Here is a 47,352-nt window from a genome sequence, read left to right as displayed (position 1 = left end):
GCCGGCATCGACGGCCTCTACGCCCCCGCCTGTACCGTCATCCACCACCTGCGGATTCATCCGATAAACGGGCAACTTAGGTGAAAACGACCTCTTAGAGGGTGTTTTCTTCCGTTGTTTCATCCCGGGGGTGGGCTTCGTAATCGCGGGCCAGGCGGCGGTGGTTCATGAGTCAGCCCAGCGTTCTCTCGACGGTCCACCGCCGGGGCAGGACGGTGAAGCCTCTGGGGGCGGGGTCGCGGCAGACGATGTGCATGTCGATGCCGAGGGTCGCTGCGTGCTCGACGAGGTGCTTGCGGTAGCCGCCGTCGACCCAGGTCTTGCGGACGGTGGGATGCTCGGTGGCTACCTTCTCGATGAGGGCCTGGCCGGCGGGCGGAGTCCTGCACGCTCGCGGCCGTGACCAGCACCGCCAGCAGCAGGCCGACGGTGTCGATGACGATGCTCCGCTTGCGGCCCACGATCTTATTGCCCGCATCGATGCCTTGGCCGGCTGCGGGAACGTTGGTGGACGTCTTGATGCTCTGCGAGTCGATGACGCATGCGCTGGGTTCGACCTCGCGGCCTTCCTGCCCGCGGACTTGGCGGCGAAGGAGACTGTTGAGCCGGTCGAAGACGCCCTCCTCCTGCCACCATCGCGACGAAGAAGCGGACGGCGGCACCACCGGATGAACCGGTGATGCCGCCGTGTTCCGGCCGGACGGTCTGCGTCCGTTGCGCCAGCGCCTGCCGGTCTTCGAGTTCACCCCGACGATTCGGCACGCGTCCTCGTTGCTCACGCCCTGCTGCATGAGCTGGAAGTATGCAGCTCGCTCAGCAGTGAGCTTCTTGCGGCCCTGAGGGCTCCGTACCCTTCCGAATCTCGAAGTCCGTCGCATCCCCTGAACCGGGGTGTTGCGACGACCACTAGAACGGAAGGTGTGGGCGACGCAGGGGCCTTCAGCCCGCGACGGTCGGTCCGGCTCGTCCACGGCCTCGTCGGGGCCGGCCAGGGCTGGGGCGGTCGTGGAGGCTTCGTCGATGGCGTCCTGGAGTGGGTCTCAGCCTTTCATGCCCTCGAGGAGTCCATCCGTGGCCTTCTCGTAGTCGCTCTCACTGAGGCCGTCGCACTCAGCGGTCTTCTTCAACTCCTCTTCCTCGGAGTCCGCTTCGATTGCGGCCTTGATGGCCTTCGCACAGGCCTTCAGGTCTTCGGCGCTGGCGGATGCCGGTGTGGTGCCGGCGATGGTCGGGGTGCTGCTGGGCTTGCTCGGTTTGCTGGTGCTCTCGGAGCTTCCACAGCCGGTGGTGAAGGCGGTGATCGCGAGCAGTACGACGCAGGCGGCTGTGCGAGTGCGCATGGTGCCTCCAAAAACGTTGTGTTGTCGATGGGAGCATGCATAGTCCGCACGCCCTGACGCGTCTGCCGAGCTTCCGGACCCGCCCCCGCCGAACGGCAGAGGACGTCGAGCCGATCGGCCATCACCGTTCGATGGGGTCAGTGGGACTGAACGAGGGTTCCTAATCCTTGAGTAGGCGGTTCCGGTTGGCTCCGTCAGGGGCGGCCCGGACTGTTGATGTGGTGCGGTTTTGCGGCGGCCTCGTGGGCACAGGCTGACCCCTCTGGGTTCCTGGTCCTCTGAGACCTTCTGAAAGACCGGTGGCGCCCGGTGTCTTCGGGCCGCTGCGAAACCCACCGGCCTGTGCCGAACGTTGATCGTCGTGGTGCAAGCCCTCCGCACGGTGACCCCCGCGAACTCCGCGAGCCGTTCGAGCTCTGATCGAGACCGGGGCCCGCGCGGTGCGCTGGTGTCGCGAACGGCTGGTGAGATGGCGGACCGTCGAGTCCTGGGATTAGGTCGCCGCGTGGCCCGCACGGGCTTGTCACCTGCGCAAACGCACAATGAGAGGGGAACGGCTTGAGCGTGTTCTGCAGGATCGACTGGGCCGAGTCGCACCACGATGTGGCCCTGGTAGATCAAGACGGCCAGCTGGTGGCCAAGCGCCGCATCAGCGACGACCTCGCCGGCTACCGGCTGCTGCTGAACCTGCTCGCCGAGCACGGCGACAGCCCCGAGACGCCGATACCAGTGGCCATCGAGACCTCCAGCGGCCTGCTCGTGGCGTCCTGCGCACCGGCAGGCGGAAGATCTTCGCCATCAACCCGCTGGCCGCCGCCCGCTACCGCGACCGTCACGGCGTCTCGCGCAAGAAGTCCGACCCCGGCGACGCCCTGGTCCTGGCCAACATCCTGCGCACCGACATGCACGCCCACCGGCCACTGCCCGACGACAGCGACCTCGCCCGCGCCATCACCGTCCTGGCCCGCGCCCAGCAGGACGCCGTCTGGGCCCGCCAGCAGATCGCCAACCAGATCCGCTCGCTGCTGCGCGAGTATTACCCGGTCGCTCTGGACGCCTTCCTCGGCAAGCAAGGCGGCCTGACCCGGCCCGAGGCCCGCGCGGTGATCGCCGTGGCACCGACCCCGAGCGCGGCGGCCCGGATGACCCTGCCGCAGCTGCGGGCCGCTCAAACGAGCCGGCCGCAGCCGCGGCATCGACGCCGAAGCCGAACGCCTCAAGACCGCCTTGCGGTTCGAGCAGGCCCACCAGCCCGCGCTCGTCGAGGAGGCCATGGGTCGGCAACTGCTCGCGCTGCTCAGGCAGTTAGACGCGGCCTGCAAGGCTGTCGAGGATCTCACCGAGGCGATGGAGGCGTCTTTTCGTCGGCACCCGGACGCTGAATCCTGCTCAGCTTCCCCGGCATGGGCATCCAGCTCGGCGCCCGGGTGCTCGCCGAGATCGGTGACGACCGCGCGCGGTTCGCCGACGCCCGGGCGCTGAGGGCATACGCAGAATCGGCCCCCATCACCCGTGCCTCGGGCAAGAAACGCTTCGTCGGACGCCGCTACATCAAGAACAACCGCCTGACCAACGCCGGCCATCAGTGGGCCTTCGCCGCGCTCACGGCCTCGCCCGGGAGCAGCTGACCACTACCGGCGACGGCGCGACCGCGGAGACTGGCATGCCCAGGCCCAGCGACACCTGTTCAACCGCATGATCGGCCAGCTCTACCACTGCCTGCAGACCCGGCAGCACTTCGACGAACAGCATGCCTTCACCTCCTCCTCGGCGGATCTGGCCGCAGCGGCTTGACTTCCTAGGCACGTGAGATGTCTTTCAGTGCCTGGATGAGGAGCGAGCGGAGGGCTTGGGCGGTAACGGAGCGTGGGTTGGCGTAGGGCTGAGCCTGTGCCTGTGCGGTGATCTCGTCGAGGTCGCGCTCCGTGAGGCCGAGTTCGGCCAGTGAGCGGGGAGCGCCGAGGTCGGCGGATGTGTGCGCGAGGTGCTTCGCTACGTCGTCCGTGGCCAGCGCGCGGCGCAGGGCCTGGTCGGCGGCCGGTGCGGCGGGGAGGTTGAAGGCGGCGACGTACGGGAGAAGGACCGTGTGGGTGGCGTCGTGGGGCAGGTCGAAGGTGCCGCCGAGGATGTGGCAGAGCTTGTGGTGCAGTGACATGGTCGTGGCTCCCAGACACGCCCCGCACAGCCACGCCCCGCGCAGCGCGTCGGTGCGGGCCGCCGCGTCGCCGGCGTCGGCGGCGATGGCCGGCAGGGACGCGGCCAGTGAGCGCACCCCTTCCTCGGCCATCAGGGACACGATCGGCGAGGCGTCGGGCGCGTACAGGGCCTCCACGGCATGGGCGATGGCGTTGAAGCCGCTGGTCACCGACACGTCCACGGGGAGACCGACGGTGAGTTCGGGGTCGTAGACCACGCTGCGGGGCAGGACGGCCCGGTCGCGGCCGGTTTGTTTGCGTCCGCTCTCGGTGAGTCCCCAGACGGTGGTCATCTCGGAGCCGGCGTAGGTAGTGGGGACGCTGATCACGGGCAGGCCGGCGTGTTCCTCTGCCCGCTGGTGCTCCTCGCCCTCTCGGGCGCAGTCAGTGGCCTGGCCACCGCAGTCGGGCTGCCCGGCGTCGCCGCGATCGTCATGGCCGCGGGACTGGCACTGACCGCCCGACGCCGCCCCCCGATCGGCGGCAACCGCCTGCACAGGAACAAACCGGCTGACCCCCCGCCTGCCAGGAACGGGTCTCTCCAGCCAACGTCCCTGTCCTGCATTCGGTGGTGACAGAGCGTGCCGCCATCCCAGGGAGGTCACCAGGACGCGTCCAAGGGCCTCCAAGGCGAAGGGGTCCGCGCACGGCTCGCCCGCGTCCGGGCCCGCCAGCGCGGTGACGGGGACGACGATCCGTTCGGCAACGTCTACAAGCAGCTCAGGCATCCGCGGCTCGGTGCCGGCAATTCACGCTCGGCGGTTCAGAGAAAGAAAAGGTAGTGTGTCGTTTCTTACGCTGTACATGAGTGCGGAGACGACGAAGGGGACAAGCATGGCCGCGGTGAGTGAGAGCAGGCCGCCGGGTCGTCCGTTGGATGCTCGGCGTGAGGCCGCTTTGCTGGACGCGGCGCTGGAGCTGCTGTCCGAGGTGGGCTACGAGCGGTTGAGCCTGACCGAGGTGTGCCGCAGGGCCGGGGCGAGTACGAAGACGGTGTACCGGCGGTGGGCCAACAAGGACGAGTTGATGGCGGCGGCGCTGCGCCGTGCGGTCGTGCGGTCGGTGGATGAGCCGTTCGAGGTGGTGGCCACCGGGTCTCTGCGGGGTGATCTGCTGGAGAACCTGCGGGCATTCGCCCAGAGGCAGCGGCAGTTCACCCCGCAGTACACGGCCGGGCTGCTGGTCGCCGCGTCCAGCGGCAGCGACGCCGGACGGATGGCCAAGGACCTGTTCCGTGTCCATTACACCCGTCTGACGGAGACGGTCCTTGACTGGGCCCGGGAGCGGGGGGAGATCGGAGGGGACGTGGACGCGGTGTTCGTGGCGGACCTGATCCGGGGCGTGGAGTTGAACCATGTCCTGGTCGCCGACGGGCAGTTGGACGACGCGTTCCTGGAGTCGCTGGTGGACCGCGTGCTGCTCCCGGTGCTCGCGCCCCGGCGGTGATGGCTCGGGGTGTGCGCACGGTCCACCGCATAGGCGTCGGCCGCACGCACACCGGTCGGGGGAGCGCCCTGCCGCAGGACGCGCCTGTCAGCAGATGACGCTGCGGATGACCTCGCCCGCCTCCATCGCGCGGAAGGCGTCGTTGACCTCGTCGAGGCGGATCCGCCGGGAGACCGCGGACCCGATGTCGAGCTGTCTGCTCTCGGCCAGCGCGACGAGGTCGGCGAAGTTCCGGCGGATCTGGACGGAGCCGTAGAACGAGCCGATGAGGCGCTTCTCCTGGAGGAACAGCGGCACGGCCGGCAGGGTGATCGTGGCGTCGGCCGCGGCCATGCCGACGACGACCGTGGTCCCCCGGGGGCGGGTCGCGTCGTAGGCCTGCATGATCACATCTGGGTTGCCGATCACTTCGAAGGCGTAGTCGACACCGCGCCCGCCGGTCGCCTCGCGGATCTGCTCCACCGGGTCGGCACTGCTCGGGTCGACGAGGTCGGTGGCTCCGGCCTGCAGGGCGTGCTCGCGTTTCATCCGGACCGGATCGACGGCGAAGACACGCGCCGCGCCCGCGATCCGGGCGCCCTGCATCACGAACTGGCCCACGCCGCCGCAGCCGAATACCGCCACGGTCGCCCCCGGCTTGACCTGGGCGGTCCACAGGGCGGCACCCACGCCGGTGGTCACACCGCAGCCGATGAGAGCGAGCTGCTCGCTCGGCAGATCGGTGCGCACCGGGACGACGGCGTGCTCGTGCACGATCATCTCCTCGGCGAACGTGCCCAGCCCCGACATCCCCACCGGACGCGACCCGTCGGACCGGGTGACGTGGCCGGCCCCGTCGCCCCCGTACGTCTCGCAGTGGTTGGACTCACCGCGCACGCAGTACCAGCATTCACCGCACTCGGGGACGAACGACGCGATGACCCGGTCGCCGACCTTGACCCGCCGTACGTCGGTTCCGACGGCGGTGACGACTCCCGCGCCCTCGTGACCGAGGATCATCGGCGGCGCCCCCGCCGGGCCTGCCGCCTCTGCCGTCGCCCGGAGAACCGACAGATCGCTCCGGCACACTCCGCTCGCTTCGACGGTCACCCGGACCTCGTGTCGGCCGAGTCTGTCCAGCGTGACCTCCTCGATGGCGAGCTTGGTTTCCGGAGGGGTGAACACCGCTGCCTTCATGACTTGCTCCCGTCGCTGCTGACGCGCGTGCCCTTCGGTACATGCACCGCTTTCTTCTCGATGAACTGGGCGAAGCCTTCGGGGCCGTTCTCCCGGCCGACGCCGGAGGACTTGAAGCCGCCGAACGGCGCGCAGCTCTCCATGCCGAAGGTGTTGACGCCGTAGTTCCCGGCCCGGACCCGCGCGGCGATCTCCATGCCGTGGGCGAGATCGGCGGTCCACACCGTTCCGGAGAGCCCGTAGGGCGTGTCGTTGGCGATCGTGATGGCGTCGTTCTCGGTGTCGTAGGGGATGACCGAGACGACGGGTCCGAAGATCTCCTCCCGGGCCACCCGCATCCGGTTGTCGACGTTGCGCAGCACGGTCGGCTCCACGTACCAGCCGCGGGACAGCCCCTGGGGCCGGCCGCCGCCCAGGACCGCTTGCGCGCCCTCGGAGATGCCGCTGGCGATGTAGTCCTCCACCCTGTCCCGGTGCTGTTCGCTGATCAGCGGGCCGAAGGCGGTCTTCGGATCGTGCGGGTCGCCGACCGGCATGGCGGCGATGGCGTCGCTGAGCGCGTCGACCACCTCGTCGTAGCGGCTGCGCGGAGCCAGCACCCTGCTCTGCAGGACGCACGCCTCGCCGTTGTTCAGGCACGCGGCACCCGCCAGGCCCGGTATCACGGTGGGCAGGTCGGCGTCCTCGAGGACGATCGCCGCGGACTTTCCGCCGAGTTCGAGGCTGTAGCGCCGCAGGTCACGAGCGCAGATCTCGGCGACGCGGGCGCCCGTGGCGGTGCTGCCCGTGAAGCTGACCTTGTCGATCCCGGGGTGCGCGACCAGGGCCGCGCTCACCTCGCGTTCCGCGGGCAGGATGTTGACCACACCCGGAGGGAACCCGGTCTCTTCCAGCACCTCGCCCAGGACGAACGCGTGCAGCGGCGTCAGGGGATCGACCTTCAGCACGACCGTGCATCCCGCCGCCAGCGCGGGCGCCAGCTTCATGAACGCGATGGCCAGCGGTGAGTTCCACGGCAGGATCGCCGCCACCACCCCGACCGGCTCGCTGCGCACGACGACATCGGCGTACTCGCCCCCGCGGAGTTCGGCGAAGTCGTAGCGCTCGATGAAATCGGCGTAGTAGGTGAGGAGGCCGATGGAGGAGTCGGCCGTACTCATCATGGTGGGCAGGCCGGCCTCGTCGGTGATGACGGTGCTGAGCCGGCTGCCGTGGGCGCGAAGACCGTCGGCCAGCCGTCGCAGGTGCTGTGCCCGGTCGGCCGGGGACAGATGCGGCCAGGGTCCGGTGTCGAACGCGGCACGTGCTGCCGTGACCGCCCGGTCGAGGTCGGCTCGGGACGCGCTCGGCGCCGATCCGACGGATTCCTCGGTACTCGGAGAGATGACGTCGAGGATCTGCGTGGAGTCCGGGGCGACCCAGTCCCCCCCGATGTACAGCCTTTGGAAGGTAGGCAAGGTGATGTCTCCCGATGGGTGTGCCGGTCCGGGCCGACGGCGGTGTCGGCCCGGCCGTCGTGATCGGTCAGTCGGTGGGGACGTCGATGTTGTAGACCTTGGCGGCGTTGCCGCTGAGCAGCTTGACCCGGTCCTCCCAGGGCACGTTGTTCTCGCCCAGCGCCTTGGCGATTCCGTTGAGCGGCTGCGGGTAGAGGCAGGTCGGGTGCGGGAAGTCGGTCTCGAACATGCAGTTGTCGATCCCGAGGCGGCTGATGTCGTTCAGGAAGTTGCCTTGGGACTCGAACCAGAAGCAGGCGTAGATGTTGCGGCGGAAGTAGTCCGACGGCTTCATCGACAGGTGGTCGACGTTGTTCTCGACGGCCTGGTAGTCCAGGGCGTCGAGGATGAACGGGATCCACCCGACACCGCTCTCGACGGAGACGATCTTGAGGCCGGGGTGGCGGTCGAGCAGACCCGAATAGATGATGTTGGAGATGACACGGGCGTTGTAGATGTAGAGCATCGTCGAGCCCATAGCGATCTTCGTGTCCCAGTCCAGGGACGGCCAGGGGCTGTTGCCGGCGTAGCTGGTCTGGGAGACGCTCGCACCGATGTGGAAGTTGACGGACAGGTCGAGGCTCTCGCAGGCGTCCCAGAACGGCGCGTAGTACGGCTCCGAGAGGTCGGGCAGGCCCTGGTTGTGCGGGTCTGCGTTGGTGTTGATGCCGTGCAGTCCCAGGTCGTGGATGCGCTGGACCTCGGCGACGGCGAGGTCGATGTCCCACCACGGGGTGATACCGAGGCCCATGATCCGGCCGCCCGACTGCTCCTGCATCTCGGCCATGGCGTCGTTCCAGATCCGCAGAACCGTCAGCCGCAGTTCCGGGTCCTGGATCTGGGCCATGGCCTGGCCGCCGAACCCGACCGCGTTGGGGTAGAGGATCTGACCCCAGATGCCGACCTCGTCCATGAGTGTGAGGCGGGGCTCCACCAGGCTCGCGGCCGGCGAGACCTCGGTGAGCGGCCAGTGGACGAAGTCCGCCCCCCTGACTTTCTGGCCGGACTTGTTGATGACGCTGGCACCGCCCGCGAAGCCGAGGGGGATGTCCTCCCCGGCCATCCAGACGGGGGACGTCTCGGAGTCCTCGGTGTTCTTGGGGCGGAACACGCCCATCTTGGCGAGCTCGGAGTTCTTGACGTGGACGACCCGCGGGACGAGGTCCTTGTACTTGGACGGTGCCCGGGAGGTCCACAGGTCACCGGGCTCGGTCAAGTGGGTGTCGACATCGATGATCTTGATGTCCTTGATCGATTCCAGCAGGGGATGATCCCGGTCCAGCGGAAGTTCACTGTTGATGTCGTCGGTGACGGTCATGCCTGTGCCTTTCTCGACGGTCGGTCGGGTGCGCGGGGGCGGCTGCGTCCGGTGTCAGATCACCCCCGCTCGGGAGAGGTCCTCGATCTCGTCCTGTGAAAGGCCGAGCAACTCGCCGTAGACGTAGGCGTTGTCCTGGCCGTAGTCGGGTCCGCTGCGGTCGTACCGGCCGCCGATGTAGGCGGGTGTCTCGCTGAACCGGACGGGGACCTCCTTCACCGGCCAGCTGCCCATCTCGGCCTGCTCGACCTCCACCAGCCATTCCAGGTGGGCGAGTTGGGGATCGGTCTCGTAGCGGTCCTGGGCCGTCTGGCAGACCCCGGCCGGAACCCGCGCGGCCTGGAGTTCGGCCATGAGCTGGAACGGTTCCCACTTCGCCGTGGCCGCCGTGAGCAGCGCGTCGAGGTGGTCCTGGTGCGCCAGTCGGTCCGCCGGCGTGATCAGCTTGGGGTCGGCGGCCCACTCCGGCACCCGGAGCACCCGGGTCAGGGCGAGCCACTGCTCCTGGTCGAACGCGGCGATCGCGACCCACCGGTCGTCACCCGCTGCCGGGTACACGCCGTGCGGAGCCGCCGGCAGGTACGGCGACCGGTTGCCGTAGCGGGACCAGGACCGGCCGTTGACCGAGTGGTCGAGCACGGCCGTGCCGGTCAGGTAGAGACCGCACTCGACCTGCGAGGAGTCGATCCAGCAGCCCTCGCCGGTGGTGCGCTTGCGGTGGAGGGCGGCGATCATCGCGGTCGCCATCTGATAGGCGCCGAACCAGTCGAGGTAGGAGTAGCCGATGCCGGCCGGTGCGTAGGGCTCAGGCAATCCTGACATGTCAGAGATCCCGGACATGGCCTGTGCGGTCGGCCCGAAGGCGCGCAGCCGCTGGTAGCGCCCGTGCTGGACCATGCCGGACTGCTGCACGTAGATGATCGCGGGATTGAGCTTGCGAAGCTCTTCGTATCCCAGCCCCATCCGCTCCATGGTCCCGGGGGAGAAGCCCTCGACGACCATGTCGGCGTCCTTGATCAGCTCTTTGAGGAGGTCAAGGGCGCGGGGGTCCTTGAGGTTGAGGCTGATTCCCCGCTTGCCCGCGTTGATCTCCATGAAGGCGCCGCTGCGGTTCACGCTGGTCGTCGGGGACGGGACGATCGGCGCCTGCGCCTGATCGCGCTCCGCCCGACCGCCGTCGGGCAGCATGCCGAGGCCCAGACGCATCCCGTCCAGGCGGGACAGGTGCTCGACCTTGATCACCTCGGCGCCATGGGCGGCCAGGAACCGGCCGGCGCCCGCACTGGCGAGGAACCAGCTGAGGTCGATGACCCGGACACCGGCCAACGCGAAGGGCTTTCCGTGCTTGCTCAGCACCGGCTCGGGCGCGGTCCCCACCGGTTTGTCGGGGCGCGGGGTGGGGGAGAGGGTTTCGAGGCTGGCGAGCACCTCGGCGGTGTGCTCGTCGAGGAGCGGCGCGCGAGGGCCGTTGCGCCACGGCAGTCCGGGGCTGTACCACTTCGCGCCGATCTCTGTAAAGGTCCTGCCGATCTCGGGGTGTTCCACGTCGATGAAGGCGCCGCGGTCGCGCCAGTGCTCGTCGGCGGCGTTCTCCTCGGGGCGGCGGACGGGCGCCCAGGCCATCCCGGCGGCCTGGCCCTCCTTCCACAGGTCCTTGTCGAAGGTGAAGGCGGCGACGAACCGGTCGACGGCCGCGTTGATGTGGTGCTTGGTCTCCGTCCTGGCGAACACGGCGGGGTCTTCGTACTTCTGGTCGAGGAGGTCACCCTCCATCCCGTAGGGAGCGAGCACGCGTCCGATCGTGGCCGCGCCGGAGGTGAAACCGGGCAGGTAGGTCCGGTACGGCAGGACCCAGCGGCCGTCCTTCGTTCGCGAGATGCCTGGCGTCGTCGCGGCTGCGCCGGTGCCGGAGGCGGCGGACTCCTCCCGTCGGCCGAAGGAGTGACGGCAGGTCAGACGCTCGTGCGGCGTCCTGTTGTAGATCCAGTCCGGCAGATCGGTCTCGGTGTTCTTGGAGACGGCCTCGTGCACGGCCGACGACAGCTCCTGCCCCACGCCCGTCTCCAGCCGGTAGCAGAGTGCCACCATGATCTGCGCGGCCATGATCTCCCCGGTGATGTGGTACGAGTGCCACATCTGGGGCGCCACGGGCGGGGTGTCGTAGGTGCCGGTCGGGTCGGGGTCGTACCCGCAGTTCATGACCACGCCGCCCAGGGCCAGGTGGATCAGATCACTGCCCACGTAGTCGGCCCACGGGCCGGTGTCGCCGAACGGGCTGATGCGGGCGTACACCAGGCCGGGGTGGGTGCGGCGCAGCTCCTCGTAGCCGAGTCCCCGGTCGCGGAGGTAGTCGCGGTGCCGGGTGTCGAGCAGGACGTCGGCGGTCCGCACCAGCCGGGAGAACTGCTCGCGTCCCTCGGGGGTTTCCAGGTCTAGGACGATCGCACGCTTGCCGAAGTTGTAGTGCCAGAAGTGCAGACTGCGGTTGGGGTCGGGCCGGTCGTCGACGAACGGCCCGACCCTGCGGGTGCGTTCGCCGCCGAGGGGTTCGACCTTGATCACGTCCGCACCGAGGCCGGCGAGGACCTTCCCGCAGTACTCGCCGAGTTCGTCGGCGATCTCCACCACGCGGACGCCGGTCAGGAAGCTGCCGGTCTCGACATCTCGTTCGGTCACCGTTGTCATCCTTTGTGTGGTTCGGGGCGCCAGAAGGCCGCCAGGGTCATCACGCCCGCGGCGACTCCGATGCCGGCCGTGAGGGCGAGACCGGCCCAACCGTCGACGTGCGTGTCGGCGTGGTGGTCGACGGACCAACTGCCGGCTCCCAGCGCGCCGAGTGCGCAGGAGGCGGCGATGATCATGAGGACGTACTCATAGCCCTCGCCCGGCCGGAAGATGAAGAAGCCGTTGCGGAGGTGGTTCGTCACCAGCGCGACTAGCATCGTGCCGACCACGGCCGCGGCCGCCAGCGGTGTGAGCAGACCGAGCACGAGCAGCAGGCCGGCGCCGAGTTCTGTGGCGGTGGCGACGAGGGCGTTGAGGCGGCCGGGGCGTACGTGGATGGACTCGAACCAGCGGGCGGTGCCCGCGATTCCCCCGCCGCCGAACGCATGGTTCCAGCCGTGCGCGATCATCGTGCCGCCCACCGTCAGACGCAGCAGCAGCGCGGCGATGTCCGTGCCCACCGCGGCGCTCACCGGACCGCTTCCCGTGCTGCCGGGCGGCGGAACTGCGGCACCGTCCAGCCCACGTACTCCTCGAAGCAGACCTCCAGCGCCTCACCGATCGTCAGCGTCGTCGGATCGACCCCGACGACGTTCGAGACCATCCGGACGCCCTCCTCCAGATCGACGACGGCGATGACCGCGGGGCCGTCGAACCCGGGTGCGGGAGGGTGGTGCAGGACCGTGTAGCTGTAGAGCGTGCCGCGGCCGCTGACGTCGGTGACCTCCCAGTCGAGCGAGTGGCACTGCGGGCAGGCGGGACCGGGCGGGTGGCGCAGCGCGCGGCACGCGCAGCAGCGCTGAACCGCCAGCCGGCGTTCGAAGACGGCGTCCCAGAAGAACCGGGTGTCGGGGTTCGCCGCCGGGCGCGGGCGACCCGCCGTGGGGGCCTTGGTCATCGTGGCCGGCTCCTTCCCGCCGGTCATGCCGTCCGTCCCAGGACGACTCCGCTGGTGGGGGCGTGCGAGCCGCCGGTGACGACGGCGTGGGCCGCGCCGGTGACCTGGTTCACGGCGGTACCGCGCAACTGGCGTACCGCCTCGGCCAGTCCGTTGAAGCCGTGGATGTACGCCTCGGACAGCTGGCCGCCGTTGGTGTTGGTGGGGATCACACCGTCGATCTCGGTGCCGCCGTCCCGGACCAGACCGGGGGCCTCGCCGAGGCCGCAGAACCCGAGTGCCTCCAGCTGCATCAGCACCGCCGGACTGAAGTGGTCGTAGAGAATGGCGACGTCCATGTCACCGGGCCCGAGCCCGGACTGGGCCCACAACTGGTCGCCCATCACCTGCGTCTCGGCCGCGACGGCGAGGTCGTCCCGGTAGAGCGGAGACACTCCGTACTGCCGCGGGCCCACTCCCATCGCCGCCCCGAGCACGGCGACGGGTGGTTGGCGCAGATCCTTCGCGCGGTCCGGCGCGGTGAGGACCAGGGCGACTCCGCCGTCGCTCTCCTGACAGCAGTCGAAGAGCCGCAGCGGGTCTGCGATCATCCGCGACGCCTGATGGTCGTCCAGGGTGAGCGGCCGGTCGTGGAAGAAGGCCTGGGGGTTCTTGTTCGCGTAGGCGCGCTGTACGACGGCCTGGCGGCCGAAGTCCTCCGAGGTCGTGCCGTACTCGTGCATATAGCGGCGGAAGCTCGGCGCGAAGAACGCGGCCGGCGTCACCATGCCGAAGGGAGCGGCCCACGACATGGTGACCGCCGCGGCGGTGGCCGCTCCGTCGCCGGCGTAGCGCGACGGCTGCCCGAACCGTCCCTGCGAGCGCTCGTTCATCGCCCGGTAGCAGATGACCGTCCGCGCCCTGCCGGTGGCGAGCGCCATCGACGCCAGCGCGAGGGTGCCCGGCCCGCCACCGCCGCCACCGGAGGTGCGCGCGAAGAAGGTCAGCGCGTCGAGTCCGAGGTAGTGGGCGACGGCCGGCTCGTCGTTGTCGTCCATCGTCATGGTGACGAGTCCGTCGACCTCCGAGGGGTCGATGCCGGCGTCGGCCAGGGCGAGGGTGCAGGCCTCGAGTGCGAGCCGCAGCTCACTGCGGCCGGAGGCTTTCGAGAACTCCGTGGATCCGATGCCGACGATCGCTGCCGATGGAGAGTGGGTCATGAACCGGCTCCTACTTCGTCGTAGGGCGTTTGAGTGACATCGCTGAGTGTGCTGAACCAGCCAAGACTAGGAAACGACGTGATGGCCTTTCCTAATTGGCTCCAGAGAACACGCGCCGGGTCTGCTTGTCAATGGGCTGTGCGTGCAGGCCGGTTCGGGCGCTTGACGTGAAGGGTGATGGAGGTTCTACTTTTGGAAACGGTGTCGTGTCGTTTCCTAACTGTGAGGTCGAAGCCATGACTGTGTCGAGCCAGGGGAAATCACCGGGTCGTCCGTTGGATGCCCGGCGTGAGGCCGCTTTGCTGGACGCGGCGCTGGAGCTGTTGTCCGAGGTGGGCTATGAGCGGTTGAGCCTGACCGAGGTGTGCCGCAGGGCCGGGGCCAGCACGAAGACGGTGTACCGGCGCTGGGCGAGCAAGGACGAATTGATGACGGCGGCACTGCGCCGTGCGGCCGTGCGGGCGGTGGACGAGCCGTTCGAGGTGGTGGCCACCGGGTCGCTGCGGGGTGATCTGCTGGGGAACCTGCGGGCATTCGCCCAGAGACAGCGGCCGTTCTCGCCGCAGTACGCGGCTGGGCTGCTGGTCGCCGCGTCCAGCGGGAGCGAGGTCGGGCGCATGGCCAAGGAGTTGTTCCGCGTCCATTACGCCCGTCTGACGGAGACGGTCCTTCAGTGGGCCCGGGAGCGGGGGGAGGTCGGTGAGGACGTGGACGCGGTGTTCGTGGCGGACCTGATCCGGGGTGTGGAGCTGGACCATGTCCTGGTCGGCGACGGGCAGTTGGACGACGCGTTCCTGGAGTCGCTGGTGGACCGCGTACTGCTCCCGGTGCTCGCGGCCGGGCGGGAGGGTGCCCGATGAAGATCAGCGTTGATCTGAACCGCTGCGCGGGCTATGGGCAGTGTGTGTTCGCCGCCCCCGACGCCTTCACCCTGCACGGTACCGAAGCCCTGACCTATGTGCCGAACCCGCCCGACGAGATGCGGGAACAGGTCCTGCGCGCCCAGGTGGCCTGCCCCGTCCAGGCCATCACCCTCGGTGTCGAGGACGCGGACGCACCGGCGGCGACCAGCCCGCGCCAGGACCCTCACGTGGTGGTGGTCGGGGCGTCGCTGGCCGGGTTGAAGACGGCTGAGTCGCTGCGCGAGGCGGGCTTCGCCGGGCGGCTGACGATCATCGGGGACGAGCCGCACCGCCCGTACGACCGGCCGCCGCTGACCAAGGCGTGCGTGGGCGAGAAGCTGCCCCCGGACCGCCTGGAACTGCCGGTCACCCAGAACCTGGACGCCGACTTCCGCCTCGGGGCGGCAGCCGTCGCCCTGGACACCGGCCGCCGCCTGGTGCGCCTCGCGGACGGCAGCAGCATCGGCTACGACACCGTCGTGATCGCCACCGGCACCCGGGCCCGCCCCTTCCCCGGCGGCGCCGCCGACGGCATCACCGGCATCCTCACCGTCCGCACCCGCGACGACGCCGCCGAACTCCAGCGCCGCCTGGCCCTGCCACCCCGCCGGGTGGCCGTGATCGGCGCCGGCTTCCTCGGCGGCGAACTGGCCTCCGGCTGCCGCGAACTCGGCCTGGACGTCACCCTCGTCGAAGCCCAGCACACCCCCTTGCAGGGGCCCTTGGGCAGCCTGGTCGGCTCCGCGGTCGCCGACCTGGCCCGCGGCAAAGGCGTCGACCTGCACCTGGCCACCACCGTCCAGGGCTTCGAAGCCGACGACACCGGTGCGCTGCGACAGCTCCGCCTGTCCGACGGCACCACCGTCGAAGCGGACCTCGCCGTCGTCGCCCTGGGAGCCCAGCGCAACGTCGAATGGCTCGACGGCTCCGGTGTGCTCGCCGACGCCGGCGGGGTGCGGTGCGACGACCACTGCCGCGCCCTCGACGAACAGGGCGAGATCGTGCCGGACGTGTACGTGGCCGGCGACGTCGCGTCCGCCCCGCACCCCGTCCTGCCCGGCCGCCTGCTGTCGGTGGAGCACTGGAGCAACGCCCTCACCCAGGCCAAGACAGTCGCCCGCAACATCACCCGCCGGGATGGCCAGGACCCGGTCCCCCACACCGGCCTGCCGTCCTTCTGGTCCAGCCAGTTCGGCGTGAACATCAAGGGCGTCGGTTACCCCGGCATCGCCGACCGCGTCGAGGTCGTCCAGGGCGCGCTCGGCGAGGCTTCCTTCAGCGTGCTGTACGGACGCGGCGACCGCACTGTCGCGGCGGTCACCTTCGACAACGGGCGCCATCTGCCCTATTACGAATCCCTCGTCCGCGAAGGCGCGCCGTTCCCCGCAGGGTTCTCCGCCTGCGACGACGACACCTCCCACGCCGTCCACCCGGTCGGCCGCTGAGCAACTCCTCCCCCAAAGCCCCGCACCTACCGGAAGTGAGGAACGGCCTCATGGCATCCACCCTGTTCAAGCAGATCCTCCACCCCGACAGCCGCGCCCATCCCTGGGACCTGTACGCCGAACTGCGCAAGGAAGCCGTCTCCGTGCAGGACGACGGCACCTATGTCGTCAGCCGGTACGAGGACGTGAAAGCGCTGCTGAGCGACCCGCGCATCTCCTCGGACATCGGCAAGGCGACCCCCGGCACCCGGATGACCGTCAACGTGCCGACCCCCGGAACGGCCCCGACGTTCATCATCCGCGACAACCCCGAGCACGACCGGCTGCGCGGGCTGACCATGCGCCACTTCGGCCCGCCCGCACGCCCCGGCGGTGTGGAGGATTACCGGCCGATGGTGGAGCGGCTCGTCCGCGAGCGCCTCGACAACCTGATGGGTCGGGCCGAGTTCGACCTGGTCGAGGAGTTCTCCCACCCCATCCCCGTCCGGGTGATCTGCCACATGATGGGCATCCCCCTGGAGGAGGGGGCGACCATCCTCAGCCCCCTCCTCGGCGACGTCGAACGGGAATTCATGATCGACCCGTTCGACGCCGAACTGCTGGAGGCACGCAACCGCCACCAGGAGAAGGCGATCGCCTACCTGAGCACGCACGTAGAGCGGCTCCGTGAGAACCCCGGGGACGACATGCTGTCCCGGATGATCCACGACGACGGCCCGGGTGCCCCGCTGAACCTCCACGAACTGCTCGGCACCGCGCTCATGATCTTCGGCGCCGGCCACGAGACCACCGTCAACCTCATCACGAGCAGCATGCTTCTGCTGCTGCGCCACCCGGACCAGCTGGCCCGGCTGAAGGCCGACCCCTCGCTCGCGTACGGCGCCGTCGAGGAGGCCTTGCGGATGGAGCCGCCCGCGCACATGCGGCCTCGGGCCGCCACCGCCGACATCCAGATCGGTGACCAGGTGATCCCCAAGGGGGCCTCGGTCATCCTGAACCTCGCCGCGGCCAACCGTGACCCGCGCCGTTTCATCGACCCGGACACCTTCGACATCACCCGCCCCGACAACGCCCATCTCAGCTTCGCCGGCGGCACTCACTTCTGCTTCGGTGCCCCGCTCGGCCGGATGGAGGGCCAGATCGCGGTCCGGGAGCTCAGCCGGCGCCTGGTCGGTCCCCGCCTGATCCAGGACCCGCCGCCCTACCGCGACTCACCCGACCTGCGCGGTCCGTCGGAGCTGCGGCTCGGGGTGGACGAAGTCCTGCCCGCCTGACAGCGGAACAGACGGTCCGTGGCTGGGAGACCAGCATGAGGAGGCTGGGCCTTCACACCGACGAATTGGATCAGCCACAAGGGCGGCGCAGGCCGGGCCAGTAGGCGGCCGCGCCTGCAGCCGTCGCCGAGTCGGCAAGGGTGAGCCGGCTCCTGGCGGGGCGACCGGACACACCGAAGAACGCGATGCCGGACCGTCACATCACGCTCGCTACCTCGTCGCCCATACCTCCGCTGTCCGACTCGGCGCACCGGTCGCCGGGGTGAGGAATCGTCGCCCCGGCGACCGGTCAAGACCGTGACCACCTGCGGCGTCCTCTCCGGCGCCGGGCTTCCCTGACTGCCGGTTCCTCCTGACAGCGGCCGAGCGGCTCGGACAGTCATGACAGCCACACCCCGGCCCCCTGGGCCTCGCCGATCTTAAAAGTGACCCATTCAGACCCACATCAATAGACAGGACAGCCCATGACCGCTGCCCCGCAGCCGACCGAACCCGAGCCGTACACCGTCCATATCCCCCAGGAGGTCCTGGACGATCTGCGGACCAGGCTCAGGGCGACCCGGTTCGCCCCCGACCCTGGCAACGAGAGTGAGATCTACGGCCTTCCCACGGCCTATCTGCGCCCCCTCGTCTCGTACTGGGCCGACGACTTCGACTGGCGTGCCGTGGAGAAGGAGTTGAACACTTACACCCACCACCGCGTCGACGTCGGGGGAACCCCCGTGCACTTCCTGCGTGAACGGGGCAAAGGGCCGGCTCCCGTCCCGCTTCTGCTCCTGCACGGCTGGCCCTGGACGTTCTGGGACTGGAGCAAGGTGATCCGCCCGCTCGCCGATCCAGCCGCCTACGGCGGCGACCCCGCCGACGCCTTCGACGTCGTGGTGGCCTCCTTGCCGGGATACGCCTTCTCCACGCCGCTCGCCAGCGAGCGGGAGAACTTCGTCAGCATGGCCGACCGCTTCCATGAGTTGATGACCGGCGTCCTCGGCTACCAGAAGTTCGCGGTGGGCGGGGCCGACCAAGGCAGCCTGATCGGAGCCCAGCTGGGTCACAAGTACGCGGACTCCCTGTACGGCATCCAGTTGTACGACGAGATGCCGCTGAACATGTTCCAGGGCGACCGGTTCTGGGACGTGACCGCCGGCTATCCGACGACCGATGGTCTCTCGCCGCAGATGCGCCAGGACGTGCTCAAGTTCCACGAGACCTACGTCTCGCACGTCGTCACCCACATGTTCGACGGCCAGACGCTCACCCATGCCCTCCAGGACTCCCCGGCGGGCATGCTCGCCTGGCTCCTGAAGCGGTGGCGGACGTGGAGCGACCGGCGCGCCGACTTCGACGAGATCTTCCCCGTCGACCACATCCTCACCAACGCCACCCTGTACTGGGCCAATCAGGCCATCGGCTCGTCCATCCGGACCTACCGCAACATGAATCTCTACCCCTGGACGCCTGCACACGAGCGCACACCGCCCATCGAGGCACCAGCCGGCTTCACGATCCTGCTCGGTGAGGCTCACCCGCCCGGCGCACACACCCCCGAGGAGCGTGCAGCGCTGGTCGGCAGGACCGGCTTCTACGGCGACATCCGCGCGGTCAACGTGCACGAAACGGGCGGTCACTTCGGCCCCTGGGAGAATCCCGGAGCCTGGATCCACGACCTCCGCTCCACCTTCCGCGAACTGCGCTGACGCCATTGGCGATCGACCGGACTCGAGGGCGCCGGAACCACGCGCCCTGACCGGGCAACGGGATTTCGGGGTTTGCACGCGAACTCCCGGCGAGCCTGACGTGGCAGACACGGTGCTGCACCTGGATTCGGCCGAGCTGACCACTCGACGACCGAATCACCGGCTACCACAAGGCGCTGAACCAGATACGACACGTCCTGGAGGCCCTCTCGGAACAGGAGCAGCAGGTCGGACGTCACCGGAGGCGAAACATGGGAGCGGGACTCGCAAGACGCGGGTGAGGCGAGTGCCTGGACGGTGTCGGTGGCGCGCGTTCGTCGCCCAGGACGAGCACGTCGGTGTCGATCTTCTCGATCTGACGGTCTTCCAGAGTGACGGCGGAGAGATGGTGAAACGCAGCGGTCACCCGGGAATCCGGCAACGGCGCGGCAGCCTGCTGGGCGGCGGACCCGATGACGACCTGTTGGCCCGCGCCGGCGAGCCGGTAGGCGAGGCCGTGCCCCTGTGGGCCGGTTCCGCCGAGGATGCCGACGACCAGGCCGGACACATCGGGAAGGCGATGGGGATCGTTTCGAGTGGCTTCAGTGGGAGTGGAGGGACGGGTGCTGGCGGCTTCGTCGGGGAGTCGTCACGCTGTGATCCTTGGCTCGTTCGGTTCGTTCTTCCGCCCCCCCGGTGCCGTTCGTCGTCAGCGGGCTGCTCGGGCCGCGATGCGGCACATCGGCCGACGCCGTCAGGCGGTCAGCGACTCCACGCGGCGCATCACCTCGCGGCAGAAGGCGCCCACGGCGTTCGGGTCGTCGGTGAACTGCGAGGGCTTGATGCAGAAGGTGGTGAATCCTTGGGCCATCTGCGCGGGGATGGGTTCGAGGGCTTGGGCGAGGTCGGCGCAGGAGTGGTCGTCGGGGAACACGGCGCGGGTGCCGCCGATCATCTCCAGGTCGGCGATGTCGCGGCCTGCGGCGGCCATCGCGGTCTTCAAGGTCTGCATCTGCTCGGGCGTCACCTTGCCCAGCGGGTTGAAGGCGTGGCCGTACCGGACGATCCTGCGGACCATCGCGTCGTGCATGCCCGCGCCGCCGAAGCAGAGCCGGGGGCCGTCCGGGCGGTAGGCCTTGGGCTCGAAGTAGACGTCCCGGAAGGTGTAGTACTCGCTGTCGTGGGACACGGGGGAGGGGCCCCACAGCTTGGCCCAGATCTCCAGGTGTTCGTCGAGGAGCTTGCCGCGCCGGGAGAACGGGACACTGAGTGCCGCGTACTCGTCGCGGCTCCAGCTGACGTTGGGCAGCACCATCAGTCGGCCCTCGGAGAGCAGGTCGAGGGTGCCGAGCTCGCGGGCCAGGAGCAGGGGGTGCCGCAGGGGAGCGATAACCGCCGACGCGGCGAGGCGCAGGCGATCCGTGACGGCGGCGATCGCGCTGAGCAGCATGAGGGAGTTGGGCCATGGGGTGTGGGGGTCCTGGTTGCCCGGCAGGGCGTAGTCGCGGGGGTTGCCCATCACACCGTTCGCGCCGGCGTCCGGGCCGAGCACGATGTGTTCGCTGATCATGACGGAGTCGAATCCGGCGTCCTCGGCCTCGCGGGCCCAGCGGACCACGGTCGGCAGGTCCGCGCGGCCTGCGGTCATGGTCCAGTTCTCGCTCAGGACGAGCTGCATGCGGGGAGTGGTCATCGTGGCGATCCTCAAGGCGGGCGTGTTTGAGGGGCAGAAGTGAGGGATGGCCGCAGCCGTCTGGACGGCTGCGGCCGACGGTCGACGGCTGCGGACGGCGGTCAGGCGAGGGTGACCTCGACCGGCAGGTGCTTGATGCCGTTGACGAAGTTGGAGCGGACCCGGGGGACGTCGCCGGCGAGCTTGATGTCGGCGATGCGCGGGATGAGCTCCTCGAACATGATGCGGATCTCGGTGCGGGCCAGCAGGTTGCCCAGGCACAGGTGGGGGCTGCCCTTGCCGAAGGTCACGTGGTCGTTGTTCTGTCGGGCCACGTCGAAGTCGTACGGGTTGCCGAAGACCTCCTCGTCGCGGTTGCCGGAGGCATACCACATGACGACCTTGTCGCCTTCCTTGACCTTCTTGCCGCCGAGTTCGACGTCGCGGGTGGCGGTGCGGCGGAAGTGGTAGACGGGGGAGGCCCAGCGCAGGAACTCCTCGACCGCGGTCGGGATGAGGGACGGGTCATCCTTCAACCTCGCGAGCTGCTCGGGGTGCTGGAGGAGGGCCAGCATGGAGTGGGAAATGGTGTGGCGGGTGGTCTCGTTTCCGGCCACCACCAGGAGCAGGAAGTAGTTGTCGAAGTCCTCGGCCGAGAGCGGGATGCCGTCGCGCGGCGTGGTGTTGACCAGCTTCGAGACCAGGTCCGTACCGTCGCCGCCGCGCCGCTGCCGCGCCAGCTCCCTGCCGTACTCGAAGACTTCGATCGACGCGGGGGAGCGGAACGGCAGGTCGCGGTACTTCTCGCTCTCCGCGCTGTGCAGCAGGACGTCCGCGTAGTCGGGGTCGGTGTTGCCGATGATGCGGTTGCCCCAGTCGATGAGCTGCTGGTTGTCCTCCGGGGGTACGTCGAGGAGCCGGGCCAGGACGTTGATGGGGAAGTCGGCGGAGACGTCGGCGACGAAGTCGAAGGTGCCCTTGGCGAGGGCCGCGTCCAGCGTCTTGGCGGTCAGGCCGCGCAGGAAGTCGCTGTAGCTGTTGATGACGCTCGCTCCGAACTGGCGCTGGATCACGCTGCGCAGGGCCCGGTGGCGGACGCCGTCCATCTCCAGGATGGAGGCGCGCTTCTTGATCTGGTCGTCGTCGAGTTCTTCGAGGTTGACGAAGCGCGTGGAGGTGAAGGTGTCCGGGTCGCGGTCGACGGTGGCGATGTCGGCGTGGCGGGTCACCGACCAGAAGCCGGAGTTGGGGGCCTCTTCGGGCTGCCAGTGGACCGGATCCTGGTGGCGCAGGGTGTGGAACATGCGCCACGGGGTGATGCCGTCGGCGAAGTTGTCGAGGTCGGCCAGGTCCACCCGGTCGAGCGGCAGGGGCTCGGCGAGGGCTGCGCGCAGCTCGGCCCGGGTGGTGGGGACGGCGGGGACGGTGGGGCTGGTCATGTGGGGTCCTTCGGGCGAGGGCTTCGGGGCGGGCTTACAGGTGGTAGGCGTACTCGGTGAACTCCCAGTCGGTGACGTGCCGCCCGAAGCGTTCGAGCTCGTCCCGCTTGTAGGTGAGGAAGGACGTGGTGAAGTCCTTGCCGAGCAGGTCGGTCAGGGCGGTGTCCGACTCCAGCGCGTCGAGCGCGCCCGACAGACTCTGGGGCAGCAGGGCGGCACGGGCGGTGTCGTAGCCGTAGCCCTGGAGCGGGGCGGGCGGTTCCTCACCGGCCTGGACGCCGAGCAACGCGGCGGCGATCGTGCCCGCGATCAGCAGGTACGGGTTGGCGCTTGCGTCGCCGAGGCGCAGCTCCAGCCGCGCCCCCGAGCCGCGCTCCGGCGGGATGCGGACCATGGCGCTGCGGTTGTCGAGCCCCCAGTCGATCAGCCAGGGCGCGAGGGTGTCCGGGCCGAAGCGCTTGTAGGAGTTCACGGTCGGGTTGGCCAGGGCTGCCAGCGCGGGTGCGTGGGCGAGAATGCCCGCGATGGCGTGCCGGGCCGTGGCGGACAGGCCGTAGGAGCCTGCCGGGTCGTCGAAGGCGTTGTGGCCGTCGGCGTCGTTGCAGGACAGGTGGAGGTGGAAGCCGGAGCCGCCCGCGTCGCCGAAGGGCTTGGCCATGAAGGTGGCGAGGTTGCCCTCCTTGCGGGCGAGTTCCTTGACGGCTGCTTTGAAGCGGAAGGCGCGGTCGGCGGCGTCGAGGGCGGCGGAGTGGGTCAGGTTGATCTCGTACTGGCCGCCGTCGAACTCGTGGTTGCCGGTGACGACACCGAGCCCCAGGTCGCGCAGCGCGCGCAGAGTGCGCAGCAGGTGGTTGTCGGGGTCGGCGCGCAGGCCCGCGGTGTAGACGGCGCCGGTGGTCTCCGGTGAGCGGCGCCAGCCGGTGGGCGAGCCGGGGGCGGCCTCCAGCAGGAAGTACTCCAGCTCGGGGCCGACGACGGGGCGCAGGCCCTGCTCGGCGCAGCGGGCCAGGACGGTGCGCAGCAGGTCGCGGGAGGACTCGGGCGCCGGGGCACCGGTCGCCGGGTCGGTGACCTCGCCGAGACAGGCGGCGACACCGGGCTCCCAGGGCAGGACGGCCAGGGTGGACAGGTCGGGGCGTACGGTCACGTCCGGCAGGCCGGCCTCCAGACCGCCCGCAACCGGGACCACGTCGCCCTGCGGGGTGGTGTGGTAGACGGCGCGACAGAAGGCCAGGCCGTGCTCGCAAGCCGATGGCAGATGGTCCAGCAGCACCTCGCGGGCGCGGTCGGTGCCCATCAGGTCGGGGTAGACCACGCGGACCACGTCGACGCCCGCGGCGGCGAGCCGCTCCATGTGCCGGCGGATGTCTGAGGTGTCGGATGCGCTCACCAGTGTCTCCTTGGCGGAAGGACGGGACTCCCGGTGCCGGGGGCACTAGGGAGAGGGTGCGGAGGAGGGAAAGCCGGGGCGGCGGAGAAGCGCCCGGATTAATCATTTGACCCCGAACGATATGAAGAGGGTTGCCACCCCGCAAGGGGCTGGTAGAAAAAAGTTATCCATCTGGACAGGTATTGACCAGGGAGCGGAGGCTTCCTATCTTGTTTGAAGCCAAACGAGTGAGGGGTGCGGCATCCGCTGGATTTCGCCCCCTTTGGCCGACGGGCCCGGCTGAACCCGGGCCGGGCCCGTCTCTTCCTCCCCCTCTTCCTTGCTCCGACGCCTCACCCCTCAGGAGGACCGCCATGAAGGTCGTCGTCGACATGAACAAGTGCCAGGACCACGGCCAGTGCGTCTTCGCCGCCCCCGACGTCTTCTCGATGGACGACGAAGGACACCTGGTGTACGTGTCCGACCCCGACGACGCGCTGCGCGACGAGGTCGAAGAGGCCGCCGACGTGTGTCCCCTGCAGGCCATCCGGATCGAGGGATGACCGCCATGACCGCGCCCACGACCGGACGGGTCGTCGTCGCCGGCGGCTCCATGGGCGGCCTGCGCGCCGCCGAACAACTGCGCGCCGCGGGCTGGACCGGGACGATCACCGTCATCGGCGACGAGCCCCACATGCCCTACAACCGGCCCCCGCTGTCCAAGGAGGTGCTGGCTGGCAAGGCCCCCTTCGAATCGCTCGCCTTCACGCCGAAGGCAGCCGCCGCCGACGTGGAGTGGCGGCTGGGCACGAGGGTCGTCGCGGCCGACCTCGACCGGCGCGTCGTCGAACTCGACGACGGCTCGGCGATCTCGTACGACGGACTGGTCGTCGCCACCGGCATGCGGCCCCGGCGCCTGCGCTGCCCCGGACCGCTCACCGGCCGCCACACCGTCCGCACCCTGGCCGACGCCCAGGGCCTGCGCGACGAGCTGACCCGCTCCGGTGCCCGCGTGGTCGTGGTCGGCGCCGGCTTCATCGGCTGCGAGGTCGCCGCCACCGCGGTGGGCCTCGGCGTCCGCGAGGTGACCGTCGTCGATCCGTTCCCCCTGCCCATGGTCGGCCCGCTCGGCGAACTGCTCGGCCGCGCGCTGCTGAAGCGGCACGAGGAGCGTGGGGTGCGCTTCGCGCTCGGCACCGGAGTGTCCGGTTTCGAGGGCGAGGACCGGGTCACCGGGGTCGTGCTGAGCGACGGCACTGTGCTGCCCGCCGATGTGGTCGTGGAGTCGGTCGGCTCCGTGGCCAACACCGAATGGCTGGAGGGCAACGGCCTCGACCTCAGTGACGGTGTCCTCACCTGCGAGCAGCTGCGGGTTGGGGGACGGCCGGAGGTCGTCGCGGTCGGCGACGTCGCCCGCTTCCCCAACGCCCGCTACGACGGCGTACCCCGGCGTGTCGAGCACTGGTCGATCCCCACCGACACGGCCAAGCACGCCGCGAAGGCCCTCGTCACCCATCTCGTCGGCATAGACGGGGACTTGGTGCCCTTCGCCCCGCTCCCGACGTTCTGGAGCGACCAGCACGACTTCCGGCTGCAGTCCTTCGGCGCGCCCGTCCTGGGCAAGGACGACGTACGGATCCTGGACGGCCACCCCGACGGTGACGTCCTGGTCGGATACCACGCCGGGGACCGGCTCGTCGGCGTCGTCGCGCTCGGAGGCCAGGCCGCCGCGATGGGGGCCGCCCGCTATCGCGCCCAACTGCTCAAGCAGCCCGCCCTCACCGCGTAACGAAGCGTTAGGAACCCCCGCCATGTCCCCTGTCCGTGGTTACTTCCACCCCAAGACGGCGAGCGGCGCCTCGTCGCTGATCCCGTCTCCGCCGTGGCGTTACTCCGGTGACCTGCTGACCGTCGAGTACCGCACGGACCCCGCGCGGGTCCGCGAACTGCTGCCCGAGCCGCTGGAGTTGGCCGACGAGGACCCGGGCGCGGTCGCGTTGATCTGGGCCGACTGGCAGTCCTGCTCGGCGTCCGGTCAGGAGCTGCTGGACCCGGTGCTCGCCCAGTACAAGGAGGCCTTCGCGGTCGTCCGCTGCAAGTACCGGGGCCAGACCTACACCCGCTGCGTGTACATCTGGGTAGACAAGGACTTCGCCATCGCCCGCGGACTGCACCAGGGCTACCCGAAGAAGCTCGGCTCGATCCACCAGACCCGTCCGCACCCGTACGGCCCCGCACCGCGCATCGAGGCCGGCGCCCGCTTCGGGGCGACCCTCGCCGCCGCCGACCGGCGCCTCGCCCAGGCCGTGGTCACCCTGCGCGAGCCGTCGGAGACCAACGGGTTCGTCAACGGCCACCCCATGGCCCACCACCGCTGGTTGCCCTCCATCGAGAAGGGCAAGGGCCTGGCGCTCGACGAACTGATCGAGTCCGGCGCCGCCTCCTTCGAGGGCGGGCAGCCGTGGCGCGGCGACGCCGAGCTGGAGCTGTTCGAGGCGCCCACGGAAGAACTGGCCCGCCTGGAGATCCGCGAACCGATCGCCGCCTACTACCGCCAGGTCGGCGTCGTCTGGGACGGCGGCCGGCTGCTGGAGTCCGGCACGTCCGGCGCCGAGTAACTCAGTACGCACCACAGGACTTTTTGGAGACCGGACATGACCGAGCACACCCTAACGGTGGCCGGGGTCGCCGTAGACACCCGGCACTGGATCGGCGGCGAACGCGTCGCCTCCACCGACACCTTCACCGATCTCTCGCCGATCGACGGAAGCGTCCTCGGTGAGATCTCCCGGGGCACCGCGATGGAGGCGGCGGCCGCGGTGGCCGCGGCGAAGGCCGCCTTCCCCGCCTGGGCCGCCACCCCCCGCGCCGAACGCGCCCGCATCCTGCACGCCGTCGCCGACGGCGTCGAGAAGCGGCTCGAAGAGCTCGCCATCGTCGAGACCACCGACAACGGCGCCCTGCTCCGCTCCCACCGCCGGGGCGTCATGCCTCGCGTCGCCCACAACTTCCGCTTCTTCGCGGACTGGCTGCTGAAGCTGGAGCACGAGGACTTCGAGACGCGCGGACACACCAACCACGTCAGCTGGGACCCGGCGGGCCCCTGCCTTCTGATCACCCCGTGGAACGCCCCCCTGATGCTGGCCACGTGGAAAGTCGCCCCCGCTCTCGCCGCAGGCAACACCGTCATCCTCAAGCCCGCCGAGTGGACCCCGCTGACCGCCTCCCTGCTGGCGGACATCGCCGCCGAGGCCGGGCTGCCGGCCGGGGTGCTGAACGTCGTGCAGGGGTACGGCTCGGAGATCGGTGACGCCCTGACCTCGCACCCTGACGTGCGCCGGATCAGCTTCACCGGCTCCGTGCCGACGGCGAAGCGGATCTCGGCCTCGGCTGCCGCGAACCTGACCCCGCTCAGCCTCGAACTCGGCGGCAAGTCACCCCTGTTGGTGTTCGCCGACGCCGACCTGGACCTCGCCGTCGACCTGGCGGTGGAGCAGTACGACAACGCCGGGCAGGTGTGCCTGGCCGCAACGCGCTTCCTGGTCCAGGAGTCGGTCGCCGAGGAGTTCACCCGCCGCTTCGTCGCGAAGGCCGGGCAGCTCACCCAGGGCGATCCGCGTGACGAGGCCACCGACATCGGCCCCAACATCCACCCGCGCCAGCTGGAGAAGATCGACGGGTTCGTGCAGCGGGCGATCGCGGCCGGGGCCCGCGCGGTCATAGGCGGCCACCGCAAGGACGGCCAGTACTATGCGCCAACCCTGCTCACCGACGTCGCCCAGGACTCGGAGATCGTGCAGGAGGAGGTCTTCGGACCAGTCCTGACCCTGCAGACCTTCGCCAGCGAGGACGAGGCCGTCCGCCTCGCCAACGACACCCGCTTCGGGCTGGCCGCCACGCTCGCCACTGGTGACCCGGAGCGTGCCGAACGTGTCACCGCCCAGCTGGTCGCGGGCACGGTCTGGGTGAACTGCTTCTTCGTCCGCGACCTGCAGGCGCCCTTCGGCGGCTCCCGCCACTCCGGAGTCGGCCGCGAGGGCGGCACCTGGAGCTTCGACTTCTACTGCGACGTGAAGAACACCGTGACCGCGCCGAACGGTTGGAGGAACCATGGGTGAGATCGTCGGGGCGGGCCTGCTCGCCCACGTCCCCACCATCGTGCTTCCGCAGCAGACCCGGCTGGAGCTCAACGAGGGCAAGGAGATCACCCTCGTCACCGGCCTGCACCAGCTCCGCAAGGACGTCTTCGAACGCGACGACTACGACACCGTCGTCGTCCTGGACTCCCACTGGGCCACCACGGTCGAGTTCGTCGTCACCGCCCAGCAGCGCAGGGCCGGCCTCTTCACCTCCGAGGAACTGCCGCGCGGCATGTGCCGGATGCCCTACGACTTCCCGGGTGACCAGGAACTCGCCCATAACATCGAGAAATTCGCCGACAAGCACGGCACCTGGATCACCGCGATCGACGACGAGTACCTGCCGATCTACTACGCCACCATCAACCTCTGGAAGTTCCTCGGCGAAGGGCTGCCCGACAAGCGCTGGGTGACCATCGGGGTCTGCCAGACCGGCGACATGGAGGACCACCTGCGGCTCGGCCGCGCCCTCGCGGACGGCATCGCCGCCACCCCGGGCCGCCGGGTCCTGCTCATCGCCTCCGGTGCGCTGTCACATACCTTCTGGCCGCTGCGGGAGCTGCGCGACCACGAGTCCAGCGACCCGGTGCACATCTTCACGCCCGAGGCGCGCGAGGCCGACTACGAGCGGATCGCCTGGTTCAAGGAGGGCCGCCACGACAAGGTCCTCGACACCATGGACGAGTTCTGGAAGTACAAGCCCGAGGCGAAGTTCTTCCACTACCTGATGATGGCCGGCGCCCTCGGGGAACAGGCCTGCGTCGCCAGGGCCCGCCAGTACGGCGAGTACGAGAACTCGATCGGCACCGGCCAGGTGCACCTCTGGTTCGACCGCCCGGCCAGCGGCTGGACCGGCGCCGGCCTGCCCTCCCCGCACACCCCTCACAGCCGTATCTAGGAGCCCCGCCATGCCCGAATACCGCCGCATCCTCCTCGACGGCGCCGCCGTCCAGGTCACCGTCGACGGCGACGAACTCGTCGCCGGGGACGGCCGCCGCGTCAAGACCGAGGACGCCCGGCATCTGCCGCCGGTCGTGCCGTCCAAGGTGATCGCCGTCCACCTCAACCACCGCAGCCGCGTCGACGAGTTCCAGATCGACCTCCCCGACACCCCCACCTACTTCCACAAGCCGACCTCCGCTCTCAACTCCCACCACGGCGCCGTCGTCCGCCCTGAGGGCTGCAAGTGGCTGAACTACGAGGGCGAGGTCGCCATCGTCATCGGTAAGACCGCGCGGAACATCTCCCCGGCCGAGGCAGGGGATTACATCGCCGGCTACACGATCGCCAACGACTACGGCCTGCACGACTTCCGCGACACCGACGCCGGGTCCATGCTCCGCGTGAAGGGCTCCGACACCCTGTGCCCGCTCGGACCCGGCCTGGTCACGGACTGGGACTTCCACCGCAAGAGCCTGCGCACCTACGTCAACGGCGAGGTCGTACAGGACGGTTCGACCGACGAGATGAAGTGGGACATGCACTACCTCGTCGCCGACATCGCCCGCACCATCACCCTCTACCCCGGTGACGTCCTGCTGTCCGGCACCCCCGCCAACTCCCGGCCTGTCCAGCCGGGGGACGTGGTCGAGGTGGAGGTGGAGGGGCTCGGCCGGCTGACGAACCACATCGTGAGTGGCCCGACCCCGGTCCGTAACGACGTCGGCGCCCAGCCCACCGAGTCCGAGGAGGTCCTGTCCACCGCACTCGGCGGCGACTGGGAGTTCCGCGGCATCCGCCCGCCCAGGCGCTGACGGACGCCCCTGAACGGCGCCGCACCGGGCCTGCCGACCGAGGCGTCCGGTGCGGCCGCCCGCCCAGGTAGGGTCGCCCCATGACCGAGTCCACCGACGCCCCCAAGAGCCGGCCCTCACGCAAGCGCCTGCACTACGGGGAGGGCCGGGAAGCCCTGCTGAACGCCGCCGTCCGCGTGGTGGCGCGGGGCGGCCTGCGCAGGCTCACCTACCGGGCGGTCGCGGAGGAGGCCGGGGTCACCCACGGCCTCGTGGTGCACCACTTCGGTTCGCGCGACGCCCTGATCGAGGAGACCCTCGCCCACACCATCCGCACCTCGCTGAGCACCAGTGCGCTCGAACCGGGCACCGGCAGGGTCGCGGACTTCTCGGCGGGGCTGTCGGAGATGGTCACGGCGGACCCGGACATCCAGGCGTTCCAGTACGAGCTGCTGCTGGAATCGCGCCGCCGCCCGGAGCTGCTGCCCCAGATCCGCGAACTGTACGACGAGTACTTCGACGCCACCCGGCGCGAACTGACCCGCATGCTGCCCGCCGGCGCGGACAAGGCACTGACCCGCCTGGTCTTCGCCGCGCTCGACGGCCTCGTCCTGCACCAGCTCGTCCTCGGTGAGCCCGAGGTCACGGATGCCGCACTGGAAGAGCTGCGCTCCTTGCTGAGGCTCCTCGACGCAGGCGGTGACGCTGCTGGCGACCGTACCGCCGAGGACGGCTGACCACCCCTCTGACCTGCTTGTTCCAAGGCTCCGGACGTTCCGCGTCCGGAGCCTTCCGTCGTCCGGCGCCATGATCTCGTTTGATGCCATACGAGTAAAGAGTTGGTTACGGCCACCGGAACCATTGACGCAGCTTTCCAGATGGATAATTCTCGCCTGCATGGCAGGGACCCGTCCGCGGCCGCCACGCATCCCTAGGAGATCCCCATGACCATCGAGGCTCCCGCAGCCGAGCTACTTCCGTTCCGCGACCCCGGCTACCGGGCGAACCCCGCTCCGTACTACGCCCGGCTCCGTGCGGAGGCGCCCGTCTACCGGCATCCGATCGGCGTGTACGTGGTGTCCCGCTACGAGGACGTCGCGAAGCTGATCCGCAACCCCACCCTCAGTGTCCGCAAGCTCGATTTCGGCGTGGCTGATCCGCTGCACGACACGGTGCTCGGCCAGGACGCCCCCGACCACACCCGGCTGCGCCGCATCACCAACCGCTGGTTCACGCCCAAGGCGGTCGAGGAGTGGTCCAAGGTGATGCAGGCGTCCGTGGACGCCGTACTCGACAAGGCGGTCGAGGCAGGCGGCACGCTCGACGCGGTGGACGACCTCGCCCTGCGCTCCACCTTCGAAACCATCTGTCACATCTTCGGTGTCGAGCCCACGAAGATGCTGGAGATCCAGAAGGCCACCTATGACATCGGCGTCAGCCTCGGGCCCGGGGCCGACGAGGACGACTGGCGGGTCACCGGCGAAGCCTTCGAGTGGTACGAGCAGCACAACCGCGCCCTCATCGCCCACAAGCGCGCCCACCCCGGCAGCGGACTGATCGACCACTTCCTCGCCGAGCAGGACGCGGGGAACATGACCGAGAACGAGGTCATCTTCTCGATCCTGCTCTTCTTCGCCGTCGGTCACCTGGACATCAAGCACCTCATCGTGCAGGGCATCCGGTACATGGCCGAACACCCCGAGTACATCGGGATCTACCGCGACCAGCCGGAAATCCGGCCCGGCTTCATCAACGAGGTGCTGCGCATCGAGACCCCCGAGCAGATGGTCTCCCGCCTCACCACCCAGGAAACGGTCATCGGTGACACGACCGTGCCCGCCGGCGAGGTCCTCGTCCTGCTCATCGGCTCCGCCAACCGCGACCCGGAAGCCTTCCCCGACCCGGACCGTTTCGACCACAACCGTCCGGCCGCCACGAGCCAGCACCTGGCCTTCGGCTCCGGCCAGCACGGCTGCGCGGGACAGGTGCTCGCCCGCGCACAGGCCGACGTCGTCTTCACCACGCTGGTCAACCGCTTCGCCGCGATCGAACTCGCCGGTGAGCCCACCTTCACCCACACCGAGTTCCTGCGCAGCATCGCCCACCTGCCGATCCGGCTGCGCTGACAGTGCGCCGGCGGTTCCTTCCGCAGCACACAGCACAGCACCACACCCAGGAGTCATCATGCGCGTGGAAGTCGACCTCAAGAAGTGCCAGGATCACGGGCAGTGCGTCTACGCTGCCCCTGACCTCTTCGCCCTGGACGAGCAGGGACGCCTGTCCCTGCGGAACGAGGCCACCGAGCTGTACACGGCGGAGCTGGACGCGGCGAACGTCGACGAGGTGCAGGAAGCCGCGGACGTCTGCCCGCTGCAGGCCATCACCGTCCAGGAGTAGCCGGGCAACGACAGGTCACCGACGGCCGCCGGGTTGCCCGGTTGCCGGGTTGAATGTGTCGAGGTCGTCGACGACGGCCGTCTGGCCGCCGAAGGGTGACGCGGCGGACTTCCGCTGCCGTCCTGGCGCCGCTACCGCGGTGGCCCCCGGGCGGGCGCCCGACGGCCCGGCCGCATGGCCCCGCCGGTTCCCGTCGGGATGTCCTCCCCGGCGGGAGCGGTAGCGGAAAATCATCGCCCAACCCCTTGTCATGTGGATAGTTCCGCCTCACTATGAGGCAACTCGTTTGGCTCCAAAATAAACCTCCTTCGCTCCGCTCCCCTGGCAGGTGATCCGCGTGGACAGTCAAACGGTCCAGAAAAACCAGACCGTGCAGGACGAACCCATCGCTGGCCGACTCAAGCCCAACTCCCTTGGTGTCCTTGGCATCCTCTTCTTCGTCCTCTCCGCACAGGCCCCTCTGACCGGCATCGCCGGGGCTGTGCCCATCGCCGTCGCCATCGGCAACGGCGCGGGTACGCCCGCCGCCTATGCCGGGGCCGGCATCGTCATCCTGCTGTTCTCCGTGGGCTTCGTCGCCATGGGGCGCCATGTCGTGGACGCCGGCGCCTTCTACACGTACATCGGCAAGGGGCTCGGCCGTCCGACCGGCTCCGGCAGCGCCGGTGTCGCGCTCTTCGCCTACTGCGCGGTCCAGGCGGCCATGTACGGGCTGTACGGATCGATCGTCAGCGGGCTCGTGGAGCAGCACACCGGTCTGAACGCCCCGTGGTGGGTCTGGACCCTGGTCACCATGGCGATCGTCCAGGTCCTCGGTGCGGCCGGCATCGAGATGGGCGCCAAGGTGCTGGCCGTGTTCGTGCTGGCCGAGTTCAGCATCCTGCTCGTCTTCGCCCTGGTCACCCTTTTCAAGGGCGGCGGCCCCGAGGGGCTGGGCTTCACCGACAGCTTCTCGCCGCACGCCGCGCTCCAGGGTGCTCCCGGCGTGGCCCTGATGTTCGCCGTGGCGTCGATGTTCGGCTTCGAGGCCACCGCCATCTACGGCGAGGAGGCGCGTGAGCCCCGCAAGACCGTGCCCCGGGCCACGTACCTCTCCGTCGCCGTGATCACCGGCTTCTTCGCCTTCACCTCATGGATGCTGGTCTCCGCCCACGGCGCCTCCCGCGCCACCGCCGAGGCCGGCAAGGCGCTGGCGAAGGGTGATGCCACGGCATGGGTCTTCGCGCCGATCACCGCGCAGTTCGGCGCCTGGGTGGGCGACGTCCTGCCGATCCTCCTGGCGACCTCCCTCTTTGCCGGCCTGCTCGCCTTCCACAACTCCGCCAACCGCTACCTCTTCTCCCTCGGCCGCGACGGCCTGCTGCCTCACGGGCTGACCGCGATCAACCGGCGTCACTCCCCGTGGGTGGCGGGCAGCGTGCAGACCGGGCTCTCCCTGCTGCTCGTCATGCCCTTCGCGTTGCTGGGCAAGGACCCGGTGCTGACCCTCTTCTCGTGGTTCAGCGGGCTGGCCGTACTGGGGATCATGCTCCTGTACCTGCTGACCTCGGTGTCGGTGGTCGTGTTCTTCCGGCGCGAGCGGCTGGACACCCGCACCTGGAACACTCTGATCGCCCCCATCCTGGGCGCGCTCGGCATCGCCGGTGCGATCTGGCTGATCCTGGCCAACTTCACGACCCTCATCGGCGGCGACTCGACCACGGCGACCTGGCTCGAACTCGCCGTTCCGGCGGTCCTGATCCTCGGCGTGGTCGCCGCCCGCGTGACGCGTGACCGGGCGACGGACCAGGTCTGAGGACGCCGCTTCTCACGGTGTGGCCGGTCCGGTTCCCGCTCCCTCGGGACCGGGCCGGCCACGTCCGGCTCCCACCCGCCCACGGAGGATCCATTGAGCACGGGACACGTGTGGCACGAGCTGTTCGGCTGGGCCGACAGCGGCAGCGGCGGGCTGTTCCCCGCCTATCCGGCCGCCGGACTCCAGCCGATCGGCCACCATGTCGCGCACGCCGACACCGAGCGGCGGCTGCACGAACTCGTCGCCGTGTCCGGCCTGATCGGCTATTTGTAACGCGTCGAGGCACGACACGCCACGGAGGGGCCCCGACCGGACCGGGGTCGGTCACGTGGTCGTGCTGGATGACGAGTGCGCGCACGGTGGGCTCCCTCTCCCCGGGTTCACGGACCCGTCGGACCGGTCCGTGAACTCTTGTGACGGCTGAGCACGCACCATATCGTTTGGAATCAAATAAAGTATCCGGAGGTTCCGCATGCTGGACATCACCCACGAGGAATGGCTGCGCCGGGCCAAAGCACTGGACCTGGCCGGTTCGCATCACATCGACGGTGTCGACGAGGGCGGGGGCGGGGCGACCTTCGCCGCCGTCTCGCCCCGCGACGGCCAGGTGCTGACCCAGGTCGCCGACGGGGGCACGGCAGAGGTGGACGCGGCTGTGGCCTCTGCCCGCCGGGCCTTCGACTATGGCCCCTGGCCCCGCCTCGCACCGGCCGACCGCGGCCGGATCCTCCTGCGCATCGCCGACCTGCTCGAAGAGCACCGCGAGGAACTGGCGCTGACCGTCAGCCTGGAGATGGGCAAGCCCATCACGGACGCGTACGAGATCGAGCTGCGCGCCGTCATCAGCACGTTTCGTTGGTACGGGCAGTTGGCCGACAAGCTCACCGACGAGTCGCCGCACACCGCCCCTGATGCACTGGCGCTGGTCACCCGGGAGCCTGCCGGTGTCGTGGGTGCGGTGGTGCCATGGAACTTCCCCCTCACGCTGGCCGGTTGGAAGGTGGCTCCGGCACTCGCGGCGGGCTGCACCGTCGTACTCAAGCCGTCCGAGAACTCCCCGCTCTCCGCCCTGCTGCTCGGCCGACTCGCCACCGAGGCCGGCCTGCCGCCAGGTGTGCTGAACGTAGTGGGCGGCAAGGGTCCCGTCGCCGGACGCGCCCTTGGTCTCCACCCCGATGTCGACGTCCTGGCCTTCACCGGCTCGACCGCCGTGGGCCGTCACTTCCTGCACTACGCGGCCGACTCCAACCTCAAGCGGGTCTGGCTCGAACTCGGCGGCAAATCCCCCAACATCATCTTCCCGGATGCGCCCGACCTGGAGAAGGCCGCCGCCACCGCCGCCTGGGGCATCTTCTTCAACCAGGGAGAGATGTGCACCGCCCCCTCCCGGCTGCTGGTGCACTCCTCCATCGCCGAACGGGTCACCGACGCGATCGTGGCGCGGGCCCGGGAACTGGTCGTCGGGGACCCGCTCGACCCGGCAACCGAGATGGGCGCGATGGCCGGTGAGAGTCACCTCGAACGGGTCCTCGGCCACATCGAGACCGGCCTCGAGGAAGGCGCCCGCCTGCGCGTCGGCGGCGGCCGCACGCTGGCCGAGACCGGCGGCAGTTTCCTGCGCCCCACCCTCTTCGACCACGTGCGCCCCGGCATGCGGCTGGCCCGCGAGGAGATTTTCGGCCCCGTCCTGTCCGTCCTCACCTTCGACGACCTCGACGAGGCTGTCCGGCTGGCCAATGACACCGAGTACGGCCTTGCCGCGGGCCTGTGGACCTCCGACCTGTCCACCGCCCACCAGGTCTCCCGAGCGCTCAGGGCCGGAACCGTCTGGGTCAACTGCTACGAGGAGGGCGACCTGACCGTCCCATTCGGCGGCATGAAGCAGTCCGGCAACGGCCGCGACAAGTCAGCCCACGCCATCGAGAAGTACACCGAACTGAAGACCACCTGGATCCAGCTGTGACCCGACCCCTGATCGCGATCCCCGCCCGCTTCTCCGCGACGACCTCCGCGCTGCGCTACGCCGCCGAGGTCAACGCCCGCGCGCTGATCGAGGCGGTGTGGCGCGCGGGCGGCGAACCGGCGAGCATCCACCCCGCCTCCGAAGACGTGGCCGGGCGTCTCGCTCGCTTCGACGGCGTCCTGCTCCCCGGCGGCGGAGACCTCGCCCCGCGCCGCTACGGCGCAGCCGACACGCACGAGAGCGTCTACGACGTCGACGACCTCCAGGACGACTTCGACATCGAGGTCGCCCGCCAGGCCATCGACTCGGGCCTGCCACTGCTGGCGGTCTGCCGAGGACTCCAGGTCGTCAACGTCGCCCTCGGCGGCACCCTGGAGCAGGACATGGGCGGTCCGGAACGCGAGCACCGGCATGTCGTCCACCCCGTGGCGATCCAGCCCGGCACCTTGCTGGAGCAGGCCACCGGCGCGCAGAAGGTCGAGGCGTCCTGCTACCACCACCAGCGCGTCCGCCGTGCGGGCGTGGGACTCGCGGTCACCGCGCGCGCGGCCGACGGCACCGTGGAGGGGCTCGAACTCCCCGGAGTCCACGGATGGTTCACCGCCGTCCAGTGGCACCCGGAGGACACCGCCCACGAGGACCCCACCCAGCAGGGACTGTTCGATGCCCTGGTTCGAGCCGCCCACGACAGACGCTGACCCGGCAATGACATTCTTTGGCAGCACCAGGCGGCCAAAGCCCCGGCTGGCCCCGGAATTCGACGATGCCGCCCTTGGCCAGGTGCTCAGAGGGTTCGCCTCTTTGCGGGGCCCGGACCCACGGGGCCCTCGCCATCGCCCGGATCGAGCAGCTCCTGCTGGACACCGCGCCCGACTGGGACCGCCGTTGCCACCGTGTCTCCGTGCCTCGCGCAGGCTGCTCCCGCGCTGGCCCGCGGGTGGCAGAAGCGCCGGCCGCGCGATCCGGAGCGCTGGTTCTCGCCGGGTGGGCCGAGCTGGCCACGGACCCGTGGGGTGCCCTGGCGCTCTGCCGCGTCGGCGCCGAGGCGCGTCCGGGCGATCCGACGCGCTGGGTGGGCGCGCTCGTGGCGCTGCGGTCGCTGGGGCGGCCCGGTGCCGAGCTCGCACCGGTCTGGAGGAAATCCGCGCGCTTGATCCGTGGCACCGGGAGGCGCATCTGCAGATCCTGGGCTATCTCTCCCCGGAAGAGCAGGGGAGCCAGAGCGCTTGCGGGACTTTCTCGGCGTCGCCGTCATGCCGCCGGACGCTCCGGCGGCATGCCTGCCGTTGACGGCCGCCGTGCGGCCGTACTACCGCGATCTGCACGGTGGAGGAGTCCGGGTGCCGGGGGCGAGCCGCTACTGGGTACAACCGCACGTCGCACGATGGGTGGATCAGGCGCTGGCCTCCTGGCTGAGCCCCGGTCACCTGCGCCAGGCCGCCGCCGTCGCCGACCTCGGGCTGCTTGCCTGCTGCCTGGTGCGCGCCGGCCGCAGGGGTGACGCACGCCCGGTGTTCACCGCGATCGACTGCCTGGTGACGCCCTGGCCATGGGGCCACGAGGGAGAACCGCTGGAGCGCTACACCTTCTACGCCGGCCGCCTGTGATCGTGCGTACGGCTCGCCGGGCCCTGTGGGCTGGGGGGCAGTCGGCGAGCATGCGCGCGTACTGTATGCCTGGCGGCGATGCCGCCGGCGCTTTCCCCGCTGGTGCGCACACGGCCGCGGGGCCGAGCCCGAACAGCTCGGCCCCACAGCTTTCCCGTCAGGGCCGGCCGCGCTCGGCGGCTTCGACGATGTTGGTCAGCAGCATGGCCCGGGTCATCGGCCCCACTCCGCCCACCGGTGGGGCCAGGGAGCCGGCGACCTGCCCGACGTCCGGGTGGACGTCGCCGAGGATGCCCTCCACGGTCCGGGTGATGCCAACGGACAGGACCGTGGCGCCCGGCTTGATCCAGTCGGGCCCGACGAGGTGGGCGACGCCTGCCGCGGCCACGACCACGTCGGCGACGCGGGCGTGGGCCGCGGTGTCCTGGGTGGCCTCGTGGCACAGGGTGACCGTGGCGTGTTCGGTGCTCCGGGTCAGCATCAGGCCCAGCGGACGGCCCACCGTGATGCCGCAGCCGATCACGCAGAACTCCTTGCCGGTGATGGCCACCTGGTTGCGGCGGAGCAGGTCGATGATGCCGCGGGGCGTGCAGGGCAGCGGCCCGGGAATGCCGAGCACGAGGCGCCCGAGGTTGGCCGGGTGCAGCCCGTCGGCGTCCTTGGTGGGATCGACGAGCTCCAGTACGGCGTGGGTGTCGATGTGGGCCGGCAGCGGCAGTTGGACGATGAAGCCGGTGCAGGCCGGGTCCGCGTTGAGCCGGAGCACGGCGGCCTCGACGTCGGCCTGGGAGGCGGTGGCGGGCAGCTCCACCCGGATCGACGCGATGCCGACCTGGGCGCAGTCGCGGTGCTTGCCGCCGACGTAGGAGTGGCTGGCCGGGTCGTCGCCGACCAGGATGGTCCCCAGGCCCGGGGCGACGCCCCGGACCTTCAACGCCTGGATGCGGGCGGCGAGTTCGGCCTTGATCTCGGCTGCCGCGGCCTTGCCGTCGAGCAGCGTCGCGATGGTCATGGTCGTACGAACCTCTCGGGTCAGGAGAACACGACGGTGCGGGAGCCGGTCAGCACGACCCGGTCCTCGGCGTGCAGGCGCACCGCCCGAGCCAGGACGACGCGTTCGACGTCCCGGCCGATGGCGACCAGCTCCGGCGCGGTGTGCCGGTGTCCGACACGTACGACGTCCTGCTCGATGATCGGGCCCTCGTCCAGGTCGGCGGTGACGAAGTGGGCGGTGGCGCCGATGAGTTTGACGCCCCGGTCGTGGGCCTGGTGGTACGGCTTGGCGCCCTTGAAGCCCGGCAGGAACGAGTGGTGGATGTTGATGACCCGCCCCGACAGCTTGCGGCACAGGTCGTCGGAGAGGACCTGCATGTAGCGGGCGAGGACCACGAAGTCGACTTGGTGCTCGGCGACCAGCCGCACCAGCTCGGCCTCTGCGTCCGGCTTGGTGTCGCGGGTGACAGGGAGGTGGACGAACGGGATGCCGTAGCGCTGCGCGACGGGCGCCAGGTCGGGGTGGTTGGAAACGATGAGCGGGATGTCGACGGGCAGTTCGCCCAGGTGCCAGCGGTAGAGGAGGTCGACCAGGCAGTGGTCGAACTTCGACACCATCAGCAGGACCCGGCGCCGCTGCTGCTCCGGCCGCAGGGACAGCACGGGGTCGAAGCGCGCCAGGCGCAGGGAGAGCTCGTCCCGCAGGCTCTCGACGTCGGCCTGCGGGGTCTCCAGGAGCACCCGGATGGTGAACGTGCCGGTGCCGGGATCGGAGAACTGGGCGCTCTCCAGAATGTTGCCCTTGGCCTCGCTGATGCCACCGGACAGGGCGTGCACGATGCCCGGCTGGTCGGGACAGCTGACGGTCAGGATGTAGCGCTGCATGGCTGCGGTGCCTTCCGGCTCAGGCCCGTACGCGGGTGCGCTCGGGGTCGTAGACGGGGGTGGGCTTCACCGTGGCGTCGGCCTTGGAACCGTCGGCGGCGACCGCGGTCAGCGCGGTCCCCGGCTTCACCGCGTCGCGGTGCACGCGGGCGAGCCCCAGGGTCGCGCCGTCGAGTACGGGCGAGGGCACGGCCATCGTCACGTAGCCGACGTCCCGTCCGTCCAGCTCCAGGCGCGCGCCCTCGGCCGCCTCGGGTACCGCGTCCACGACGACGCTGACCACACGCCCCGGAGCGGTGCCCTTCTTGGCGAGCAGCGCGTCGCGGCCCTGGAAGGGGCCCTTGTCGAAGTCGATCGCCCAGCCCATCCGGCACTCGAACGGGGTGACGGTGTGGTCGTACTCCAGCCCACCCATGATCATCCCGGCCTCGGTGCGGCACGTCAGGAGGGCGAGCGCGCCGGCGGCCTTCACCCCGAGATCAGCCCCCGCCTCGAGGACCGCGTCCCACAGGTCCAGCGCACGCTCGCGCGGCACCTGGATCTCGTAGCCGAGCTCGGCGGTGAACCCGATCCGGCTGACCTGCGCACCGATGCCCGCGATCAGGACGTCCCGGACGAAGGTGTAGTAGGGGAAGGCGGCGTCGGAGACGTCGACGTGGGTGAGCCGCTGGAGAACCTCGCGGCTGCGCGGTCCCTGCAGGGTCAATACGGCGAACTCGTCGCGACGCTCGGTGACCGTGGTGCCGACGGGGGCGTGCGCGGTCAGTGATTCCTGGGTGGCCGGGTTGCCGCCGGTGACGACCACGTGGTCAGGCGCGAGGACGGCCACGGTCACGTCGTCGATCATGAAGCCCTCCGCGTCGACGACCACGCCGTAGGCGATACGACCGGCGCCGAGCCCGCGGACGCTCCGCGAGAAGACGGCGTCGACGGTGGCGAGCGCGTCCTCGCCCTCGACGTGCCACTTGTAGAGCATCGAGTAGTCCAGCGCGCCGGCGGCGGTGCGGAATGCCTCGTACTCCTCGGCCGGGTTCGTGATGAACAGGGGCACGGCATGGCCGTAGACGTCCATCCACTCCTCGACGCGGTCGTCGTACCGCGGGGAGAACGGGGTGCTGCGCAGTCCTTCGGGCAGGGCCATAGGAACTCCAGTGAGGCGGAGGAAGTGAGGCACCGCCGAGAATCTATCCATTCGGATAACTTGTCAATAGGATAGATTCCCTTGTGAGGGTGCGTAGGGGAGAGGGGGGTGCATGACCGAGACGGTGGTCGAGGAGGGGACCGGCGGCCAGGACAATCGGCCGGGATACGGTCAGGGACGGGAAGCTTTGATGGCCGCGGCCATCAGGGTCGTCGCGCGAGGGGGACTGCGGAAGCTGACGTACCGGTCCGTGGCTGCCGAGGCCGGTGTGACCCACGGCCTCGTCGTCCACCACTTCGGATCACGTGACGCCCTGCTCGAAGAGGCGTTGGGCTGGGCTGTGCGGCGCAGCATCGAGACGTCGTCGCTGGTGCCCACCAGTGGCCGCCTGGAGGACTTCGCCGCGACGCTGGCCGCGTTCATCGCCGCCGATCCGGACCTGCAGGCCTTCCAGTATGAGCTGAAGCTCGAATCCAGCCGACGACCCGAACTGCGCCACCACGTCGACCTGCTCTACGACGCCTACCGCGATGCCGTCCGCGAGGCACTGGCCTGCTTCGACGTGTCGCAGGAGATGGCGGAGATCGTCTTCGCGGCCCTGGACGGCCTGGTCTTCCACCAGGTCACGTCCGGCGCGCCGGACCGCACCGAGGGGAGCGTCGATGCCTTGCGCCGGCTCCTCGCGGCCCATCGCGCGCAGGCGTTACCGAGGGCGCCCGGCGTACATTGAATGAGCCGAAGCTCTCCTGCGCCCACCTAGGGAGCGGCGATGACGAGCATTTCCCAAGGGCGTGATCAGCCGGTCTGGCCACACGGCAGGCTCTCCTCAGCCATCCCGGCGCCCGTCGGCGCGACCGCGGTGCTGGACCAGCACCTGCGGTTCAGCGGGTGGAGCCGGGAAGCTGAGGAACTGTTCGGTCTGGCGTCCGAAGAAGTCCTCGGCCGGTCCGCCGACGCGGTCCTGGCCGACACCGAGACGGGTGCCGGCGTGTCAGCAGGTGGTGGCGGTGGTGCGGCATGGTCGCTCGGTCCTCGGCCGGTCCGCCGTGGTGACGGCCGCCCGGTGTCTGTGTCCTTGTCTCTCACCCCGCTCGTCCTGGGTGCGGGCGCGACCGGGTGGCTGCTGACGGCCATGGGCGCCGAGCTGGCGCACCGGGAGGCTATCGGCCGGGCCATGCTTGACGGACTCGACCATGAAGCACCCGTCCAGTTGGTGGTCTACGACACGGACGCCCGGGTGCGCTGGATCAACACCGCGATCGAAAAACAGTTTGGAATCCCGCTGGAGGACGCTACTGGCAGATTCGTGACGGACATCCTGCCGCAGGGCGAGGTATTGGGGGAGGAGGAGGGGACAGCCACGAGCGTCGAGGAGATCGTCCAGCGCGTGGCCCGCACCGGCGCACCCGAGATTGACGTCCGCTACCGCAGTCCCACCTATCTCGACCCCCATCACGAACGCGTCTGGTCGTGTTCCTACTTCCGGCTTCAGGACGATGACGGCCGACCGATCGGAGTCTGTGAGGCCGGCCTCGATATCACCGACCGCTATGTGGCGCGCCAGCGTCTCGCCTTGCTCAGCCGGGCCAGCGGCAGTATCGGAAGGACCCTGGACATCCGACGCACGGCCCAAGATCTGGCGGAACTCGTGGTCCCCGAGTTCGCCGACGCCGTCACCGTGGACATCGTCGAAGCTGTCCTGAGCGGGCAGGAACCACAACACTTCGCCACCCACCCCATCCTGTGCCAGGTGGCTCACCGCACCGATCACGCCGCGGCCCACGACACCGCGTACGACGCCCTGGACACTGTCCGCCTGCGGTGCCTGGCCGAGAACGCGCCGGCCACCGACGCGGCCACCCAGGTGCTCGCCCTTCCCCTCAAGGCCCGTGGCGCCACCCTGGGTGTGGTGGCCTTCGCGCGCTCCCGACACGCTGACCCCTTCGAGCAGGAGGAGATCCAGCTCGCCGAAGAGCTCGTCTCCCGCACCGCGGTCTGCCTGGACAACGCCCGCCGCTACACCCGAGAACACGCGACCGCGCTCACGCTCCAGCGTGATCTACTCCCGCGCACCCTGCCCCAGCAGCCCGGCGTGGAGGTCGCGCACCGCTATCTGCCCGCGGCCGGGCCCGCCGGCGTCGGAGGGGACTGGTACGACGTCATCCCCCTCTCCGGAGCACGCGTCGGGCTGGTGGTGGGCGACGTCGCCGGACACGGTACGAGCGCGGCCGCCACCATGGGCCGGGTGCGTACCACCGTCGCGGCGCTCGCGGCACTCGACCTCGCACCGGACGAACTACTCGCCCGTCTCGACGACCTCGTGGCGCGCACCGGCGCAGCGGCTTCCGGCCCCGCCGACGCCGAGGACCAGGCACTGGGCGTCACCTGCCTGTACGCGATCTATGATCCCGTCTCCCGGCACTGCGTCATGGCGCGGGCGGGCCATCTGCCGCCCGTGCTCGTCACCCCCAATGGACACGCCGAGCTCGTGGACCTTCCCGCCGGACCGCCCCTCGGCCTGGGCGGCCTGCCCTTTGAATGCGCCGACATCGACCTGCCGGAAGGCGCCACGCTCGCCCTATACACCGACGGACTCGTCGAAAACCGGCACACGGACATCGACGCCGGAGTCAGCTCTCTCTGCACCGCACTCGCCGGGCCCGCGGACGGCCAATTGGACAAGACCTGCGACAAGGTCATCGCCACACTCCTGCCCAAGCCCCCCGAGGACGACGCCGCACTGCTGTTGCTCCGCGTCCACGCCCTGGCCGAGAACCTGGTGGCGACATGGGACGTGGCCGCCGACCCCGGAGAAGTGGCCAGAGCACGGTCGCTGGCCTGCAACCAGCTGGCCGCCTGGGGAGTCGACGAAGCCGCCTCGTTCGTCGTCGAACTCGTCGTCAGCGAACTGGTCACCAACGCGATCCGCTACGGCGGTGCTCCGGTGTGCCTACGGCTCATCCGGGAACGCGGCCTCATCGTCGAGGTCTCCGACGGCGGCCACACCTCGCCCCACCTGCGGCGGGCCGCGATGGAGGACGAGGGCGGCCGAGGTCTGTTCCTGGTCGCGCAACTCACGCAGCAGTGGGGAACCCGGTACACGCCAACGGGCAAGACCATCTGGACCGAGGTGTCGCCGGTTCCAGCCAAGATGCCAGGAACCTTCGCAGGCGAGCCATTCGAGCTGTAGCGATCCGGGGTGCCTCGTTTGGGACTGTCACGGCTCAGGCCTTACGGCGGCCACTGCGGCGTGGCGCCGGGGCGGCACCGCCCAACAGATCCTGGCGGCGCTCCTCGCCGTTCTCCTCCACCTGCAGGACCACCTGGCGCAGCCCGTCGGCGACGGTCCGGCAGTCCGCATCGCTGAGCCGCCCGGTGACGAAGGATTCCTCCTCGTTGAACGCCGGAAAGAGGCGCTGCATCAGCTCCTCCCCTTCGTCGGTCAGGCTCAGCAGCACCAGCCTCCCGTCGGTGGGATGGTCTGCTCGCTGCACAAGCCCTCGTCTTTCCAACGTCCGGGCAACCCCCGTGAGCGTGCCCTTTGAAATCCCGGCCTCTTCGGCCACGTGCCGCGTCTCCGACTCGCCCCAGATCCAGATGACCCAGAGCACCACGAAGGCAGTCCAGGTCAGGTCGACGCCGCGCAGCACTGAGTTCTCCAGGTGCTGCCGCACCGCCGAGGCGGCGCGATAGATGTTGGCGACAACGGCCATCTGGTCATGCCGGACGGGGATACCGCCGAGCCTGGCCGCTGCCAGTTTCTCGGCTTCGCCGATGGATCGATGGCCGGGCACGAGCACGCTCCTTGGGCCGCCTGCGAAGGCGTGAGACAACAAAATCGTTCGGACTCAAATTATAAGGTGCCTCGTTGCTCTCGCCCGCATGAAAGCCGACCTTCCGGGCTCGGGGCGCTGCTGCATGCTCGCACCCCACGCGGGCAGCATCGTCTGGCCTGGGACCTGCTGCGGAACCTGCCGCGACGCGCGCTGCAAGCTCGCTGAGTGGGGTCTACCAGGGCAGCTTCGCCGTGCGTTCAGGGCGGGCCGCGGTGATGTACCGCATTGCGGTGTGAGAGGAGATGCCGAACAGGCGCATCAGGTGAAGCGGGTCGTCGACCTCGACTGCCTCGTCGCGGATCCGGTCCTGGCGCAGCGACGGCATCGAGGGCCTTCGTCGAGGCAGTACCGATGACACCTTGGCAAGGACCCCGTCATGTCGGTGTCGCTGCCGGATGCGGCATCCGGGCGCTGCCGCTCGCGACGCCGACATGGCGGGCTCCTATCAGCAACACCTGTCAGTGCACTGCCGCCTGACTTCCCATCAGCGGTGATCCTTACTGAGGGCTGACTGCTTGCGCCGGAGCTGCCACCGCGTCCCGCGTATGCACTGCGGCGGGTGTGCTGAGTGCTCCGCTGGAAGTGCGGCGCTGGACCGTCCATTGTCCGCGGCGCCGTTCTGGCTGGTCGCGCCCACGCGGCGGAGCCGCAGACCGGACACAGCCCCTCGCCCCTTCCGGGCGCTACCCAACCGCAGTGAACTTCACCAGGACCGCTCAAGCGGCTGCTATGCCGTTGTCCACCGGCAGGACCACGCCGTTGATGCTGCTCGCCGCGTCCGACGCCAGGAAGACGATCGCCGCGGCCGGTTCATCCGCTTCGGAGTAGCGGATGTTCTGCCGATACCCGGCGAGGACCATGAGGCCGTGCCCCTCCTCGTCGACGCTGTGGTTGGCGACGATGTTCGTCATCGTGGGGCCCGGCGCGATGGCGTTGGTGCGGATTCCGGAGCCGCCGTACATGACCGCGAGGGACCGGGTGAGCCCGATCACGCCGTGCTTGGACACCGTGTAGACCGCGCCGGACGCGCTCCCGCGCAGGCTCGCCGTGGACCCGGTGTTGACGATCGCGCCCTTGCTCTTGGTCAGCATGTGCGGCAACACGGCCCGGGTGAGCATGAATGGCGCGGTCAGGTTGATCCGTATGATCCGCTCCCACTCCGCGTCGGTCACATCGGCGGCGGCGGACTGCGAGTCGATGATGCCGGCGATGTTGGCCAGCACGTCGACGCCGCCGAACTCGGTCACAGCGGTGCTGACCACGCGTTCGATCACAGCAGGGTCGCTCAGGTCGCCGGTGACGGCCTCCGCGGTCGCGCCCGCCGCCCGGATCTCCTCGACGACCGTCTTGACGCCCTCGTCATTGAGATCGGCGGCCACAACCTTGGCCCCCTCGCGGGCAAACCGCAGGGCGGTGGCGCGCCCGATGCCGGAGGCGGCACCGGTGACGATGACGCTGCTGTTCTTCAGTCCGCTACTGCTCATAGCTGTCTCCTTCGAGATGCGCGGTATCGCGTTCCACTTACCGTAAGACTTTATGGCACTGAGCGCCATAGAGGCGTCCAGCGCCATAAAGTAGAGTGATTGTCGATAGCGATGGGTGACGGACGAACGACAGGAGACGAGATGGCCGACGAGCGCTCAGCCGTAGCGCGTGGTGGCGCGCGGATGGGTCGGCCGCGTCTGACCGAACGACGCAAGGAGCAGACTCGGCTGGACATCGCGCGCGAGGCCGTCGCCCTGTTCGCTGCGCATGGCGTGGACGCCACGTCAGCGGACGAGATCGCCACCGCAGCCGGTATCTCCGTCCGGACGCTGTGGCGGTATTTCCCTACAAAGGAACGCTGTGTGCAGCCTCTGCTGACCCCAGGCATCGACAGCATCGCGCGTGCCCTGAGCGAGTGGGACGCCGGCGCGGGCATGGCCGCCCTGCTCGACGGCTTTGACCGGCACTGCCGCGCGGTCACCTCCGACATGCCCATGCTGCTCACGCTGGCCCGGCTCACCCGGACCGAACCCGCCCTGCGCGGGGTCTGGTTGGAGGTGCACGCCGACGCCGAGCCTGTCTTCGCCGCGGAGATCGCGCGCCGCGCCGGACAGTCCCCCGAGGCGCCGTCCGTCCATGTACAGGCGGCCCTGGTCGCTGCCGCGCTGCGGGTGGCCGTGGAGCGCTACGCCTTCCGCACCACTTCGGAGACCCACGACGGGGCCGAGCTGATCGACGAGGTGCGTGCGGCGCTGCGAACCGTTGATCAGCGGCTAGTAGGACTCCGTTAGGTCTGTCTGCTGGCCGTGTTCAGGGGCATGCGGAGTGTGTGGACGCACATGAAGTGAACCGGGTCCGGGCGAAGTTGGCGTTGTTCGTGGCGGATGTGTTCGCCTCGATACCGCGCAAGGACCAGCGGGCGAAGAGCGACTGCTACCTGCGGGGACTGATGATGGACGGCCGCCGCAAGTCGATCCAGGCCATGGCCTCGCGGCTGCCGGACGGCAATGAGCAGAACCTGCAGCAGTTCGTGAACCAGTGCACGTGGGATCCGGTGCCGGTGCGCCGGCGGATCGCTGGGCGGATGGTGCCGCGGATCGGCCCGGACGCCTGGGCGGTCGATGACGTGTCGTTCCCCAAGGACGGACGGATGTCGGTCGGCGTCGCTCACCAGTACTGCGGCGCTTTGGGCAAGCAGGCCAACTGCCAGGTCGCGGTCAGCGTGCACGCGGTCTCCGACACTGCCTCGTGCCCGCTGAACTGGCGGCTGTTCCTGCCCCGGGAATGGGCCAAGGACACCGCCCGGCGACGGCGCACCGGTGTCCCCAAGGACGTCGGGCACCGGCAGAAGTGGCGCCTGGCACTGGACGCCCTGGACGAACTGGCCGGGTGGGGACTGGTGCCGCCGGTGGTGGTGGCGGACGCCGGCTACGGCCAGAACGCTGACTTCCGGGCTGCCCTGGCCGAGCGGGAGATCCCGTATGTGGTCGGCATCCGTGGCGATCTGAGCGTCCAGCCCCATGATGCGTACCCCGCCGCCCCGGCCTGCTCCGGCACCGGACGCCCGCCGGTGCCCCGCTACCGGCAGCCACCGGTGCCGGTAGCGGACCTGGCCGCGGCCGCGGGACGGGAAGCCTTCCGCGAAGTGACTTGGCGAGAAGGCTCCCGGGGCCTGATGACATCCCGCTTCCTCACCGTGCGGGTCCGGCCGGCCGGGGTGCGTCCGCGTCGGCTGGCCCAGCAGGCCGCGGTGGCCGAGCACGGCCGGTGGGACGGCGTCCTGCCCGACGTGTGGCTGCTGGCCGAATGGCC

40 protein-coding genes and 5 pseudogenes are annotated in these 47,352 nt (G+C 69.7%); 24 read left to right on the top strand and 21 right to left on the bottom strand.

Annotated elements, in window-relative coordinates; translation table 11 throughout:
* Positions 1–175 precede the first annotated feature (175 nt).
* The 3 genes and pseudogenes from ACZ49J_RS45040 to ACZ49J_RS45030 all read right to left on the bottom strand — a co-directional run.
* Positions 176–632, bottom strand: a pseudogene (locus ACZ49J_RS45040) (transposase); the annotation flags it as partial.
* Positions 629–878 (bottom strand): annotated as a pseudogene (locus ACZ49J_RS45035) (hypothetical protein); the annotation flags it as partial. The pseudogenes ACZ49J_RS45040 and ACZ49J_RS45035, both read right to left, overlap by 4 nt.
* A 162-nt stretch (positions 879–1,040) precedes the next feature.
* A complete protein-coding gene (locus tag ACZ49J_RS45030; protein ID WP_467457580.1) occupies positions 1,041–1,340 on the bottom strand; it encodes a hypothetical protein in 300 nt (99 codons plus the stop codon).
* 558 nt (positions 1,341–1,898) lie between these two features.
* Here ACZ49J_RS45030 and ACZ49J_RS45025 point away from each other — a divergent pair.
* A pseudogene (locus ACZ49J_RS45025) lies at positions 1,899–3,134 on the top strand (IS110 family RNA-guided transposase).
* 4 nt (positions 3,135–3,138) lie between these two features.
* Here the strand turns inward: ACZ49J_RS45025 and ACZ49J_RS45020 are convergent.
* Positions 3,139–3,873: pseudogene (locus ACZ49J_RS45020) on the bottom strand (dehydroquinate synthase/iron-containing alcohol dehydrogenase family protein); the annotation flags it as partial.
* 496 nt (positions 3,874–4,369) lie between these two features.
* On the opposite strand from ACZ49J_RS45020, the gene ACZ49J_RS45015 reads away from it, so the two are divergent.
* The gene (locus tag ACZ49J_RS45015) at positions 4,370–4,981 is read left to right on the top strand and encodes a TetR/AcrR family transcriptional regulator (RefSeq protein ID WP_467457582.1); all 612 of its coding nucleotides are present in this window, start codon (positions 4,370–4,372) and stop codon (positions 4,979–4,981) included.
* Between the two features lie 87 nt (positions 4,982–5,068).
* Here ACZ49J_RS45015 and ACZ49J_RS45010 read toward each other — a convergent pair whose 3' ends face one another.
* From ACZ49J_RS45010 to ACZ49J_RS44980, 7 genes are all read right to left on the bottom strand, one after another.
* Entirely contained in the window at positions 5,069–6,157 is a 1,089-nt protein-coding gene (locus ACZ49J_RS45010; protein ID WP_467457583.1) for a Zn-dependent alcohol dehydrogenase, read from the bottom strand.
* The gene (locus tag ACZ49J_RS45005; protein ID WP_467457584.1) at positions 6,154–7,614 is read right to left on the bottom strand and encodes an aldehyde dehydrogenase; all 1,461 of its coding nucleotides are present in this window, start codon (positions 7,612–7,614) and stop codon (positions 6,154–6,156) included. Before ACZ49J_RS45005 ends, ACZ49J_RS45010 begins: the two co-directional genes overlap by 4 nt.
* 67 nt (positions 7,615–7,681) lie before the next feature.
* Positions 7,682–8,971: an amidohydrolase family protein gene (locus tag ACZ49J_RS45000; protein WP_467457585.1), complete on the bottom strand. Its 1,290-nt coding sequence runs from the start codon at positions 8,969–8,971 to the stop codon at positions 7,682–7,684.
* A gap of 54 nt (positions 8,972–9,025) precedes the next feature.
* Positions 9,026–11,647 (bottom strand): CaiB/BaiF CoA transferase family protein, encoded by a 2,622-nt coding sequence (locus tag ACZ49J_RS44995; protein WP_467457586.1) that lies wholly within the window; start codon positions 11,645–11,647, stop codon positions 9,026–9,028.
* 5 nt (positions 11,648–11,652) lie between these two features.
* The gene (locus tag ACZ49J_RS44990; RefSeq protein WP_467457587.1) at positions 11,653–12,168 is read right to left on the bottom strand and encodes a DoxX family protein; all 516 of its coding nucleotides are present in this window, start codon (positions 12,166–12,168) and stop codon (positions 11,653–11,655) included.
* On the bottom strand, positions 12,165–12,593 hold the full coding sequence (locus ACZ49J_RS44985) for a Zn-ribbon domain-containing OB-fold protein (protein WP_467457588.1): 429 nt from the start codon (positions 12,591–12,593) through the stop codon (positions 12,165–12,167). The genes ACZ49J_RS44990 and ACZ49J_RS44985 overlap by 4 nt, the downstream gene beginning before the upstream one ends.
* A gap of 23 nt (positions 12,594–12,616) precedes the next feature.
* A complete protein-coding gene (locus tag ACZ49J_RS44980) occupies positions 12,617–13,792 on the bottom strand; it encodes a thiolase C-terminal domain-containing protein (RefSeq protein WP_467457590.1) in 1,176 nt (391 codons plus the stop codon).
* Positions 13,793–14,028: 236 nt separating this feature from the next.
* Between ACZ49J_RS44980 and ACZ49J_RS44975 the strand changes: the two genes are divergently transcribed.
* The 4 genes from ACZ49J_RS44975 (at position 14,029) to ACZ49J_RS44960 (ending at position 19,107) form a co-directional block, all read left to right on the top strand.
* On the top strand, positions 14,029–14,652 hold the full coding sequence (locus ACZ49J_RS44975; RefSeq protein ID WP_467457592.1) for a TetR/AcrR family transcriptional regulator: 624 nt from the start codon (positions 14,029–14,031) through the stop codon (positions 14,650–14,652).
* On the top strand, positions 14,649–16,139 hold the full coding sequence (locus ACZ49J_RS44970; RefSeq protein WP_467457593.1) for an FAD-dependent oxidoreductase: 1,491 nt from the start codon (positions 14,649–14,651) through the stop codon (positions 16,137–16,139). Before ACZ49J_RS44975 ends, ACZ49J_RS44970 begins: the two co-directional genes overlap by 4 nt.
* A 50-nt stretch (positions 16,140–16,189) precedes the next feature.
* Positions 16,190–17,413, top strand: a complete 1,224-nt coding sequence (locus ACZ49J_RS44965; protein ID WP_467457594.1) for a cytochrome P450 — start codon at positions 16,190–16,192, stop codon at positions 17,411–17,413.
* A gap of 464 nt (positions 17,414–17,877) precedes the next feature.
* Positions 17,878–19,107 carry an epoxide hydrolase family protein gene (locus ACZ49J_RS44960; RefSeq protein WP_467457595.1) on the top strand — a complete coding sequence of 410 codons (1,230 nt, stop codon included), beginning with the start codon at positions 17,878–17,880 and terminating at the stop codon, positions 19,105–19,107.
* Between the two features lie 307 nt (positions 19,108–19,414).
* Here ACZ49J_RS44960 and ACZ49J_RS44955 read toward each other — a convergent pair.
* The 4 genes and pseudogenes from ACZ49J_RS44955 to ACZ49J_RS44940 form a co-directional block, all read right to left on the bottom strand.
* Positions 19,415–19,654, bottom strand: a pseudogene (locus ACZ49J_RS44955) (NAD(P)-binding domain-containing protein); the annotation flags it as partial.
* A 186-nt stretch (positions 19,655–19,840) separates the two neighbouring features.
* The gene (locus ACZ49J_RS44950) at positions 19,841–20,779 is read right to left on the bottom strand and encodes a TIGR03619 family F420-dependent LLM class oxidoreductase (protein ID WP_467457596.1); all 939 of its coding nucleotides are present in this window, start codon (positions 20,777–20,779) and stop codon (positions 19,841–19,843) included.
* Between the two features lie 101 nt (positions 20,780–20,880).
* Complete coding sequence (locus ACZ49J_RS44945) at positions 20,881–22,197, bottom strand: cytochrome P450 (protein ID WP_467457598.1); 1,317 nt, start codon at positions 22,195–22,197, stop codon at positions 20,881–20,883.
* Positions 22,198–22,231: 34 nt separating this feature from the next.
* A complete protein-coding gene (locus ACZ49J_RS44940; protein WP_467457599.1) occupies positions 22,232–23,587 on the bottom strand; it encodes a glutamine synthetase family protein in 1,356 nt (451 codons plus the stop codon).
* A 353-nt stretch (positions 23,588–23,940) separates the two neighbouring features.
* On the opposite strand from ACZ49J_RS44940, the gene ACZ49J_RS44935 reads away from it, so the two are divergent.
* The 14 genes from ACZ49J_RS44935 to ACZ49J_RS44870 all read left to right on the top strand — a co-directional run bounded on the left by ACZ49J_RS44935 (position 23,941) and on the right by ACZ49J_RS44870 (position 37,200).
* Positions 23,941–24,129 (top strand): ferredoxin, encoded by a 189-nt coding sequence (locus ACZ49J_RS44935; protein WP_079307251.1) that lies wholly within the window; start codon positions 23,941–23,943, stop codon positions 24,127–24,129.
* Positions 24,130–24,134: 5 nt separating this feature from the next.
* Positions 24,135–25,355, top strand: a complete 1,221-nt coding sequence (locus ACZ49J_RS44930) for an NAD(P)/FAD-dependent oxidoreductase (protein WP_467457600.1) — start codon at positions 24,135–24,137, stop codon at positions 25,353–25,355.
* A gap of 22 nt (positions 25,356–25,377) precedes the next feature.
* Positions 25,378–26,184 (top strand): acetoacetate decarboxylase family protein, encoded by an 807-nt coding sequence (locus ACZ49J_RS44925; RefSeq protein WP_467457601.1) that lies wholly within the window; start codon positions 25,378–25,380, stop codon positions 26,182–26,184.
* A 36-nt stretch (positions 26,185–26,220) separates the two neighbouring features.
* On the top strand, positions 26,221–27,684 hold the full coding sequence (locus ACZ49J_RS44920; protein WP_467457602.1) for an aldehyde dehydrogenase: 1,464 nt from the start codon (positions 26,221–26,223) through the stop codon (positions 27,682–27,684).
* Positions 27,677–28,603, top strand: a complete 927-nt coding sequence (locus ACZ49J_RS44915) for a 3,4-dihydroxyphenylacetate 2,3-dioxygenase (RefSeq protein ID WP_467457603.1) — start codon at positions 27,677–27,679, stop codon at positions 28,601–28,603. Before ACZ49J_RS44920 ends, ACZ49J_RS44915 begins: the two co-directional genes overlap by 8 nt.
* Positions 28,604–28,613: 10 nt before the next feature.
* Positions 28,614–29,459, top strand: coding sequence for a fumarylacetoacetate hydrolase family protein (locus ACZ49J_RS44910; protein ID WP_467457604.1), 846 nt, complete (start codon positions 28,614–28,616; stop codon positions 29,457–29,459).
* Between the two features lie 80 nt (positions 29,460–29,539).
* Positions 29,540–30,175, top strand: coding sequence for a TetR/AcrR family transcriptional regulator (locus tag ACZ49J_RS44905; RefSeq protein WP_467457606.1), 636 nt, complete (start codon positions 29,540–29,542; stop codon positions 30,173–30,175).
* Between the two features lie 207 nt (positions 30,176–30,382).
* The gene (locus tag ACZ49J_RS44900) at positions 30,383–31,564 is read left to right on the top strand and encodes a cytochrome P450 (RefSeq protein WP_467457607.1); all 1,182 of its coding nucleotides are present in this window, start codon (positions 30,383–30,385) and stop codon (positions 31,562–31,564) included.
* A gap of 58 nt (positions 31,565–31,622) precedes the next feature.
* Positions 31,623–31,835 carry a ferredoxin gene (locus tag ACZ49J_RS44895; RefSeq protein ID WP_467457609.1) on the top strand — a complete coding sequence of 71 codons (213 nt, stop codon included), beginning with the start codon at positions 31,623–31,625 and terminating at the stop codon, positions 31,833–31,835.
* Between the two features lie 337 nt (positions 31,836–32,172).
* Complete coding sequence (locus ACZ49J_RS44890) at positions 32,173–33,630, top strand: APC family permease (protein WP_467457611.1); 1,458 nt, start codon at positions 32,173–32,175, stop codon at positions 33,628–33,630.
* Between the two features lie 93 nt (positions 33,631–33,723).
* On the top strand, positions 33,724–33,903 hold the full coding sequence (locus ACZ49J_RS44885; protein ID WP_467457613.1) for a hypothetical protein: 180 nt from the start codon (positions 33,724–33,726) through the stop codon (positions 33,901–33,903).
* A 199-nt stretch (positions 33,904–34,102) separates the two neighbouring features.
* On the top strand, positions 34,103–35,593 hold the full coding sequence (locus ACZ49J_RS44880; protein WP_467457615.1) for an aldehyde dehydrogenase: 1,491 nt from the start codon (positions 34,103–34,105) through the stop codon (positions 35,591–35,593).
* A complete protein-coding gene (locus ACZ49J_RS44875) occupies positions 35,590–36,291 on the top strand; it encodes a gamma-glutamyl-gamma-aminobutyrate hydrolase family protein (protein WP_467457617.1) in 702 nt (233 codons plus the stop codon). The genes ACZ49J_RS44880 and ACZ49J_RS44875 overlap by 4 nt, the downstream gene beginning before the upstream one ends.
* A 528-nt stretch (positions 36,292–36,819) precedes the next feature.
* Positions 36,820–37,200 (top strand): hypothetical protein, encoded by a 381-nt coding sequence (locus ACZ49J_RS44870; RefSeq protein WP_467457618.1) that lies wholly within the window; start codon positions 36,820–36,822, stop codon positions 37,198–37,200.
* A 157-nt stretch (positions 37,201–37,357) separates the two neighbouring features.
* Here ACZ49J_RS44870 and ACZ49J_RS44865 read toward each other — a convergent pair whose 3' ends face one another.
* The 3 genes from ACZ49J_RS44865 to ACZ49J_RS44855 are packed head-to-tail and all read right to left on the bottom strand — an operon-like array spanning position 37,358 to position 40,219.
* Entirely contained in the window at positions 37,358–38,212 is an 855-nt protein-coding gene (locus ACZ49J_RS44865; protein ID WP_467457620.1) for a bifunctional methylenetetrahydrofolate dehydrogenase/methenyltetrahydrofolate cyclohydrolase, read from the bottom strand.
* Between the two features lie 20 nt (positions 38,213–38,232).
* The gene (gene purU, locus ACZ49J_RS44860; protein ID WP_467457621.1) at positions 38,233–39,078 is read right to left on the bottom strand and encodes a formyltetrahydrofolate deformylase; all 846 of its coding nucleotides are present in this window, start codon (positions 39,076–39,078) and stop codon (positions 38,233–38,235) included.
* A gap of 19 nt (positions 39,079–39,097) precedes the next feature.
* Positions 39,098–40,219: an aminomethyl transferase family protein gene (locus ACZ49J_RS44855; RefSeq protein ID WP_467457622.1), complete on the bottom strand. Its 1,122-nt coding sequence runs from the start codon at positions 40,217–40,219 to the stop codon at positions 39,098–39,100.
* A gap of 112 nt (positions 40,220–40,331) precedes the next feature.
* Between ACZ49J_RS44855 and ACZ49J_RS44850 the strand changes: the two genes are divergently transcribed.
* Both ACZ49J_RS44850 and ACZ49J_RS44845 read left to right on the top strand, forming a co-directional pair.
* Positions 40,332–40,949, top strand: coding sequence for a TetR/AcrR family transcriptional regulator (locus ACZ49J_RS44850; protein ID WP_467457623.1), 618 nt, complete (start codon positions 40,332–40,334; stop codon positions 40,947–40,949).
* Between the two features lie 39 nt (positions 40,950–40,988).
* The gene (locus ACZ49J_RS44845) at positions 40,989–43,409 is read left to right on the top strand and encodes a SpoIIE family protein phosphatase (RefSeq protein WP_467457624.1); all 2,421 of its coding nucleotides are present in this window, start codon (positions 40,989–40,991) and stop codon (positions 43,407–43,409) included.
* A 34-nt stretch (positions 43,410–43,443) separates the two neighbouring features.
* On the opposite strand, the gene ACZ49J_RS44840 is transcribed toward ACZ49J_RS44845, so the two are convergent.
* From ACZ49J_RS44840 to ACZ49J_RS44830, 3 genes are all read right to left on the bottom strand, one after another.
* Positions 43,444–44,013: a MarR family winged helix-turn-helix transcriptional regulator gene (locus tag ACZ49J_RS44840; RefSeq protein WP_467457625.1), complete on the bottom strand. Its 570-nt coding sequence runs from the start codon at positions 44,011–44,013 to the stop codon at positions 43,444–43,446.
* 214 nt (positions 44,014–44,227) lie between these two features.
* Positions 44,228–44,380 (bottom strand): hypothetical protein, encoded by a 153-nt coding sequence (locus ACZ49J_RS44835; protein ID WP_467457627.1) that lies wholly within the window; start codon positions 44,378–44,380, stop codon positions 44,228–44,230.
* Between the two features lie 391 nt (positions 44,381–44,771).
* Positions 44,772–45,539, bottom strand: coding sequence for an SDR family NAD(P)-dependent oxidoreductase (locus ACZ49J_RS44830; RefSeq protein WP_467457628.1), 768 nt, complete (start codon positions 45,537–45,539; stop codon positions 44,772–44,774).
* A gap of 141 nt (positions 45,540–45,680) precedes the next feature.
* On the opposite strand from ACZ49J_RS44830, the gene ACZ49J_RS44825 reads away from it, so the two are divergent.
* Both ACZ49J_RS44825 and ACZ49J_RS44820 read left to right on the top strand, forming a co-directional pair.
* Positions 45,681–46,331, top strand: coding sequence for a TetR/AcrR family transcriptional regulator (locus ACZ49J_RS44825; protein WP_467457629.1), 651 nt, complete (start codon positions 45,681–45,683; stop codon positions 46,329–46,331).
* Between the two features lie 38 nt (positions 46,332–46,369).
* Positions 46,370–47,352, top strand: a 983-nt coding sequence (locus ACZ49J_RS44820; protein ID WP_468352382.1) for an IS701 family transposase, incomplete at its 3' end; no start/stop codon positions are given.

This window comes from Streptomyces sp. NPDC030840, from assembly GCF_055572015.1.
This window is presented reverse-complemented; position numbering and strand designations above follow the sequence as displayed.

Excerpts from the sequence above, each read along its gene's own strand:
- ACZ49J_RS45030 (WP_467457580.1), bottom strand. The coding sequence starts at position 1,340 with ATGCGCACTCGCACAGCCGCCTGCGTCGTACTGCTCGCGATCACCGCC.
- ACZ49J_RS45015 (WP_467457582.1), top strand. The coding sequence starts at position 4,370 with ATGGCCGCGGTGAGTGAGAGCAGGCCGCCGGGTCGTCCGTTGGATGCT.
- ACZ49J_RS45010 (WP_467457583.1), bottom strand. The coding sequence starts at position 6,157 with ATGAAGGCAGCGGTGTTCACCCCTCCGGAAACCAAGCTCGCCATCGAG.
- ACZ49J_RS45000 (WP_467457585.1), bottom strand. The coding sequence starts at position 8,971 with ATGACCGTCACCGACGACATCAACAGTGAACTTCCGCTGGACCGGGAT.
- ACZ49J_RS44985 (WP_467457588.1), bottom strand. The coding sequence starts at position 12,593 with ATGACCAAGGCCCCCACGGCGGGTCGCCCGCGCCCGGCGGCGAACCCC.
- ACZ49J_RS44980 (WP_467457590.1), bottom strand. The coding sequence starts at position 13,792 with ATGACCCACTCTCCATCGGCAGCGATCGTCGGCATCGGATCCACGGAG.
- ACZ49J_RS44975 (WP_467457592.1), top strand. The coding sequence starts at position 14,029 with ATGACTGTGTCGAGCCAGGGGAAATCACCGGGTCGTCCGTTGGATGCC.
- ACZ49J_RS44970 (WP_467457593.1), top strand. The coding sequence starts at position 14,649 with ATGAAGATCAGCGTTGATCTGAACCGCTGCGCGGGCTATGGGCAGTGT.
- ACZ49J_RS44965 (WP_467457594.1), top strand. The coding sequence starts at position 16,190 with ATGGCATCCACCCTGTTCAAGCAGATCCTCCACCCCGACAGCCGCGCC.
- ACZ49J_RS44960 (WP_467457595.1), top strand. The coding sequence starts at position 17,878 with ATGACCGCTGCCCCGCAGCCGACCGAACCCGAGCCGTACACCGTCCAT.
- ACZ49J_RS44950 (WP_467457596.1), bottom strand. The coding sequence starts at position 20,779 with ATGACCACTCCCCGCATGCAGCTCGTCCTGAGCGAGAACTGGACCATG.
- ACZ49J_RS44945 (WP_467457598.1), bottom strand. The coding sequence starts at position 22,197 with ATGACCAGCCCCACCGTCCCCGCCGTCCCCACCACCCGGGCCGAGCTG.
- ACZ49J_RS44935 (WP_079307251.1), top strand. The coding sequence starts at position 23,941 with ATGAAGGTCGTCGTCGACATGAACAAGTGCCAGGACCACGGCCAGTGC.
- ACZ49J_RS44930 (WP_467457600.1), top strand. The coding sequence starts at position 24,135 with ATGACCGCGCCCACGACCGGACGGGTCGTCGTCGCCGGCGGCTCCATG.
- ACZ49J_RS44925 (WP_467457601.1), top strand. The coding sequence starts at position 25,378 with ATGTCCCCTGTCCGTGGTTACTTCCACCCCAAGACGGCGAGCGGCGCC.
- ACZ49J_RS44920 (WP_467457602.1), top strand. The coding sequence starts at position 26,221 with ATGACCGAGCACACCCTAACGGTGGCCGGGGTCGCCGTAGACACCCGG.
- ACZ49J_RS44915 (WP_467457603.1), top strand. The coding sequence starts at position 27,677 with ATGGGTGAGATCGTCGGGGCGGGCCTGCTCGCCCACGTCCCCACCATC.
- ACZ49J_RS44910 (WP_467457604.1), top strand. The coding sequence starts at position 28,614 with ATGCCCGAATACCGCCGCATCCTCCTCGACGGCGCCGCCGTCCAGGTC.
- ACZ49J_RS44905 (WP_467457606.1), top strand. The coding sequence starts at position 29,540 with ATGACCGAGTCCACCGACGCCCCCAAGAGCCGGCCCTCACGCAAGCGC.
- ACZ49J_RS44900 (WP_467457607.1), top strand. The coding sequence starts at position 30,383 with ATGACCATCGAGGCTCCCGCAGCCGAGCTACTTCCGTTCCGCGACCCC.
- ACZ49J_RS44895 (WP_467457609.1), top strand. The coding sequence starts at position 31,623 with ATGCGCGTGGAAGTCGACCTCAAGAAGTGCCAGGATCACGGGCAGTGC.
- ACZ49J_RS44880 (WP_467457615.1), top strand. The coding sequence starts at position 34,103 with ATGCTGGACATCACCCACGAGGAATGGCTGCGCCGGGCCAAAGCACTG.
- ACZ49J_RS44865 (WP_467457620.1), bottom strand. The coding sequence starts at position 38,212 with ATGACCATCGCGACGCTGCTCGACGGCAAGGCCGCGGCAGCCGAGATC.
- purU (WP_467457621.1), bottom strand. The coding sequence starts at position 39,078 with ATGCAGCGCTACATCCTGACCGTCAGCTGTCCCGACCAGCCGGGCATC.
- ACZ49J_RS44855 (WP_467457622.1), bottom strand. The coding sequence starts at position 40,219 with ATGGCCCTGCCCGAAGGACTGCGCAGCACCCCGTTCTCCCCGCGGTAC.
- ACZ49J_RS44850 (WP_467457623.1), top strand. The coding sequence starts at position 40,332 with ATGACCGAGACGGTGGTCGAGGAGGGGACCGGCGGCCAGGACAATCGG.
- ACZ49J_RS44845 (WP_467457624.1), top strand. The coding sequence starts at position 40,989 with ATGACGAGCATTTCCCAAGGGCGTGATCAGCCGGTCTGGCCACACGGC.
- ACZ49J_RS44835 (WP_467457627.1), bottom strand. The coding sequence starts at position 44,380 with ATGCCGTCGCTGCGCCAGGACCGGATCCGCGACGAGGCAGTCGAGGTC.
- ACZ49J_RS44830 (WP_467457628.1), bottom strand. The coding sequence starts at position 45,539 with ATGAGCAGTAGCGGACTGAAGAACAGCAGCGTCATCGTCACCGGTGCC.
- ACZ49J_RS44825 (WP_467457629.1), top strand. The coding sequence starts at position 45,681 with ATGGCCGACGAGCGCTCAGCCGTAGCGCGTGGTGGCGCGCGGATGGGT.